Source organism: Cuneatibacter caecimuris, from assembly GCF_004216775.1.
GTDB classification, from domain to species: Bacteria; Bacillota; Clostridia; order Lachnospirales; family Lachnospiraceae; genus Cuneatibacter; species Cuneatibacter caecimuris.
Genome location: NZ_SGXF01000002.1, coordinates 1 through 57,671, shown reverse-complemented (window position 1 = coordinate 57,671; position 57,671 = coordinate 1). Strand labels below are relative to the sequence as shown.

Here is a 57,671-nt window from a genome sequence, read left to right as displayed (position 1 = left end):
TGATGACGGTCAATGTCATTGATCAGATCCAGGAAACGTTCGATATCCACATCAACGAAATTTCAAAAATCATCGGGGATATGAAAAGCCGTTCGTTTTATAAAAACATTGCCTCAATCATCACAATCATGCTGAATGAGGCGATTGAAATTCAAAACGAAGAGAACGGAGAAAAAAATACACCGATAAATGAGGCGGAAGTGCGGAGATATATCACAAATGTGAATATCAATGATGCGTTTATGGCGATCGCGAACGCATATTCTCTGGCGTTTTTGATGAAGGAAGAGGACGATATCGGAGAAAACGACCCAAACCGGGAGAGCGGGAAATCAAGCTGAATATTTCCCGCTTTTTCATCATTGGAAAATTATTCGCCTATACGGACCGGGAAATCTGGCACAGCACGCCAAAAAAATTAGTGGCAATGCTGGAAGATTACAAGATTTTCCACGGGCAGAAAAAATCAAAGATAACGATTGACGACGTAATACCATTCTGAGGAAGGAGGCCACATGTCAAGCAAAAAAATGAATATCGGCGCAGTGATCAGCCTGGACGGGGAAAAAGAATACCGTCAAGCAATATCCGATATCAATAAGGCGCAGGCGGTCCTCCGGTCAGAAATGAAACTTGCATCGGCGCAGTTTGAGGAAAATGCGAACAGTACAGAGGCACTGCAGAAAAAACAGGGAATCCTGGAAGATCAGTACGACAGTCAGGCAAAACGGGTAGCAACACTCCGGGGAGCGCTGCAGGATGCAGCGGAACAGTACGGGGAGAACTCAAAAAAGGTCCAGGACTGGAAGATCAAGCTAAACAATGCGGAATCAGACCTGATCAAGCTGGACCGGGAAATCTCTGACAATCAGGAGCAGATGCGGAATGCGGCGCTTTCCGCAGATGACACTGCAGAAGCAATAGAAGATTATACTGCAGAAGTAGAGGACGCAGGAGAAGAAACCTCAGTATTTGGCGAGGTTTTAAAAGCGAATCTGGCGTCTGAGGCAATAATTGGAGCAGTCAAGACGCTGGCCGGGGGAATTAAGACCCTTGGAAGTAATGTATATGATTTCAGCGTGCAGGGAAAACAAGCCCTGAACAATTTCGCCGCGCAGACCGGGACCGCGAAAGATGAGCTGGGGCAGTTTGAGGATGTAATGCGGGATATCTACACCAATAATTTCGGTGAAGATATGGGTGACATTGCCAATACAATGGCAGTGATCAAGCAGAATCTATCCCAGATGAACCCCGCGCAGCTCAAAGAAGCCAGTGAAAACGCACTGCTTTTGCGGGATACGTTCGGATATGACACGCAGGAACAGATCCGGGCGGTAAAAATGCTGATGCAGCAGTTCGGACTGACAGCGGATGAATCCTATAACCTGATTACCCAGGGCGCACAGAACGGCCTGGATAAAAACGGGGACCTGCTGGACACCATCAATGAGTATTCCGTGCATTTCAAATCAATGGGATATGACGCGGAAGATATGTTCAATATGCTGGTCAACGGCGCAAACTCCGGCACATTTTCCGTTGACAAACTGGGGGATGCGGTAAAAGAGTTTGGGATCAGGCTGCATGACGCCACGGCGGATGATGCGCTTTCCCAGATGGGACTGGACGCCGCGCAGATCCGAAAAGAATTTGACGCCGGAGGCGATTCTGCAACCGCAGCCGGAAGAAAAGTCGTAACCGCCCTGAAAGACATGTCCAACAAGACAGACCAGTACAACGCCGGAGTTGCGATGTTTGGGACCATGTTTGAGGATATGGGTATTGATGCCATTGACGCCCTGATGTCCGTGGACGGACAGATCGACCTGACCACGGATGCGCTGGGGCAGCTGAATGACATCCGGTATGACGACCTGCAAAGCAACCTGGATCTTCTGGGGCGCAAGACCCTGGCGAGATTTTCGGAGCGGTTCACGGGCGCAATGGATGGAGCTTCTTCCAGCGTGGCCGGGCTTGCGGAAAGCGTGGATCATGGGCAGCTCGGGGACAGCATAGACAGCCTGGCGGATGGAATGGCCGGGTTAGCAGAAGGGGCTATCGAATTTGCCACGGCAGCCCTGCCGCCGGTAGTGGATGGCCTGACCTGGATACTGGATAATGGACAACTGATTGCCGGAACAACCCTTGCTGCCGCAGCAGCATGGGTAACTTATAAGGTGGCTGCAGAAGGAGCCGCCGTCAAAACCGCATTGCTCAATGCGGCCCTCAATGTCAATCCGGTGGCGCTTCTGATCGGAGGAATTGCCGCGCTTACCCTGGGGATTGGCTCGTGGATCGGGGAAATGCAAGACGCCGCCTATGAGGCGGATACTATGCAGCAGAAGCTGGATGAGCTGTCAGACCGGACGGAAAACTTGAAAGGAACAGTGGACAGGTCATCAAAGAGCTATGATGACAGCAAGAAGAACATCCAGGAAGAGTATGGAGCCGCAAAAATCCTGTCTGATGAGCTGTACAAGCTGGCAGACAAGCATAACAAGACCACCGGAGAAATCGCCCTCATGAAAGGAATGGTGGACGAACTCAATGGGATCATGCCGGATCTGAACCTGAGCATTGACGAGCAAAACGGCATTCTGAGCATGAACAAGGAGCAGATGGACGCCGTTATAGAAAGCCAAATGAACCTGGCAATGGCGGAAGCGGCCCAGGAGCGCCTGAAAGATATCGCAAAAGAGCGCGTGGAAGCGGAGCTGAACCTGGCAGAGGCGACGAAGGCCAGAGACGATGCACAGAAAGAGCTTGATGCGAATGCGGAAGCGGCAGCGGCAGCGGAGGAAAAAAGAAGAAGCGGCGTAGAACTGACAGCGGAAGAAATGAAAGCCTGTGAGGATGCGATATACAATAATCATTTCGCCTATGATGATCTTCAAGGAAAAATCGAAGAAGCGGACGAAATTATTAAGCAGAATCAGGAGGTTTTGGACGAATCCCAGAATAAGTTTGACGAACTCAGCGGCGTAATTAAGGGATTTTCGGAAGATACCACAGAGGCGAAAGAAAAGACGGAAGAAATGCAGACCGCCATTGTGGAATTTGGCGGACAGACCTACGTTGTATCCCAGGAAACTGCGGAAAATTTTGACGCCATCAAACAGAAATACGATGAAGTATATCAGGCGGCGAAAAACAGCATTGAAAGCCAGCTGGGGCTATTTGACGAATTTGACGAAAAACAGACATACAGTAAGGGAAAAATGCTGGAAAACCTGGAAAGCCAGATTGATGGGATGACAAAATGGTCGGATGACATCCAAACACTGTCAGATAAGGGGATCAACAAGGGACTGCTTAGGCACCTGCAAGAGATGGGGCCGGAATCCTATCAGTATACGCATACGCTGGTCACAATGACAGAAACGGAACTTGGAGAACTAAACGACTTATACGAAAGAAAATTACAAATGTCTGATACGGTAGCGAAAAAAATGACGGATGCCAATTCAGAAATGGCGAGCGCCGTAGAAGAGCTGAAAAAATCAGCTGATGCAGTTTCTGGAAGTATGAATAGCTACGGAAATAACGCAGCTTCTTCATTTGCAAATTCATTCATCAACAAAATGGCTGCCAGCCAAAACGGAATGATGGGAACTTTCAACACCTTAAAAGCAAACGCCAAAAACGTTCTGATGATCAAGTCCCCGTCCAGGGTTTTCCGGGAAATCGGAGAATATACCGGGGAAGGTTTTGAAGTCGGAATGCTGGAGTCTATGGATCATGCCAATGACAGAATTACAGAAGCATTTGAAGAATTGAAAAATATAGATGCAACAATTCCGGCCAATGCCATGCTGAGCATCGGGGCTCAGCAGATAGATACTGCGCAGACCATAACAAGCGGACAGCAGGGGATACTGGGGCAGATCTATTCCGTATTGGTGGATCTTGTCCAGAAAGATACTGGAATCTATCTGGACGGAGCGGCGCTGGTGGGAAGAATGGGAAGAACCATCAACGACGAAATGGGAGAGCTTGCGGAAATGTCCAGGAGGTACGCAGTATGATAGGGTTGACGATTAATGGAGACCGGATCTCTGACCGGATGATCGTAGAACGGATCACGATTCAGCCGGCACAGGTCAAGAAAAATTATATCAATGTCCCTGGGGCTGATGGGAGGCTGGACCTGACAGAAGCGCTTGGCGTAAGGGTATACGATGTAAGGGATATCAATATCACAATCAAGCGAAAAATTCCCAAAATGACCAGATGGCTGGAACTATACTGCGAACTGCTGCAGGCATTTGACGGGAAAATCGTGGATATTGTACTTGATGCAGACCCAGAATTTCTCTACAGAGGAAGGGTGACGAAGGTAACGCCGGAAAAGGACGGAAAGATCAGAGGCGTGACGCTTGGGATCACAGCAGATCCGTATAAATATAAGCTAAAAAGAACCGTAAAAACTTTTGAGGTATCTGGACGCCTGGAAACAAGCCTGCCGAACCTATTCCGGCCAGTGGTCCCGGAAATTACCACTGATGCCGAGATGCACATAACCTTTTCCGGACAGACCATTGCTATATCTCCGGGAACCATGCAGATCCCGGAAATTATGTTGGAAGCAGGGGAACACTCCATAATCCTTTCCGGAACCGGAACCATTTCATTTTCTTACCAGGAGGCGGCGCTATAATGTATCGCGTCAAAATAGATGGGAAACTGTTTTACGATCCCCGCATGCAGGATTACCAGTTGACGGAGGCGAAGCTTCAGCAGGAAGTCAATAAGGCCGGGACATTCGCAATGCGGATCTATCCACAGCACCCACTATATACACTCCCCCAAAAAATGCAGAGTATTGTCATTGTCCAGCAGGATCAGGCAATCTTGTTCCGGGGGCGGGTGCTGAACGAGAATATCGGATTTTATGGCGACAAACTCCTAACCTGCGAAGGGCAACTTGCATTTCTGAATGACAGCATTGTCCGGCCATATCAATATAAGGGAAGTGTGGCGGGCTACTTGGAACTGCTGATCAACCAGCACAACAGCCAGGTGGATGATGCACGGCGCTTCGCAGTCGGCAATGTCACAGTTACAGATCCCAACGATTATATTACCAGAGCAGCCAGCGATTACCCCAGCACAATGACGGAACTGCAGGACAAGCTGGTCAAGCTCCTGGGAGGGTATCTGATGCCCAGGATTGCCGGGGATACGGTCTATCTGGATTACCTTGCAGACACGGATGTCAAAAACCTGCAGGATGTGGAGTTCGGCGTCAACTTACTGGATCTGTCCATGATTCTGAAAGGGCAGGACATTACCACGGCAATTATCCCATTGGGCGCGCAGCAGGAGGATGACAGCCGCCTGACAATCAAGTCTGTCAATAACGGCCTGGATTATGTCAGCGACCCGGAAACCACCGCAAAGTATGGGTTGATCTATAAGACAATCATCTATGATGACGTGACACTCCCGGAAAACCTACTGAGAAAGGGAAGGGAAGCACTGGGAGAAGCGATGCACCCCACACAGACCATCAACGTGACAGCTGCCGATCTGTCCGCAGCCGGATACGATGTGCAGTCATTCCGGTTCGGGCGATACGAAAAAGTCCGCAGCCGGCCGCACGGGATAGATACCTATATGCTGGTGTCAAAAATGACCACAGACCTGCTCAATCCGGCCAGTAATAAGCTGACCCTGGGAGTGACCCGGAAATCCTATACAGAGTACCAGTTCCAGATCCAGAAGGACCAGGAAAAAGAAGTGCTGGATATTTTTATACATACAAAAGAAGAAATGAAAGATATCCAGGCGGAAACAAATTCAGGGCTGGATGAGATTAGAAACACAGTCCAGACCAACTACACGAATGCCACACAGTATGCGGATAAGATCGTTCTGGACGCCCTGACGGAGTATGTCAAGACTGGGGACCTGGAATCCTTCAAGGAAACTATATCCACACAATTCCAGCAGACGGCGGAGGATTTTACTTTCAATTTTTCCCGGCTTGTTGAGCAGATTAACACGATGGAGGGAGAATCCCAGAGCCAATTTGCAGAGCTAAAAAAATACATCCGCTTTGTAAACGGGAATATTGTGCTTGGAGAGGAAAACAATCCTCTGATCCTGACCATCCGCAATGATCGGATCGCATTTACCCAGGCAGGTGTGGAAGTCGCGTATTTTTCCAACTCCAAAATGTATGTAAAGAAACTGGAAGTAACAGAAGCTGTAACCCTCGTCAACCTAAACATAACATTACAGCCGGGAGTGGCCCTGAACGGAAATATCATATAAGGAGGCATAATGGCAAGCAAAACACTTGAGCAGTACCGGAGTGACCGGTCTTATAAGGTGGATCTGGTATTGTCCAGTACCGCCAACGTGGCCGGAAACTATAGTGACGTCAGATATGTGCTGACTTATCGGGCGCTGATATCCAGCTGTCAGTATGGTTTCAGCTATGGCAACCGGACGAAATTAGTGATCAATGGTCAGACACTGGTAGACACGGCCAATATCGGCAGCATACATTTTTCCGGCATTGGAAATAAGCAGCTGGCCTCCGGTAACATCCGGGTATACCATGACGCGGACGGCAGCAAGAGCATTAGCTGCAGCGTGATCTTCCAGCAGACACAAAACACAGGGCTGGCCAATTATAACATTAGCGGCACAATGGACCTTGATACGATTCCGCGCACCAGCATGTCCACGGTATCCCCTGCTGCAGTGGCTGCCGGCGGCAGCATTACAATCAAGACCAACCGGGCCAGCACGGCATTCACACACACGATTACATACGCATTGGGGGCTGCATCCGGGACGGTCGCCACAGGCGTAACAGATAGTTACACCTGGACGGTTCCGAAGGACTTAGCCAGACAGTTCCCCAACGCGGACAGCGGCGGCCTGATCCTCACCTGCACCACTTATTCCGGGGGGACTAAGATCGGGGACTGCCTGATGGGTGTCACGGTCAACGCATCCAGCGACATGATCCCGACCTGCAGTGTGACGGTGGCGGAGGCGGCAAGCATACCATCCGGGATAACAGGATATGTCCGGGGTAAGAGCCGGCTGCGGATCACAGTATCCGCAAGTGGCAGCTATGGCTCAACGATCAAGGGATACAGCATCAAGGCCAACGGGGCCTCCTACAACAGCAGCACAGCAACGACTGACTACCTGACAACAGCAGGTACTAACAGTGTAGTGGCAACAGTAACAGACAGCCGCGGCAAGACGGCCAGCAAGACGGTCAATGTGACCGTGACGGATTATACAGCGCCATCCTGCAGGACTGTAACCGCCTACCGATGCAATTCCGCCACGGACGGGACGGCATACGATAAGGGAGCCTATATCTGCGTATCATTCGCAGGGGCAATCACAGCCCTGGGAAACAAAAACACAAAAGCCTGCACAGTGTACTACAAGACGCTGACAGCAACATCCTGGACGAGTAAGGCGATAACATTATCAGACTATGCATTCGCGGCAAGTACAATTATTTCTGCGGATACCGGAAGTGGGTATAATATCCGGGTTAATGTCAGAGACAGCTTCGGGGGCAGCGATTATTATACGGATGTCGGGACTGCCTATAACCTATTCAGCTTCCGCCTCAACAACAGGGGCATTACCTGGGGCGGCGTGGCAGAGCGTGACGGATTCGACATCAAAATGCCCTTATACATCAACGGTCAGACCTTGGACGGAAATGTGGACGGATTTTCCACAAAGCTGAAAACGCAGGAAGCCCGGCCGGCAGACGGGAACAGGCCGACAGCCTCTGGGGACCGGCTGGGGACCATAGAGTATTTTATGGCGACCAGCTCCATGACGGAAAATAAGCCCTATGGGGATGGGCCGATTGTACAGCTCAACTGGGACGGGACCAACGGTTTCGATTCCCAAATCCACGTGGCTAACGGAAATGGAAAGCGGATGCAATACCGGTCTCAGGCATCCGGGGAATGGAATCCTTGGATTACCCTGCTGGATGATAATAACTATAAGTCCTTCTGCACGCTGGCAAATTTAGGGGCGGCGCAGAAACCAGTCAAGGGCGGGGATAGCATGTCTGGCTATATCCGTTATCCTGATACAGGGATACAGATTACCTGGAAGCGCGTCACCTGGACAGGACCGATTACATCAGCATGGGGAGGCGTGTTTGAAACAGCGTCCGCGATCAGCCTTGGAAACTGGGCGGCGGCTTTCAAGGACGCGCCCGCCAGCTTTCTGGGGGTGGACTGTGCAACTCAGAATACAGATGTATGGGTGTCCAGATATGCCAGGTCAGAAAAGACCACGGCAGGCAGTGCATACCTGCAACGCGGCAGCGCGCTGTCCACATCCTATCAGTATATCGTCTATGCTTTCGCAGTCGGAACTTATTAAGGAGGTGTATTACAATGGCTTTTTTAAACGGATTTCTTGAACAGGTAGTGTTTTTGTCAGTGCTGGATTTTTCCAGGAGGGCGATTGTGTCGGTGGCACAGAACGATACCGGGAGAAAGCTGCGCTGCAAGATCAGCGGTATGGACATACCGGCGGGAGCAACGGCGCGCATATGGGCTTCCAAACCTGGCGGGATTATCTATAATGATTGCGAGGTGTCGGGTAATGATGTAACAGTACCATTGACCAATCAGATGCTTGCAGAGTGCACACGCATCCCTGCGCAGATCATGATTGTATACGGGGATGGAAGGATCATCAAAACCAACCAATTTTCGTTGGACGTTAAGCGGGAGGTAGGACATACAGGCACGGAGAGCAAATCGGAATCAACGTATCTGGACAAGATCCTGCAGGAGCAGGAGGATAAGTTGAATGCCGCAATAGCAGACTGGGAGGCACAGGTCAAGGAATTGATCGAAAGCACACCCACGGAAGAGATTAAGGATGACCTTGCACGGGTAACGGCGCGGGTGGATGCCACAGAAGCAGGACTGGACGGCTTACGCGGGGAGGTAGTCTCTGCCACAGCCGCCATTACCTACAACACAAAAAATATTGAATCGAAATCAAATAAAAATGAGGTTAATTCAATAAAATTAAACAATTTAATTGTCAATGGTTTTGGGACAGAAAATACAAATGTAAATTTCAACAACTTTAGACTGGATTACACTAATTCGTATAAGTTTTATCCGAGCTTCAGGATTTCGGGGACAAAGAAGAATGTTACGCTTGGCGTAGAAACTATACCCGTGGATGTCTATAAACGATATCAATTCGGGATGAACATAAAAGGAATAGGATCACCAAATACTTTTCTGGGATACGAAGAATACGATTGCGATAAAAGACTCATAGAATCTCCACATTATTATTCGTACGCTTTGTCCACAACTACTCTATCGCAAGATCTTAATAATGGAGACACTATTGTGCATTTAGTTTCTACAGGCGGGTGGATCAACACAACTAAGTCTTATGAGCTGGGATTGATATTTTGGAACTATAAAAATAGCCTTGGTTATCAATATCCTGCCGGAGTTTATTCCAGAAATGTATTTACAGATCTATATACGTCAGAAAACGTAGATAAAGTAAATAATACAATCACACTTACTGAACCTTGGGTTCACGGAACTATTTCAGCAGGAACAGAGGTTTCGCAAACGAAAAGCGACGGAATTAAGTATTTTAACTACATAAACGAACCAGCTCCTTCTGAATGGACTGAAACAAAATGGATAATTGATGGTTTACAAGAACCGCATCAAAAATCAGCATCAAAGTTTAATCCTGCAACGAGATACGTCAGATTTATTTTATATCATAATTATGGCAATTCAGTTGATTCCAAAACTACATTTGTCAATCGCGTTTCGCTGGTTGCTGTTAACGATCTGGAAAAAAGAATGAGTGCCACGGAATCCGGGCTGGATAGCCTACGGGGAGAAGTGGTATCTGCTACGGCTGCGATAGCGTATAACAGTGAAAAAATTGACAGAATCGAAATCGGCGGCAGAAACTTGTTTTTGGACACAGGCACAGAAGTCACAACTAACGACTATCTGCTGCGGAAATGTATCCCAGCAGGGGACCCGCTTGTCGCAGGAGAAACCTATACAGTAACTATCTGCATAACTCCAGCGCCGGGAATGACGAAAACAACCTTGTGTTTTTCGGGTGGGACCGCAGTTGCCCACTTGCGCGTTTCAGGAACGGAAAAACAGATTGTATCCGCAACGTTCACCGCCTCTTACTCGCCGGGAAGGGAGCCGGAGGTATCAGCAAATTATGCCAATGCACTATTTTACCGGTATCCCAACGATGGTTCAGTAACCGGAGATTCCACAGTGCATTGGGTCAAAATTGAAAAAGGAAATAAGGGCACAGACTGGACGCCTGCTCCTGAAGATACGGATAACAGGATTGCCGCACTGGAAGAAGCCATTCGGAAACTTTCGGGCGGGGCCAGTCTGAACGGTTGAGGGAGGAAACATATGGAGATCAGGGCAAGACCGGCGCATAGCCTGTACCATTGACAAGCACAGACGGAGGTATACATGGAACCAGAGATCATTGTGGCGCTGATCGCATTCGGAGGCAGCGCGCTGGGAACATTCACGGGCATCATGATTAATTCTAAGCTGACCAACTACCGGTTGGAACAGCTGGAATCAGAGGTGCGTATGCACAACAACTTCGCGCGCCGGATGCCGGTAGTAGAGGAACAGATCAAGGTGATTAATCACCGCATATCAGACCTGGAGAGCCAGGAGAAGGAGAAATGATGAATAAAGCAAATGTAGTCGCTTTCACAGACAAATGCAGGTTAATCCTCGCAAAACACTTAGATGAAAAAGGTGAAGAAATATCCTCATCGGATATATTCCTGGAGTGGGAAGTCAGCGGAGAACAGGGAGACAAGGCGCTACTGAGAGTACGCGGGAACGAAACAGCATATTACGAAGCCACGCGCCCGGAAGGAACGGAAAGGGTGACAGTAGAAATATTTAAAAAATGCGGTGAGTTCACATCGAAAGGAGAATGATTATGGATTTCAGAATTGCAGGAGTGGCAGGAATTACAGTAATTTGTTATCTGGCCGCACAGACGGCCAAAGCTACGACACTGGACAATAAGTGGCTGCCAGTGATCTGTGGAGTATTAGGAGGCATCCTGGGAGTTGTAGGGATGTATGCCATGCCAGACTGGCCCGCAGGGGATATCTTAACCAGCATTGCAGTGGGTATTGTATCCGGATTTGCAGCGACCGGCATTAACCAGGTGTACAAGCAGCTCAAGGATCAGGCCGGGGAATAACCCAGGATGAAAGGAGAAGAAATATGTATATAGAAGAGAAGTGGGCCACGGCAAATCCGTATTTTGACCGCGGCAAAATGAAGGTAGAAAAGCTGGTACTGCACAGCCCAGGAGCTGCGCAGCCGTCCGCGGATGTATTCTATGGCAATTACAACCGCCCGGGAGCCAATGCGCTGCCTCATGCGTTTCTGGAACGATCCGGGCGCGTGTTACAGTTGATGCCCTGGGACAATGTGGGCTGCCATGTGGGAGCAGGACCAAAGGGAGGCTGGAACGGCCTCTCAATCGGCGTGGAGATCTGCGAACCGGAAGGCCATACATACCAGCCAAACAGCGGAACAATGGTGGGATATGACGTGAAGGCCAACGCGGCCTATTTTGCCGATATCTATGAGCAGGCGATCCAGTTATTTGTGTATCTCTGCGAGAGATACGGGCTGACGGAGAGAGATATCTATTGCCACGCCGAGGTGCACCGCCTGGGGTACGGTAGCAACCACATTGATATCGAGCACTGGTGGCCGAAGCACGGGAAGAATATGGACACCTTCCGGGCGGACGTGGGGGCGCGGATGAGAGGAGAAACTGCGCGGCCGGCAGAGCCAGAAACAGAATATGTGCCGGGCATGTACAAGGTGCTGGCGGACAATCTGACGATCCGGCGCGGGCCGGGGACTGATTATGAGGCAGTGGGATATATCACAGACCACGGCTGCTATACCATGACGGAGATCGTCAACGGGCACTGGGGCCGCCTGAAGTCCGGAGACGGATACATCTCCGTCCATAAGGCATACTGCCGCCGCGTGGGAGATACAGGCCATAAGCTGCCGTACATGGTCAAGGTCCTGGACGGCGCGCTTAACATCCGGAGCGGCCCGGGCACTAACTATCCAGTTACAGGAGTGATCCGGGACAAGGGCAGCTACACTGTAACAGGAGAGTATACCGGAGAGGGCGCAGAACTATGGGGCCGCCTGAAATCCGGCGCCGGATATATTGCGCTGGGCGGCGGGCTGACCACGCTGCCGGGCTGAAAAAAGAGGGCTGGGAGAAATCCCGGCCCTCTTCAAAAAAATAGGGCCGAGAATTACTCAGCCCTTGCAAAAACAATTTATTGCTTTTTAATATCCTAACCTTATTATACATATTACAATGATGTTAGTCAATCATGTATTGCTTTTCCCTGCCGCCAGGCCCGCAGCTTGGCGGCATTTTCTGACGGATTTTTTAAATTATATATCCCCTTGGTGTAAGGGGTATACCGATTCATGGCAGATTTTTGCAACCCCAGCCGATCAGCAATCACGGAATCATTTACGCCTTTTTCCCGCAGGCGCTTGATCTGCCGGTAAATATCGTTTTCAAAAACCCCTTGCGTGACCAGTATTTTGATGATTTTATCCTCACTGATTTCCGTACGGTCAGAAATCTCATTGACCGACAGTCCAGCATTATAGCACCTGCCAATTTCAGCGATAAACTCATCGGTCTGATTTTCTGCCGGGGGTTCTGCGGATTCCTCCGGAACCGGATCACCAGGCTTACCCACATAGTGCCTCAGCTCTCTATCCGGATCAGATAAAATGCCAAAAACATTTTTAAGGGCAGTAAATCGCTTATCGGACATACCCATAAGTTGATCTATCATGTGCATGATTTCTGAGTGATTATCATTTTCCGCCGCCCGGCGCAAACTTATGATTGTGCTCACCTGATCAAGCCGCCAGTTATCGCACCACTCATCCAGAGTTTTCTGCTGGGATTCATAAGTAGATATTCCGCGCAATTTCCGTGATATTCCTTTTGATTTTTTTTCATTTTCCCTCCCGTATATGCAAAAACCGCCTTGCCATATCCGGCAAAACGGCCCTCGCTAATTTTTTTAAAATAAATATTTGTCTCAATCCACGCCCGCATAGCAGACGACAACGTGTAAATAAAACACGTTTTTATCTCACTGAATCTTGTGAGATAATGTAATTATAGCACATTATCTCACAAAGTCAATACAAATTTTAAAGATCACTTAAAATATTACATCGGGTATACACGGACAATCCCGTCCTCGCGAACACAACGAAGGCGAAAATTTAACGGATTGCGAAGATTCCCGCCGTAATAGGAATGTGGAGTTAAGACGGCTTCCAGAACGCAGGAATCTTTAAATTCTTCCTTCAATTTCTCAACTGCCATGACATAGCCAAAGCGATAATCGGCCATATCCTTGTCCATCCAATATTTAGTTCCATTTTCCCTATTGACATTAATGTCAATAGGCTCAAACAAAAGGAGCCCCCTGTATTTTCCAAATGAAGAAACAAACTCATCTGATTCCTCCACGATAATTTCAGATTCGTTTTCACAGTCATGCGAAAACGAATTAAAGTGTATACATGCAGCTTTAATGGCGGGCATAAAAGTACCTTCGTATTTAGTACCTTTAATTTTTTCACGGAACCTGTCTATTGTTCCGTAAAATCCGTCATATTGAACATATATTTTATCGTCTGAGCCGTGGAAAAATGTGGCGCACATCCCTCCGGAGCCAAACCCGGTTACTGTAATCCAATCTTCGTCTGACCTTATCAATGCGTTTCCGCATACACTGGCATCGCCATGCAATTTCACGGTTCCAGTTACATGGGAATTGCCTCTTATTTCTGCGTTACCAGACACTAACGCATTTCCATCTATATGAGCACTTTGCGCTATATCTGCATATCCAAGTACCTTTGCCTTTCCTTCCACCAGCGTGCTTCCGTGCACATGCGCACATCCGTATACTTGCGCTTTGCCGCGAATATATGTGTCACCTTCCACACACGAATTCTCACTTAGCTGCGCCTCGCCGCCCACATGAGCAGAGCCACGCACACGCACCCGACCCATTGCAAACGCGTCATCTTCCACAAGCGCGTCTTCATATATAGCAGCTTCATCTGCCACCCATGCAGTACCGTCATGGCTCAAATTATTCTCATCTTTGATCCATCCGCCAAGGTCTCCGGCGCTAACGACCCCAAAATCTCTTACAGCTACAATCCTATGTAACTTTTGAAAGTCTATTTCCGTCGTTTCTCCTGTAAACTCATACTTTCTCTCCATGTCTACTCTCCTTTTCCAAACGCCTTATTCTTAATTTCAATATTCATTACTTCGTCAAATCGGCATCCCAGTGTTATGGCTAGCCGATAAACCGTTTCCGCAGATGCTTTATTTATATCCCTGTCGGATGATTCATAGCTCTGAATCATCCGAATAGATACACCGGACTTTTCTGCAAGTTCCTTCTGGGTCATTCCTCTTTTTTTTCTCATTTCCTGTAGCATAAGCAGCTCCATTCTTTATTATTTGTTCCTGATCCATTTAACGGATACGATTTTCGTACCGTAGTTTGACGCCTCGTGTTCTGCTCTTGCTTCTTCTGCAGTGCGAGCCTGCACAAAATAACTTGCGAACTCTACATCCTCGTGTCTTACTGTAATTTCATATGTTCTCATCTTCGTTTTCCCTGCCTGCCTTAGCAAGTTCCTTTCTTTATCTTATGACATTATTATACAGCTATAGCTGTAATATGTAAATAGTAAACATGCACAAAGATTAAGAAATTTATTGTACAAAACATACAGCTACAGCGATATGCAAAAAGCCTAATCAATTTGCTGAGAAAGCATATCCTGATAATTTCAAGCAAACAAAAACCGCCTTGCCATATTTGGCAAAGCGGCCCTGCACCCTGGAAGCTAAATACTTGCTTCAATCCACACCACACTGTGCGTTGCGAATATACATAGGTAGGTTTGCTTGTTTATTGGTTTGTTTATTTCAATCCACGCCCGCATAGCAAGCGACTACGTGTAAATAAAACACGTTTTTATCTCACTCAAGCCTGTAAGATAATGTAATTATAGCACATTACCTTACAAAGTCAAGAAAGAAATTAATCAAAAACACAATATATACCTTAAATTATTTCACTGACAGTTAGCGTTGCGCTATCATCAAAATACCCCGTAATGTCTACAGCAAAACACACTGAATTTAATGTAGTATGTTTGCGGAATATACACTAAAAATCATGCGATTGACAATGAATGGTATTTGATGTAAAATAAAATAGAAGGGGAGGTGACAACTATATGCTTACTTATAAAATTAACGTCCTTGAAGCACTTAAAGATGCCGGATACACAACAACCCGGCTTAGAAAAGAAAAATTATTAAATGAGAGCGCGATACAATACCTGCGAGAAGGTAAGCCCATTGGGCCAGTCCCATTAAATCAAATATGCAGGCTGTTAGATATGCAGCCAGGAAATATCATTAAATATGTAGAGGACAAAAATACATGAAAATAAATGTATTTTCCTCTTGACAATACATGATATATCATGTATAATGAAGATAGTTAAAGAAGACAATCTTTAGCGAATATCCGGGCAAGCGGAGGAAGGAGGAACAAATGGAGGATATGAGCGTATTCAAAAGTTACTTGAGACGGCTTCTGCAGGACCTGAAGGACCTGAAGGAAGCACTGAAAAACAAAGAATATGAGAAGGCGTCAGAAATGACCGACAAACTCATAGAAGATACCCAGAAGGGTATTGAGGACAACTAAAAAAGAGCCGTAAGGCTCGAGGGGAAACAGGGAGGGCGGTCTTGCCACCGCTCCCCATTAAAAATAGAATATCATATATGAGATAAAATGTAAACGGAGGATAAGAAAAAATGAAGATATATCTTGAAAAGACAAACGGAAACAATCTGGTGATAATTACAGACGGAAAGACGGCAAAGATTTTTGACGGAGCGCCGACTGGAACATTTGAAGGAGTAGACCTCTACACGGAAAACACAGTGGAAGAACTGAAAAAGTTTTTCGCGGAAACGGAATTAAATGAATACAATGAAATCCACTGTGAGAACGAAGTGAATTTTGAAGATATCGCGGAAGAACTGGAAACGGCGGAACAGGTACTTGAAAGATAGGCAGGACACGGATATAATATTTTTTCAGGCAGGATGCGTTAGGCTCCCTGCCTAAGCGCTTTGGGAGGGCATAATGAACTTAGAACAGTACAGAGATAAGGATTTGAGCATTCTAACGCCGTGTCAGAAGGAAATATAAAGACGCAGATTATAGCGTTTTGACAGAAAGAGAAGCCAGAGTATTCGAATTGTGGATTAATGGAATGACCTACAGGGAGATTGCAAAGGAACTTGGGTGCAGTACCGGGAACGTAGGAAACACCATTGAAAGCTGTAGAAAAAAGACAAGCGGAGAAAAGACGTACGCTCAGATATGGTACGAAAAAAACAAGGAAAGGGTAAGTGAAAAAATACGTACAGATCCGAAACGGGCAGAATATAGAAGGAAGTATTATCAGGAGAACAAAGAAAGGATTCTAGAAAAACAGAAAGAACGGAAGAGAGAAGGCCTGAAGTGAACAGAAGAACATTAAGAACCTGCTCACGATGCGGGAAAGTATTCCAGGGCGACGTTGATTCTATCATGTGCCAGGAATGTGCGAAGGAATCACGGCAGAAGAGCACGATACGGGACAGGATCTGTATTGATTGCGGCAGATCATTTCCGGGAGGCCCGCGTGCCAGAAGATGCCCGGACTGCCGGGCAGTCAGGAAAAAGGAAATGGACAGGCTGCGCAGGCAGTCTGGTGGCTCAAAGAGGAAGCTCGGAAGCGTGGATATCTGCCAGCGCTGCGGGAAAGAGTATACAGTAGAGAGTGGCCGGCAGAAGTATTGTCCAGGATGCCAGAGGGATGCCGCCCTGGAGTGGCAGAGAGGACGGAAGGCGGCATATAATAAGCGGCCGGAGGTCGAACAGAAGAGGAAGGAGCGCAGGGGAAAGCGCATGAAGGCTTGCGTATATTGCCTCCGCCCGTTCTGGTCCAGTGCAGCAACAAATCTCTGTTCCGATTATTGCCGGGCGGAAGCGGAAAGAATTAGCCAATGTCGGTCAGATGAGAAACGCGGACAGGGACGTAACCTGCAGAAGTTATTGGACCGGAGGGAGGAATACAGGGAGAGGATAAAATTAGAGACAAAATAACAGGCAGTCACACAAAAAGGATGCTATGGAGTGTGTGACTGCCTGAAAGTTATTTTAAACCAGAAAGGCGAAATATGGAAGTAAAATATCGCTGTACAGGCAGGGCCGGGAAGAAATCCAGGCCTTATTATTGTTGTACTAACTATACATAACCCACAGGGGCTTTGAACCGGCAGAACTCTATAGAGGTCATGGAGGAATTGAACCGTATCAATCAGGAAGGCACCAGTATATTTCTGGTTACCCATGATATGAAAGTAGCCTCCAGATGCGAGCGGGTATTGTATATTGAGGACGGGGATATCCGGGATGAAATCAACCTCGGAAAACGCGGCCGGACGCCTGAGGACAGAGCAAGGGAAAAGAAGCTAAATGACTGGCTGCTGAAATTAGGATGGTAATAAGCTTAAAGGAGCAGATTTCATGTATGACATTTTACTGGTAGAAGACCAGGAAGAGCTGGCCGGACTGATCCGCCTTTTTCTGGAACAGGAGGGGTTTCGGGTTTTTCATGCAGCGAGCGGGGAAGATGCGATGGAATATCTGGCGAATGATACGGCAAAGCTGGTGCTTCTGGATATCATGCTGCCGGGAATGGACGGATTTGCAGTTTGCCGGGCGATCCGTGAAAAATGGAGCATTCCTGTTCTGATCATGAGCGCCCGGTCGGATAAGGAAAATAAACTCAATGGATATGAGCTGGGGGCAGACGATTATGTGGAGAAGCCGGTGGATATGGATATTTTGTCTGCCAAGATCAAGGCTCATTTCCAAAGAATCTGCTCTCCGGCTGAAAAAATGCCGGTAATAATCTCAGGAAGCCTGACTCTGGAGCCGGAAGCTCATAAAGTATATAAGAAAGGGATTCCGATTGAGCTGAATGCAAAAGAATATGGACTGCTGCTGTTGTTTGTGGAAAACCCGTCTAAAACCCTGCATAAGGATTATATTTTTAATCATATATGGGGCATTGACAGCGACAGTGAAAATCAGACGCTGACCGTGCACATTAAAATGCTGCGCTCTAAAATTGAGGAGAATCCCAGAAAACCGGAACGGATACAGACTGTCTGGGGAATAGGATACCGGTATGAAGAAATTTAATCTGCTCATTCTTGTTTCTGTGCTTGTGTATCTGATGATTGCTCTGTGGGGAGGCTATCAGGTAAAGCAGTCGGAAGCTGACAAAAGCCAGTTTTACAAAGTAGAGGTGAATAGAATCTATGAAAGCCTGTCAGAAGGGACACCCCCTGACAGGCTTGATTTGGATTCCTTTGAGTATGTCAAAAAAGTTATATATTTTACGGCAGAGGATCTGAAAGACAGGATGCGGGCGGAAGAATTTTATGCCGCGGGAAACAAAGAATATCTGATCATTAAGCCTGTTTTTCAGGAACAGGAATTGATCGGCGCAGCACGTTTTGAAATCCTTGAGCCGGTTTATAATACACAGACCTTACTGGCCTTAACCGAGATATGTCTTGGCCTTATGGAATTGTTTACTTTATGTATATTGCTATATTTGAAATATAAATTTTTAAAGCCTTTGGAACGTCTGAGCAATATTCCTAAAGAATTAGCCCGGGGCCATTTGAAAGAAATTATAAAAGAAGAAAAAAATCAATATTTCAGCAAATTTTTGTGGGGAATCGGGTTACTGAAGGATAATCTGGCTGTTGCAAAAAAAAGAGAACTCCAACTGACACGTGAAAAAAAGCGGCTTTTGCTCTCTCTGTCTCATGACATTAAGACGCCTTTGAACACAATTAAATTATACGGAAAAGCGCTGGAAAAACATTTATATGCTGAGGAGGCCGATAGAGACCATGCCGCGCACCAGATTGGTGAAAAAGCTGTTGAAATTGAGGGCTTTCTAGCTGAGATCATCAAAAGTTCACGGGAGGATATCATTGATTTACAGATAGATCATGGGGAGTTTTATCTGGACGATATGATTCATAAAGTTTTAGATACATATCAGGAAGCCTGCAGGATCAGGATGACAGAACTAAGGATAGGTGAACATGATAATATTTTACTGAAAGGAGATGTGGAACGCGCGGTGGAAGTAGTGGAGAATATTCTTGAAAATGCTTTTAAGTATGGAGACGGAAGACGGATTGATATTACATTTTCTCAGGAAGAATATTGTCAGCTGGTTCATATATTCAATACGGGCCTGGTTGTGAACGATACGGAGTTCAACCATATTTTCGAAAGTTTTTTCAGGGGTTCAAACCTCCAGGGAAAGCCTGGGCATGGGTTGGGGCTGTATATCTGCCGTGAAATCATGCAGAAAATGGATGGAGAAATTTTTGCCCGGCGTGAAAAAGAGGGCATGACTTTTGTGTTAGTCTTCAGAATATAAAAGAATTGATTCCAGCAATTCCCTGTTTCATTTTTGTTCTAACATATGTTATTATTTATATGTAACATAAATGTAATTATTATGAATTGATTTTGTAATAATTCGAATGAGACAGGAGGTACAGATGAAGAAATATCATATTCTAGCTATGGCAGCGGCAATCGGAATCGCAGGAAGTGCTGCCGCGCCGGTACATGCAGCGGAATCAGGTTTTGCCGGATTGCGTCAGGCGTCAAAGAACTGCCTGGTTACAGTGGGGCAGATTGGAAGCCAGGATGAATGGGAGAATATACTGAAAGAGCTGTGCGGAAAATTTGGAGTAATCGAATGGACCGGCTGTCTGCCGCCTGAATTTCCCGGAATTGATTTCCCCGAAATAGAAAAGCCTGGAGACGGTGAGGAGACGCCCAACCCGGAACCAGAGAATCCAGGAAATGGCGGGGAAACGCCCAGCCCGGAGCCGGAGAATCCAGGAAATGGCGGGGAAACGCCCAGCCCGGAGCCGGAGAATCCAGGAAATGGCGGAGAAACGCCCAGACCAGAGCCGGAGAATCCAGGAAATGGCGGGGAAACGCCCAGCCCAGAGCCGGAGAATCCAGGAAATGGCGGGGAAACGCCCAGCCCGGAGCCGGAGAATCCAGGGAACGGTGAGGAGTCTCCGGAACCGGACCAGGAAGAAAATTCCTTTGCGATTCAGATCGCAGAACTGGTCAATGCCGAGAGAGCAAAGGCGGGGATCGGCGTGCTGACGCTGGATCAGGGAATTACTTCTGCGGCACAGATCAGAGCACAGGAAATTGAGGTATCCTTTTCCCATACCCGTCCGGACGGAAGACGCTTTAGCTCAGTTCTGACAGATGCAGGTATTACTTTCCGAAATTCAGGGGAAAACATTGCCTGGGGACAGAGATCGCCGCAGGAGGTGATGAATGGCTGGATGAACAGCGAAGGACACAGAGCCAACATTCTGAACCCGAACTTTACTAAAATTGGAATTGGGCATTACCAGAATGCGGCGGGACGAAATTACTGGTCTCAGCTGTTTACATCATAAGTTATCTTTCAGCTGATAGGCAGACAGGACTCGGCAAGACGTGTTCTGTCTGCTTTTGTTTCATGGGGAGCTGCGTTCCCTATAAAACAAAACTCTCCGGGAAATGCTTTATCTTCTTCTCTTTCTTTCTCAGAAGAACAGTGCTATAATATAAAGATCAAATCGGACGTAATTCATTTCTGAAACAGAAAGAGGTGGCGCTATGGAATTTTTCCGGGAACTGGCGCTGGATGGGACTGCAGGGGTATTGCTGGCATTGTGCATCATTTTATTTTCAGGTCTGATTTTTTCCAAAATCGCGGGATTTTTCAGATTGCCTAAAGTGACAGGATATATTATTGTGGGGATTCTAATCGGGCCGGATGTATTGAGGCTGATTCCTTCACAGCTGGTCACGCACATGGATTTTGTCAGCGATATTGCGCTGGCCTGCATCGCGTTTGGCGTAGGAAAATTTTTTAAAGCTGAGGATATGCGAAGGACAGGGCGGAGTATTTTTCTGATCACTGCTGCTGAAGCATTGGCAGCAGGCTTTCTGGTCACTCTGACGGCTTTCTTTTTGTTTCATATATCTCTGGATTTTGCTCTGCTGCTCGGGGCTGCGGCCACTGCCACTGCTCCGGCCAGCACGATTATGACCATCAAACAGTACCGTGCAAGAGGGGAGTTTGTCCGCATTCTCCTGCAGGTAGTAGCGTTGGACGATGCTGTCTGTCTGCTGGCTTTCAGCGCTGCATCAGCAGTGGTTTCTGCGGAATTTAACGGAAGCATTACATTTTCAGAAGCGGTGCTGCCTGTTTTATTCAATCTGCTGGCCGTTCTGCTGGGGGCTGTATGTGCCTGGACTCTTGCCAGGGGAGTTCCGTCAGGAAAAAGCCGGGACAGCCGCCTGATGCTTTTGCTTACGGAATTGCTTGGAATTTCAGGGCTGTGCGCGCTGGCGGATATTTCTCCGCTTTTGTCTTGTATGGTTTTCGGTATGGTATATATCAATTTGACTAAAGATAAAAAATTGTTCCGGCAGCTGGACCGTTTTACGCCGCCTGTCATGGCTCTGTTTTTTATTGAATCAGGAATGAAGCTGGATCTGTCCACCCTCGGCACTGCCGGGATAATCGGAATTGCCTATTTTTTGACACGTATTTTGGGAAAATACGCGGGAGCTTATGTGTCCTGCAGGCTGGCAAAGAAAAGCAGGGGAATCTGCCGGTATCTGGGCCTGGGCCTGATTCCGCAGGCCGGAGTTTCCATCGGCCTGGCCACTCTGGGCCAGAGGATTTTGCCGGCTGCAATGGGGACACAGTTCCTGACGATTATCCTGTCTTCCTCAGTGCTTTATGAAATGATCGGACCTGCCTGCGCAAAATTTGCAATTTTCCGCAGCGGCAGCGTCCGGGAAGCAAAAAAAACAGGGGAATAAAAAAGAGCGTACAAATCTTCTGACAAAAGAGATTTGTACGCTTTTTTAATACCTTTCAGTATATTTATCATACCACAAAAATGGCTTTTTTACAAGACTTGTAATAGCGGCAGGGGAGAAGTATAATGAGCGTCTGCCAAAGGAGGAGAGCGGTATGGAAAAAGATATTTTTGTTTTGGGTGCAGCGGAAAAGAGCAGAAAGGAGCTGTCTGTGCTGTCCGAGCTGCAGCAGCGCGTTGAGGAGAAGTATGGACTTGCGCTGTCAGAAAATCAGCTGATTGCGCTGCAGCAGGCGCGCAATGAAAGCCTGAGAAAATATCAAAGAGTAGAATTCGGAAGAGGAATTTTGGATAAGCTGATTTTTACATTTTGTGATTCTCAGTATATTTTCCAGGATAATTATGAAGAAGTTCTGGAGGAACTGCAGGATATTTTCTACCTGTTTAAGAATGAATCACAGGATAAACTTACGGATGACGAACTTCTGGTTTTTATGCGGGAACAATATGAAACGGTCTGCTGCGGTGATACGGAGTATCTGGAGAGCACCTGTCTGGAAAGGTTTTCCCGGGCAGTACGGGCTGGATATGAGGGCAGCCGGGAGAGCGGAGGATCAGGGGAATATGAGCAATTCAGTGAAGAACAGCGCTGGGACAGCGAACTATATCAGCGCGCGCTGAAAACACTGTTTTGGGAATGAAGCCAGGAGGGGTGGAGAATATAATGACAGATTACAGCATGGAAGAGCTGCTGCCGCTGACTGCGGAGCTGGCAGAAAAATTCACATCAAAAGAAAGCAGTTCTGTAACTTATGAAACTGCGGTAACGCTCATGGGGGCAGTGATGTACTGTATTCATGAATGTTCGGAAGGTGATGGACACGCACTTCAGAATAATAGTATTACGGCTGCCGAGGCGTATTCCGCCGGATATGACAGAGCGGTGGAGAAGGTTTGTGAAGCAAAAGAATGCTATCACAGGATTGCAGAGAACTTTGAAGATTATGGCTGCAGGAACTACAGAGATACTGTGCTTTTTGGTATGCCTGAATTTTTCATCCGCTATGATGTGAAATTTCATCCCCAGGACCATATTCTGACGCTGGATTATCCTGCTGCCTGCCAGCATGAGTATACCGGACTTTGCGGCATTGATTTAATCAGCAGGTATCTCCTGGATCTGGAAACGGAAAAAATATTTTTAGAATGTTTTGATCCCCGGGCTGTACGGAAGCTTGTGGAAGAACTGGAAATATGCGGAACTGGTACCTATATGGGAAACCTGTGCGTCCCGGTGCTGCTGCGCGCAGTCGGCAGTATAATCGCCGGAAAGCAGGTGGCTGGGCTGAAGCTTGCAGCAGAGGATCTGGAGTCAGTCTATCAATTTTTTCAGGGCAGTACAAGGGAGGAAACGGAGAAACAAGCGATATGGCTGATTGATATTATATCTGAGAAAGCGGGGCTTTCCCGGCAGTCAGAATATTTCCGTAAGCTGGGGCGGGAGATATCGGCCAGAATTTTTTCCGGCCTGGAATTTGACACGCTGGATGCGGTCTTTGAATTTAGCCGGTAAAAAATAAAAAAAACAGTTGACATTTACGTTGCGTAAACCCTTATCCTGAATGTGAAAGGAGGCGGCAGGATGGAATATACGGTAAATCAGCTGGCTGAATTATCAGGAGTCAGCAGGCGGACGCTGCGGTATTATGATGAAATCGGTTTACTCAGGCCCGAAAGAGTGAACTTCAACGGTTACCGCATCTACGGGCAGGTGCAGGTGGACCTGCTGCAGCAGATACTGTTTTACCGAGAGCTGGGGCTTTCGCTGGAAGAGATCGGGCGGCTGGTAAAAGATCCTGAATTTGACAGGGAGAAAGCTTTAAGCGGCCACCTGAAGGCTCTTCTAGAAAAGAAAAACCAGCTGGAACTTCTGATTGGAAATGTCAGAAAGACACTGGAATCATTGAGAGGAGAAGAAATGAACGATAAGGAAAAGTTTGAAGGGTTTAAACGAGATCTGCTTCGGGAAAATGAGGAGAAGTACGGAGAGGAGATTGCGGAAAAATATGGAAAAGAGGCGGTGGAGGCTTCCAATGCCAGGCTGATGGGGATGACAGAAGAAGATTGGAAAAAACAGCAGGAGCTGGAACAGGAATTTGCGGCTGTATTAAAAGAGGCCATGGAATCAGGAGATCCTGCTGGGGAGGACGCAAGGCGTGCCTGTGAACTGCACGGCCAGTGGCTCTCCATGTTTTGGGGAAAAGGAAGATATTCCCTAGATGCCCACCGGGCCATGGGAGAGATGTATGCTGCGGACGAACGTTTCAGGGCTTATTATGACAAAATCAAAGAAGGAGCTGCTGGTTTTTTACGTGATGCGCTGAACGCATATTGCGGCTGACATCAGGTTTTGCCTCCGCCTATTCATGTTTTCCTATAAAAGGGGCATGCTTAGAGTAGGAACAGGAGGTTAATGAAAATGGAATCAATCTGGAAACAGACTGCAAAGCCGCTAAAAACAGAAAGCAGCGCCCAGCTGCCGGAAAAAGCGGAAGCAGTAGTGATCGGAGCCGGGCTGGCAGGCGTTCTGACAGCCTGGTTTCTGAATCAGCAGGGCGTGCAGACAGTAGTTCTGGAAGCAGGACGCACCGGCAGCGGCCAGACATGCAATACCACGGCTAAAGTCACTTCCCAGCACAGCATCATTTACAGCAAACTGGAAAAGACAATGGGGCAAAAGGCTGCCTGGCTGTATGCCAGGGCAAATGAAGAGGCAATTTCGCAGTACCGCAGCCTAATCAGGGATTTGGATATCCAATGCGGGTGGAAGGAATGCCCGGCTTATCTTTATTCTGAAAAAGAAAGCAAAAGCCTGGAAGAAGAGGCACGGGCCGCCGCCGCGGCAGGAATCCGTTCCGAGTTTGTTGAAAAGACAGAGCTTCCGTTTCCGGTCAGGGGTGCGGTGCGTTTTTCCGGCCAGGCTCAATTTCACCCGCTGCAGTTTTTATACGCTCTGGCCGGCCGGCTGAAGATTTATGAGCATACGGATGTCCTGCGCGTGGAAGGAGACCAGGTGTATACATCCAGGGGGAATATCCGGGCCGGGTCGGTTATTTTTGCCACGCATTATCCCTTTCCCATCCGTCCCGGATATTATTTTATGAGAATGCACCAGGAAAGAAGTTATTGCATCGCCGTGGAGGGTGCGATGGAACCAGATGGAATGTATCTGGGAATTGATTCGGGCGGCCTGTCTTTCCGAAGTTACGGCAAATATCTGGTTCTGGGCGGGGGACAGCACCGTACCGGAGAAAATCCTGCGGGCGGGCAGTATGAGGTGCTCTATCAGCAGGCCCGCCAGCTCTGGCCCTCCTGCAGTCTCCAGGCCAGCTGGTCCGCCCAGGATTGCATGACTTTGGACGGGATTCCCTATATCGGTAAATTCTCAAATAAAGTACCACACTGGTATGTGGCCACAGGATTTGGGAAATGGGGGATGACCAGCTCTATGGCGGCAGCGCAGCTTATCTCCGATGCAGTTCTTCACAGAGAAAATCCCTGCCAGGAAATATACTCGCCTCAAAGGAAAACCATTCGGGCTTCAGCCGGGAATTTCCTGAAAGATGGCGTGCATGCTGTAAAGGATTTATCCAGGAGGTTTCTGCAGATCCCAAAAGAAACTTTGGGGCATATTCAGCCCGGACATGGGGGAATCGTTTCCTATAAGGGAGAAAAAATCGGCGTTTATAAGGATGAGGAAGGGAAATGCTATCTGGTCCATGCCGCCTGCCCTCATCTGGGATGCCAGCTGGAGTGGAATCCTGCTGAAAAAAGCTGGGACTGTCCCTGCCACGGCTCCCGGTTCAATTATCAGGGCCATCTTCTGGACAATCCCGCACAGGAGGAGCTGAAACATGAAATCATATTTTGAAGGATATTATATTAAGCTGCAAAACGAAAAAGAGACCATTGCATTAATCCCGGCGCTTCATACCGGAGAGAATGGAGATCCGGGCGCATCTCTGCAGGTGATTACCAACCATGGCGCCTGGGAAGAGACTTTTGAGAAAGGGGTTCTCCGCAAAAAAAGGAATGCTTTCCGGCTGAAGCTGGGAAACAGTGTTTTTTCAGAAAAAGGCTGCCGGATAAAGATCATGGGCGAAAAGATCAGCCTGGAGGGCGTGCTGAAATTTTCCGGCCTCACTCCGCTGGACTATGATATCATGGGGCCATTTTGCTTCCTTCCGGGTATGCAGTGCCGCCATTGTGTGATCAGCCTCAGGCATAAAGTCACAGGCTGGCTCAGATTTGGCGGCAGGGAGTATGTGTTCCGGGACGGAACAGGTTATATAGAAGGGGACAGGGGTCATTCTTTTCCGGAACGGTATATCTGGACGCAGTGCTGCAACCAGCAGGCAGATTTGATGGCTGCTGCCGCCAGCATCCCGATAGGGAAGTTCCAGTTTGACGGGTGCATCTGCGCTGTCAGAATTGGAGAGAAAGAATACCGCCTTGCCACATATCTGGGTGCCAGAGTGATTTATGCGGATAAAAGGAAACTGGTGGTAGCGCAGCAGGACCAGCTGCTGAGCGCAGAACTTCTTTATGGATCGCCCCAGCCTCTCAGCGCTCCAATGGAAGGCAGGATGGAGAGGAAAATCCATGAAAATGCCGCCTGCCTGGTCAGATACCGTTTTTTCAAAGGAGGAAAACAGTTGTTTGATTTTACAGACGATGGGGCAGGCTTTGAAGGGGAGTGGTAAAATACAGCAGATTCCTGTTGGAAACTCCTGCGTAATCAGTTATAATATTTTTATTAGGGACTGAAATACAGGAGAAAATGAATGAAGCAGATATTTGCGGTGCTTCCGGAGCATCTGAACCCGGTGTCAGAAGGGGAAAAGCTGCTGTTGGAATGCAAAGAGAGAGAGGAACGGCTGAGAGGTATGCTGTTTCGTGATATTACTGCGGATCAGCTGGATTTCTCCGGCATTATGGCAGCTGGAGTAAAGTTTGTAAACTGCAGGTTCTGGAACTGCAGTTTTGAACGGTGTGAGTTTACAGATGTGATATTTGAAAACTGTGATTTATCCGGAAGTGATTTGAACAACGGATTTTTCCGCAGCGTGAGGCTGCAGGAATGCAAAGGCGTGGGCGCGAGCTTTGCGGGATGCAGTATCCTGGGAATGGAAATCAGGGAAAGCAATCTGAGCTATGCTAATTTTGATGGCTGCAGGCTGGAGAATATCCGGGCGGAAGATACGGAGATGAACAGCGCGAATCTCACCCAGTGCAGATGCAAGTCCGTCCATTGGGAGCGGATGCAGTTTTCCCATGCCAGTTTTTTTAAGACCAGGCTGCAGGGGATGGATTTTTCAGACAGTGACATTTCGGATCTCGTGCTGTCGGATGACTGCTCGGAGCTGAAGGGAGCTGTGGTAGACCTGTATCAGGCGGCGGAGCTGTCCAGGCGGATGGGGCTGGTGATCAAATCATGAACAACGGAAGGCTGTTTCAGATTTTATATCTGCTGCTGGAACGGGGAGAATTAACAGCTTCCTGGCTGTCAGAAAAGCTGGAAGTTTCCAAGCGGACGATTTACCGGGATGTGGACGCGCTGTCCTCTGCAGGTATTCCGGTCTATGCCAGTCAGGGGCGGGGAGGGGGAATCCGGCTTCTGGAGGGCTTTTCCCTGGACCGCTCCCTGTTCAGCGAGGAGGATCAGCAGAATATTTTGGCGGGCCTTCAGAGTATGAATGCGGTGGGGGCCTATGAAGATTCCCAGGTGATTTCCAGAGTGGCCGGCTTGTTTCAAAAAAGACCGGTGGAATGGGTAGAAGTGGATTTTGGCAGCTGGGACGCCAGCCGCAGGGAAAAAATATATTTTGAGACCTGCAAACAGGCAATTCTGACAGGCTGCCTGCTCAGTTTTGACTATTATAACTCAGAGGGAGTGCACAGCAGACGGCGTACAGAACCGGCTAAGCTGTATTTTAGAGGGGGAAACTGGTATTTATATGGTTTTTGCCTGGAAAAGCAGGAATGGCGGCTGTTCAGGCTGAGCAGAATGGAGGAACTCATTCAGGAGGACTGCCATTTTCAGCCGCGGCCTGCGCCCAAATTACAGGATGAATATGGAGGTTATGGCAATGCAGAAAAAGATATGCGTGGAATTATAGAAATGAAGCTGCGTTTTTCAGAAGCTGTCGCATTTCAGGTGCTGGATTTTTTTGGCCCCAAAGGCGCGGAGCGTTTGCAGGACGGCAGTTTTCTGGTAAAGGCCTCTTTTCCTCCGGGCCGCTGGGTGAGAGGTTTTTTGCTGTCCTTTGGCAGCGATGTAAGTGTGCTTGAACCGGAATGGCTTCGCAGGGAACTGGCAGAAGAGGCAGAAAAAATAAAAAACATATATCAAAGCTGACAGAAGATGTCAGCTTTGATGCTTTATACTATAGAAAAAACAGTAGGAGGAAATTGAAATGGAAAACAAAACATTTTGTCAGAGCTGCGGGATGCCGATGGAGAAGCCGGAGGATTTCGGAAGCAATGCCGATCAGTCACAAAACAGAGAATATTGCTGCTATTGCTATCAGAAAGGAGCTTTTACCTGGCCGGAGGCAAAGATGGAAGACATGATCAATCTCAACTTGAAATTCAATGAGGAAAACGGATTCCCCTTCGGCAATCAGGAAGAAGCCAGAAAGCAGATGGAGGGCTGGATGCCGCAGCTGGCCAGATGGAGGGATCAGAGGTAGAGAGGGTCTTATTTCTGTAATATATCAGAAAAAATTTGAGGAGATAAAATGCCGAAAGACTTTGTTTTCCCGGCATTTTATCTCCTCCATTCACGTGAAAGAGGTAGGGCGGAGAACGGCAGAGAATCAAACTGACGACGGACAGCCGGGGAAAGACTATCCTGCAGCCGCAATAACCGTGTGATTTCAGGAAAAGGAGCAGAAAAACTGAATGGATAATGAACTACTGAGCAATTTGGAGCAGCTGCATACAACGGAATTAGGCGCAGTGCGGATCAAAAGGAACCTCTCTTTGGATTTTGAGGATGTGGTGGAATGGTGTAAAGTGAAAACCAGTTCCCCGAATGCAGTAATCAGAAGAAGGGGGAAAAATTGGTATGTCATGATAGAAGGCTGTATTATAACTATCAACGCGCATAGCTTTACTATTATTACAGCTCATAAGGGATCTGTTTCGGACATATAACAATATATCCGAAATCGCGCTGCTGTTGTATCTTGATACAGCCTTGTAATTCTCGCCCAGGTGGGATATAATAAAGGTTAAAATCTTTAATGAGGTGATCAGATGCAGCTGGGTTCAGAGAACAGAGATCTGCCGGAAAAAGAGCAGAGTGAAAGCGGGGACGGATTTCTGCAGGAAGTTTTGGAGAAGCTGCGGGCCAGAATCCGGCAGCTGAACTCTTCCCTGGAAGAAGGCGCCAGGGAAGTGGAAGAAATGCATGAATATTACTGGGAAAATTATTCAGAAATGGACCAGTATGGATATGAAAATTTTGATAACCAGCAAGCTTTGTTTCAGCAGATGCACGCCAATGAAGAACAGCTGAAGCTGAAACGGCGTTTTCGGAAAATGCTGGATTCTCCCTATTTTGGAAGAGTGGATTTTATTTATGAAGGGGAAGAGGAAGCGGAGAGGTTTTATATCGGCATCGGGAATTTTTCTGAAAAAACCGGGAGCGTTCCTCTGATTTTTGACTGGAGGGCTCCTGTTTCCAGCCTGTTTTACGACTATGACCAGGGGCCGGCTTCTTATCAGGCTCCGGGGGGAGAGATGAGCGGGGAGCTTGTTTCCCGCTGGCAGTATAAGATCCGCGGCGGGAAATTGATCTATGGTTTTGAAAGCGACCTGAAAATAGATGATGAAATCCTGATGGCAGAGCTGGGCGCAGGGGGAGAGGTGCGGCTCAAAAATATTGTGCGCACCATCCAGCGGGAGCAGAACGCGATCATTCGCAACACGAAAGACAGAATTCTGGTGATCCAGGGGGCTGCCGGCAGCGGGAAAACTTCCGTTGCCCTGCACAGGATCGCCTATTTGCTGTACCACAACCGAAACAAGCTGAAATCTTCCAACGTGCTGGTGCTTTCTCCGAACAGTGTGTTTTCGGATTATATTTCTCATATTCTCCCGGAACTGGGGGAAGAAAATATCCGGGAAATGAGTTTTGACCTGTTCGCTTACAGGGAACTGCGGGGAATCGCAGCGGATTGTGAGGACCGGTACGACCAGATCGAAAGGTGTCTGGCGGACCCCGGAGAACAGGAGAACTGCCGGAATAAGCAATCGGAGGATTTTGTTGAGGCGCTGGATTATTACGCGCTGACGCTGGAAGAAGAGCTGGTGGAGTTTACAGACCTGTCTGTCCGGGGATATTCCATGGATTCCGGCCAGATGATCCGGCTGTTTTACGGGAAATTTCTGGATATCCCTCTTTTATCAAGGATGGAGGCAGTGCAGGAACGTTTTGTAGATGAATGGGAGACGCTGCGGGGCAGCGATCTGACGGAGGAGGAGCTGGCGGGACTGAAGGAGAAGTTTGCGGCCATGTATGAAACCAGAGATGTTTACACGATATACAACAGGTTTCTGAAGCAGCAGGGAATGGATTCTCTGCCGGATGTGCCTGCAGAGCAGAGAAAACTTCGCTATGAAGACGTCTATCCGGTTCTGTATCTGAAATACAGGCTGTTTGGAAACAGCGGGCGCAAAGAGATTCGGCATCTGGTGGTGGATGAAATGCAGGATTATTCTTTCCCTCAGTATACCATTCTGGACAAATTGTTTCCCTGCGGGATGACAATTTTGGGAGACAAGGCCCAGACGATAGAAGAGCAGGAACAGGACGTGACAGCTTTCCTTCCCGGGATATTTGGAAAACAGATGCGGAAAATCGTGATGAATAAGAGCTACCGCAATACCGTGGAGATCGCTGAATACGCCAACAAAGCGGCAGGGATTTCCGGCATAGAGCTGGTGGAGCGCCACGGCGCGCCGGTGGAAGAAAAATCCTTTTCTGACCGGGAAGAGGCTCTGGAGGCTGCGCTGCCCTGGTTGGCGGAACAGGAAAATTACGAGACTGCGGCGGTAATTGCTGCCACAGAAGAAGAGGCAGCCCGCGCGGCTTCCTGGCTGAAGGCGCGGCTGGGGAATTCGGGCTTTGATCTCGAAAACCGCTTTTCCTATCTGGACCGGGACAGCACAGTTTTTCGTAAAGGCGTGACTGTCACTTCATTTTATCTGGCCAAGGGCCTGGAGTTTGACAGGGTGATCGGGATTTTTGACAGCGGGAAGACAGATGGGCTCTACCGGCAGGCCAGATATATCTGCGCCACCAGAGCTTTGCATGAGCTGCATATGTACGAATACGGTGAAAAGGGAGAGGAAGAGACAAGATGAAGAGAGAGGGAAGCCTGGAAGAAATCTCGGACGGCAGGCTTTACGGGCCTGACGATCTGGTGAAGGCGGACTGCGGGGGCTGCGAAGGCTGCTCTGCCTGCTGCCATAACATGGGAGATACTGTAGTTCTGGATCCGTTTGATTTTGACCGGATATCCCGGCATCTTGGCCGGACGCCGGAGGACTTGCTTAATTCTAAAATAATTGATCTGCATGTAGAAGAGGGGATGATTCTGCCGCACCTGCCGACGGTGGGTTCAGAAAATGCCTGCGTATTTTTAAATGAAGAGGGCAGGTGCGGAATTCATATCGCCAGGCCCGGTATCTGCCGCTTGTTTCCTCTGGGGAGATATTATGAAGGAAATTCTTTCCGGTATTTTCTTCAGATTCATGAATGCAGGAAAAAGAGCAGGGCCAAAATTAAAGTAAAGAAGTGGCTGGACACGCCGGATCTGGCAGAATATGAGAAATATGTCCGGAGCTGGCATGGATTTGTCTCCGAAGTAAAAATAAAGGTCAGGAGTATGCAGGATTCAGCAGAAATGCGAAAAATGAATTTGGCTGTCCTGCAGCTGTTTTACCTGAAACCTTATTCCGGCGCAGACAATTTTTACCAGCAGTTTTATTCCCGCCTTCAGCATTTCAGACAGGAAACATGGAAAGAAACAGAGATGTAAACAAGATTTAAAGGCTGAGAATACTTGACAGACATCAGAAAAGGAGAGAAAATCATGGTACATCATATTGTAATGTGGAAATTTAAAGAGCACATCCCGGCGGAGGAAAGGCCGGAACTGCTGCGCAGAATGGAAGAAAACCTGAAAAGCCTGGTTGGAAAGGTTCCCGGCCTGCTGACAGTGGAATTCATCGCTTCGCCCATATCTTCCAGCACGCACGATATGGCGCTGGTAACGACTTTGGAAAAAGCAGAGGACATCGCTGTTTATGGAGCGCATCCGGCCCATGTGGCGGTAGCCGACGCCTATGTGCGCCCCTTCACCTGCCAGAGGGCGTGCCTGGATTATGAAGGATAAGGGGCAAGTGAAAAACCGGGGTACAGATATGCTGCAGGGGAGCATCGGCAAATCACTGTTCTTCTTTGCGCTTCCGATCCTGATCGGAAATCTGTTCCAGCAATTTTATAATATGGCGGACTCCGTGATTGTGGGACGTTTTGTGGGAGAGGATGCTCTGGCTGCGGTGGGCGCTTCTTATTCGCTGACCACTGTTTTTATATCTGTAGCCATTGGAGGAGGGATGGGAGCCTCGGTGCTGACCAGCCAGTATCTGGGCGCAAAGGATTACCGGAATTTGCGGATGTCAGTGCGCACTTCCCTGCTGTCTTTCCTGATCTTCAGCATCGTCCTGGGCGCGGGAGGATTCTTTCTGAGCCCCTGGATTATGCGGGCTCTGCAGACGCCGGACAATGTGATCGGACAGGCCCAGCTCTACCTGAAAATTTATTTTCTGGGGCTGCCGTTTCTGTTCATGTACAATGTGCTGGCATCTGTGTTTAACTCCCTGGGAAAATCCAGAATCCCGCTGTATTTCCTGATTTTTTCTTCTGTGCTGAATGTGATTCTAGATCTGTTCATGGTCTGCGTGCTGGATCTGGGCGTTGCGGGCGTGGCTGTGGCCACTGTGCTGGCCCAGGGGATTTCCGCAGTGATTTCTTTCTTCGTGCTGCGCAGACAGCTGAAGGCTTATCCGGCGGATGGGACTGTTTCTCTCTTCGACGGAAGTTATTTTGGGAAAATGCTGAAAATCGCCTTGCCTTCGATTCTGCAGCAGTCTATTGTTTCTGTGGGGATGATGCTGGTACAGTCTGTTGTCAATGGGTTTGGCTCCGCGTCTCTGGCCGGCTTTTCCGCTGCCATGAGGATTGAGAGCCTGTGTATTGTGCCTCTGATTGCGGTGGGCAACGCGGTGTCCACTTTTACGGCCCAGAATATTGGGGCCGGGCAGAAAGAGCGGGCGGTGAAGGGCTATCGGATCAGCTATCTGATTCTTGCAGGTTTTGCGCTGTTTATTATGATATGCCTGGAATTTTTCTATGAGCCGATTATTTCCATGTTTTTGGGTTCGGAGTATTCCGCGGAAGCTATGGCTACAGGGACAGGATATTTGCGGTTTATGGGCTTTTTCTTTATTATGCTGGGGCTGAAGATGAGCACAGACGGGGTGCTGCGGGGAGCCGGGGACATGTCTGTCTTTACGGTGGCTAACCTGGTGAACCTGACCATCCGCGTTGCCTTTGCTTATCTGTTTGCGCCTGTGCTGGGGATCAGCGCGGTGTGGATGGCGGTTCCCGTGGGCTGGACAGCCAATTATATCATATCGTATCTGCGCTACCGGACCGGGAAGTGGAAAACGGCGGAGGTGCGCTGACAATGGGGAGGGTTTACGATGAGGAATCATGAAGTTGTGAAGCGGATGGATTTATTGAAGGAAGACGGGAGCCTGAGGGAACCCGGATGGGCCAGGCAGCAGCTGTGGGAGTACAGCAGAAGAAAGATCCGCGCTCCCAAATTCCGGATCAAGGAATGGGATTATTATCTGGTGCTCTGCGAGGACTTCGCAGGGGCCTTTACCCTGTCAGACGACGGGTATATCGGGCTGCAGTCCGTATCCTTGCTGAATTTTAAAGAAGGCTGGGAACATACAGAAACAATCCTGAACCCCTTTCCCATGGGAAAGATGAAGATGCCGGAGAGCTCGGGGAAAGGGGACGTTACTTATCGGGATAAGCGTCTCCATATGACTTTTTCCGTGGGCAATGGGAGACGGCGGATTCGGTGCAATTTTCAGAATTTTTATCAGGGGAAGCCATTTTCCTGTGATATTCTGCTGCGCCAGCCGCAAATGGATACCATGGTGATTGCAACGCCTTTTTCCGAGAAGAAAACAGCTTTTTATTATAACCAGAAAATCAACTGTATGCCTGCCTCCGGTTCCATGAAATTTGACGGCAGGACGTATGTGTTTTCAGAGGAGACGGATTTCGGCACCCTGGACTGGGGGCGGGGTGTCTGGACTTATGATAACTGCTGGTACTGGGGTTCAGGCAATGCGGTGGTAAACGGAAAGCCCTTTGGTTTTAATATCGGCTATGGGTTCGGGGATACTTCCGCCGCTACGGAAAACCTGCTTTTCTATGACGGAAGGGCCCATAAGCTGGAGGATATTGTATTTCATATTCCCTCCGACAGCTATCTGAAGCCATGGACCTTCACTTCCAGTGACGGAAGGTTTGAGATGGACTTTCAGCCGGTGCTGGACCGGGCCGCCAGGACAAACGCGCTCGTGATTGAGACTGACCAGCATCAGGTTTTTGGGAAAATGAGCGGAAAGGCTGTGCTGGACGACGGGACGGCGCTGGAGATCCGGGATATGTTGTGTTTTGCGGAGAAGGTACATAACAGGTATTGATGGGATGTTGGATGTTGAGCGGGTTACTGAAGATGTCGAAATGTGTCGAACCATAAGATTTACAGTAGAAAAAGCAAAAAAACTTGACATCCAGCGAAAGCTGTGCTAGTCTGAACTTAAGTGATGAGAAAGAACGTGAAGCGCACAAGGGGCCTGGCCCCTTTGCGGGATGAATTGCAGAAATTGTCGAAACAGCGCGAAGAAGAATGAGGAGGAAGCCCATGGAGGGATTCCTTTGCTGACAGAAAAGTGACTTGGAAGATCAGGCATAAAATAGTGTATTTGAAACGGATGAAAAGAAGTTTTGAGTACTGTTTTATGCCCTTTTTATTTCATAGGAAAGAGCACCTATGAAATAAAACCGCTCCGCGGAGGAACGCACTGCGGCGGAGCGGAAACATGTCGCTTATTCGACCCGCCGCAGGCGGAGAAGTCCGTAAGCGGACTTCTTTTTACCATAAGACCATCCCGAGAAATTCTCCCGATTGCCGGAGGAGCCCGGCATGAAGTTGCGGGAAAGGGCGGTTTCAGAATCAAACCAGGGGGGAGGCGGATTCCGGTGCAGAGCTAAGGGAGCAGTGGAGCGCGGAGCATCCGGCGGGAGAGGCCGGAATACAAGAGGAAGAAAAAGAAAGGATACCGGGGAAAATGAGAAAACATTGGAAGAGACGAATGACCGCAGCCGTATTGGCGATATCCGTATGGATCACCAGCCTGTCTTTGGACACGGTCCAGGTGAATGCAGACCTGATCAAACGCTACATCCCATCGGAGGAGTTCGACCGGACGCAGAACCTTACGGTGGACCCGCTTTCCTATCTGGAGGAGAAGGATAAGGAGAAGAGCCAGCAGCACTATATCCTGGAGGAGGACTTTGAGCGGCGTGACGAAGGGGTGAAGCATTTCGTCATGGAGGACGGCTCGGGAGCTGCGGTGGTGTACGGGAAACCGGTCCATTACGAGGAAGAAGGGGAATGGAAAGAGATTGACAACCGCCTGGAGAAGACAGAAGGGGAGGATGGGAAGGAGTATTACCAGAATACCGCATCGGATGTAAGAATCCGCCTGGCCGGGGAGGCGCTGGCAGAAAAGCTGGTGTCCATCTCAAACGACGGAAAGGAGCTGTCCTGGAAGCTGTCCGCCGGGAACGGGGAGGAAGGGACGGAGGAAACCGGAAGCAGGGAAGGAACTGAGGGCGCTGCGGGAGAGAGCAGCTCCGGAGAAGGGACTTCCGGGGAGCCGGCTTCGGAAGAAGTCCTGTCAGAAGAGGGCGGAGAGCAGGAAAAGGCAGAGCCTGAGCAGGAAGCGGGAGCGGCATCTGATCAGAAGAAGGGGCTTCCCGGTAAGGAGTTATCCGGCAGGGCCAGAGAAGAAGCGGCGTCTGAGGCCGGAGAGAAGAACCAGGAAGAAACCGGGGGTCCGGCCCCTGCTTTGGAGACCACGAAAGAAGAGGCAGCCGGGACCTCCGCAGAGCCGGTCCGGGAAAGCGAAAGGGAGACAGGAGCGGCAGATTCCACCGGGACAGAGGGGGAAACCATGGCTGAGACCGGGACGGATGTGCCCCTGGAATCCGCAGCGGAACCCACGGCAGAAGAAGCGGCGGGACTGAAGAACGCCCCGTTCCAGAAGCAGGAGCAGGAAGCGCCGCAGTTTCAGTGGCGCAGGGTACCGGGGCAGCCTGCGTTATACCAGGCAGGCAGCGCCTTCCCGGAAACAGAAGAAGAGAAAGAAGCCTATAACCAGGAAATGAGCGCGGTGCTGAACCTGGAGGACGGAGGGGTGTACCGGGAGATCCTGCCGGCATTGACCTGCAGATGTCCTGGATGCCAAAACGCTGAAAGAGAACATCACCTTAAAGAACGCGGAAGCAGAGATCAGCGCCCTGCGTTTCCTGATCGACCATACCGGCTGTGCGATGGAAAAAGAAGAAGACGGAAGCCTGAGGGTGACGGACCGGGAGACCGGAGAAGTGGTGTATACCATGCAGGCGCCGTTTCTGGAGGACAGCAAAGGTGCGTACAGCGACGGGGTCTCCTATGTGCTGGAACCAGTGGATGAATCCCGCACCAGGCTATCCTTCCGGGTGGAAGAGAGCTGGCTTTTGGAAGAGGAAAGGGCCTGGCCGGTGGTGATCGACCCCATCACCGTGACTGATTCCTACCAGAACATCCAGGATACCTTTGTGTCCTCCCGGATGCCCGGGACCTCCTTCAGCGATTATGGAAAGTTCAACGTAGGAAATGACAGCACCTCCTACGGGCTGATGCGGGGGTATATCCGTTTTCTGGGATTCCCGCAGCTGGAGCCCGGGGACGCCATCTATGACGCCAGGATCTATTACTACTGCGGAAGCTTTTCCTCCAACGGGGACGCGCCCTTTTATATCGTGGCCAGAGAGCCGGGAAGTGCGTGGAACAACAGCATCACCTGGAACAGCCAGCCGGCCATCGGGCAGGCGGGCCCGGTCCTGGACTGGTCCACCATGGCGCCCTTAGGAGGGATCTACCGTCAGAAATATATCAACGTGACCAAGGTGATCAAGAAGTGGTACCGGGAAGGGAGCAGCAACAAGGGGCTGGTGCTGACCCTGGCCAATGAGAGCACGCCGGGGAATGTGTCCTTTGTGAGCGGGAGCAAGCCGGATGTGCCAAGCGCCCTGTACCCCACAGGCTATTTCTTCTACCGGAACGCCCTGGGGCTGGAAAGCTACTGGTCCACCCACACCCAGCAGGCGGGAACGGCGGGGACCGGGTATGTCTGCGACTTTAACGGGAACCTGGTCTTTGTCCATGGGGATACCCAGACCACCAGCCTGCGGATGAGCGCAGGGGTGTCCCATATCTATAACGCGGCGAACCTGGATAAAGACGACCGCTACGGGAAAGGGTGGACCCTGGACAAGTACCAGAGCCTGGAGCCCACCACAGGAAAGATCAAGGAAAACGGGTTTTTGTATGTGTACCTGGACGGGGACGGGACGAAGCACTACTTCTACAAAGACAACAACAAGCTGATCGATGAGGACGGGCTGGGCCTGACCATCATCCAGGAGAGCTCCTCCAACAATGACCTGTACCGGATCATAGAGGATAAAGACGGGAACCGGATGGTGTTTGACATCTGGGGGAAGCTGCGCCGGTTCCAGGACTTAAACGGGAACACCGTGTCCATGAATTACTCCCCCCATAACGACGGGAATTACCTGAGCACCATGCAGGACGCCTCGGGGAACATGCTGAGCTTCCACTATACGGAAGGGTACCGTCACCTGTCCTCCATCACGGATGAGGCGGGGAGGAGCATCCGGTACGGCTATGACGCCTCCGGAAAGCTGACCTCCGTCACTTATCCGGACGGGAGCAGCAGCAAGTACTCCTACGACGGGGGAGGGAGGCTGAGCGGGGCCCGGTCCGCGGACGGCTACCAGGTGAACTATGAATACGTGCTGGATATGGGGGTGCCCCAGGTCAGCAGGGTGTATGAGAGCAGCGGAAACAGCACAGGCAGGAGCATGAAGATCGAATACCCGTCGGTGGGGACCACGGTATTTACCGGCTGCGGCCCGGACGGGGCCCTGGAGGGGACGGCGGACAACCAGGTGACCACCTACCATTTCGATTCCTACGGGAGGACCGTGGACCTGCACGATGAGGAAGGGGCTGCGGCGAATTACCGGTTCTACAGCGAAGGGTCGAAAGCCAACAAGCTGGAGACCGAAGGGTCCATGCAGAAGACGGTGCGGAACCTGGCGTTAAACGGAGGGGCCCATGACGGCTGGTCCTACTTTGACGTATGGAGCTTCGGCGGGGATGAAGGGAGCCAGGCGGTGGACGCCGGAACGGGATTCCTGGACCTGTCCTCCTTTAAGCTGTATAAAGGGACCGCGGCAGGAGGAAGGGAGTGGTTTTCCCGTCTGGGCGTGAAGCCCGGGACCACCTATACGCTGTCCGCCTATGTGAAAACAAAGAACGTCAGCGGAAACGGCCGGGGGGCCTACCTGGTGGCGGATGACTTAAACGGGAGCAAAGCCTATTCCAGGGCCCTGAAGGGGACCACGGAAAGCGCGGTGGATGATGGATGGCAGAGATTAAGCGTGACCTTCACCACGGGAAAAAGCCAGAACACCGTGAGCATCAACGGAGGCCTGGAGGGGTGCAGCGGGGAAGCCTGGTTTGACAACATCCAGCTGGAAGAAGGAGAGGCGGCCAACCGGTATAACCTTCTGACCAACAGCGGGTTTGAAACAGGGAGCGGCGGAAGCGCCTACGGGTGGATCAGAAGCGGGAGCAGCCAGGGGAGCGAAGCAGTGAGCGGCGCCCAGAAGTGGGAAGGGAGCCAGAGCTATACCATGACCGGAGACCCGGCGCAGAGCAAACATCTGTGCCAGCAGGTGAAGGTGAGCGGCCGGGAGGGGGATGTGTATACCTTAAGCGGCTGGGCGAAGCTGGATGCGATCCCGGATACCCGGGTGAGCCTGGCGGCCGCGGTATTGTATGATTCCGGAGATCCCAAGTGGGTGGAACTGGATTACAACTACTATGTGGACGGATGGCAGTATGTCAGCGGGATCATCAATACCGACGACCAGAATGCGTCCACCAGCCGGAAGTACCTGCGGATCGATGTGTATGTGTTCTACGACAACAACTACAACAAGGCGTACTTTGACGGGTTCCAGATGTGCAAAGACGATGCGCCCACCTATGTGTATGACAGCAAGGGGAACCTGATTTCCGCCGTGGAGGCGCAGGAACAGAGCCGGTTCCAGTATGACGGGAAAGACAACCTGACCAAAGTGGTGGACCCGGTGGGGACGGAATTCACCTATACTTATGATGAGAAGAAGAACCTGACCAGAGCGGAAAGCTCGGAAGGGCTGGTTTACCAGTTCACCAATGACGGGTACGGGAACCCCACCCAGGTGAAGATCACAGGAGGGGGGAGCCTGCAGATGCAGGGGAGCCTGGCCTATGACGCCGCAGGGAAGCAGCTGACGAAGACAACAGCCAGCGACGGGACGGTCATCACCTATGGGTATGACGGGAACCTGCGGCTAAAGACCAGCCAGACAGACCCGGGAGGGACAACGAACTATGGGTGGAACAGCGTCAATGACCGGTTAACCAGCGTGAGCCGCCAGGGGAGCGGGGGAAATTCCGTAGTGGAGTATCAGTATGACGCGGCGGGTATCATTACTATGGTCCGTCATAATGGTTTTGACTACAAACTAAATTTTGACAGTTTTGGAAATACCGCTTCTGTTTCAGCAGGAGGCCAGACGCTTGTGACAAATGAGTACTTGACGAATAATGGAGAACTGTCAAAGGTAACTTATGGAAATGGTCAAAACATGAGTTATGAGTATTACCCGAATGGCCGGTTAAAAAGAGTAAAGCAAGGGGACAGAACCGTCTGCACCAACATCTACGACGGGGAAGGGAGGCTGTACCGCCAGATCACGCCGGAGTGTCCGGAAGGGATTCAGTACCACTATGATACGTTAGGCCGTCTGATTGGGCTTAGTGGAAATATAGAACTTAGAATTAAATATGATGAAATAAATCGGGTGGATACTGTAACAACCATTATCGAAGGGAAAACCACATCAACACAATACTGTTATGGGGCAGAAACCAGTAACAGAAGCCAGCTAAAAGAAATAAAAGTAAATGGAATACCGATTCTTTCTTATGAAATGGATGGACTACAGCGTCATATATCGAGAACCTATCCAGATGCGGGCGGGTATAAATCCAGCTGGAAATATAAAGATGGAATGAGTGGAAATGCAACAGTCCTTCCAGAAAGAATCATCAATGGTAATGATAAGCTGGAATATAAATATGATTCCATGAATAATGTAATAGAAGTGAGAGAAAATGGAACTTTGACCCAGTCTTATGAATATGATAGCCTAAATCAGATGATCCGGGAAAACGATGTCAGAACCGGAGTAAGTACTGTCTATTCTTATGATACCGGAGGCAATTTGTTATCAAAGAAGCATTATGAGTATACGACAGGAAGTTTGGAAGGAAAAACGTTAAAGTCAGAGGATACCTATGGATATCAGACGGATGGATGGAAAGATCTGCTGAAATCTTATAATGGAGGAAGCATATCCTACGATGGAAGCGGAAATGCGGTAAAATGGCGTGGCAATATCGGTTTTTCCTGGACTTCCGGAAAATTTTTAGCCAGCGTTACAGGAGCAGGCCAGGAAATTTCCTACACTTATGATGTCGATGGAAATCGAACCAGTAAAACAGTTGGTGGAGTAAAGACAGTCTATTATCTATCAGGAAGTCAGATTCTTGGGCAAAAGAAAAATAATGAACAAATGGACTTTCTGTATGATGAAGAAGGAAAAGTAACAGGTCTGGATTATAATGGAAGCAGGTATTATTATATTCGAAATGCCCAGTCGGATGTGATTGGATTGATTGACAAAACAGGGACTCAGGTGGTTAAATATACATATGATGCCTGGGGACGAGTCTTGTCGGTTACCGGAAGCCTGGCGACTACATTAGGAAGAGCGAATCCATTTCGATTTAAGGGTTACTACTACGATTTGGAGACAGGATTATACTATCTCCAAACAAGGTATTATGACCCTGTAGTCGGCCGTTTCATCAGCGCGGATACAGCGGCAGTGCTCCTTGCCAGGAAGATGGACGTGACAGAGAAAAATCTGTTTGTGTATTGCAATAATAATCCGATAAATTTTTCTGATCCGAATGGGCAGATAATAGGTCTTATAATAGGAGCCGGTTTGCTGGTTTCAGCAATATCAGGTGTAAGTATGGGAGTTTCGGCAGAAATGTGCGGTCAAGATTTTTGGAAAGGGTTCAAGGCAGGATGTGCAGGGGGTGCCGTGGGATATCTTTTTACTATTGGTGGACATCCAATTGCAGGAAGAGGTGCTGCAACATTTACGTCTGATCTGTATTATGAATATTTACTAAATGGTAATCTTGATAATATGGATTGGGCGCTATTTACAGCAGATGTTCTTATGGATATGAGCCTAGAGTTACCTTTTGCACTACAAGGGGAAGGAATAGCCGCAAAAGCACTTGGAGCAATTCCGGGAAGCGTAATAGATGGCACAATTGATGTTGGGCAAACTGCAATGTATTTTACGCCTGAGGCACAAGCTTCTATTAGAGACACATCGCCATCTAGTGGCAATGGAAATGCTGCGGCTGAGTATGTTTCATTTGCAGAAGCTGCTAATAATTTGCTAAGAGCCAGTTATCACAAAAATGGAATAGTGAAGAAGGGAGGAATGGTGGCATATATCTGGTAAAAAAGAAGATATTTGTTGTAAAAAGATATAAATTATAGTACGCGGTTGGGAAGTGATATTCTTGCCGGGGATATCACTTCCAAGTCTTTTATAAATATGGATTTGCGAGGAGGGAAGATTAACATCTATGAATTTTAAACAGAAAAGTGAAAAATACACATATGGACCTGTGTATGGAGAAGAAAAATTAAAAGTACAAAAGACTGCAATGATACTAATGTGCCTTATGGGTGGTGTTTTTATTTGGATAATCATAGAGGGATTGATGAATGGAGGTTCAATTAAAGATGCAATGATATTTGCTATAACGTATATACTACTCTTTTTTCTTTTAAGTCTTTTTAGTTTAGAATACTATTCAATTTATATATTAGAAGAATACGGAGTTAGGCTGGATTGTAAATTACCATTTATCAAAAAAAAATTCAAATGGGAAGAAATAAAATTATTGAAAGAAAGCACATTGTTAGTTCATGTATGGAATAGGTGGAAGTATCGTGAAGCAAAGTTTTTTGTATTGTCTATTGACCCTAAATATAATAATCATATCTATGATGAAAAAGATCAAGCAATCCAAAATAACCGAAAGCGCCGTGTGATCTGTATTCCTAAAAACGAAGAAACCATAAGATGCCTGAGGTATTATGAGCCAAGGATGATTAATTGTGTAAAGGAGGTTACATTATAAAAAAACATATAAGAGAAAAGATCTTTGAACATACGAAATATACGTTATAGTACTTAGTTCGGAAGCGATATCTCGGTCAGGGGTATCGCTTTCTGAATTATGACAGCTTTGGAAACAGCATCAGCATCTCTGCGGGAGGGCAGACCCTGCTCACCCACCAGTACCTGACAAACAACGGGGAGCTGTCCCAGACCACCTATGGGAACGGCCAGAAGGTGAGCTATCAGTATGACCAGTATGAGCGGCTGAAATCCGTAAAGATCGGGGACAAGACTGTCTGCACCAACATCTATGACGGGGAAGGGAGGCTGTACCGCCAGATCACGCCGGAGTGCCCGGAAGGGATCCAGTACCACTATGATACGTTAGGCCGTCTGACCGGCCTGGGCGGCCAGGCAGAGCTGCGGATCACCTATGATGGAGTGAACCGGATGGATTCCCTGACCACTGTGGCGGACGGGAAGAGCCTGAAGACCCAGTATGTGTACGGGACAGAAAAGAACAACAAGAGCCAGATCAAAGAGATCCGTGTGAACGGTACCGCAGTGCTGTCCTATGGTACGGACGGCCTGCAGAGGCGCATATCCCAGACCTACCAGGATGCGGGCGGGTATCAGACCACCTGGGAGTACAAGGCGGGCCCTTCGGGGAATACCACGATCCTGCCGGAGAAGATGACCAATGGGAGCAGCAGCCTGGAATACCAGTATGACGCCATGAACAACATCACGGAGATCCGTGAGAACGGGACGCTGATCCAGTCTTACGCCTATGACGGCCAGAACCAGCTGGTGCGTGAAAACGACGTGAGAAAGAATGAGACCGTGACCTATGCCTATGACACCGGCGGGAACATCCTGACAAAGAAGCACTACGCCTACACCACAGGAAGCCTGGAAGGGAAGACGCCCGTATCCACCGACAGCTACGGGTATCAGAACAGCGGGTGGAAGGACCTGCTGACCTCCTACAACGGGGCGCCGATTACTTATGACGGGAGCGGAAACGCCACAAAGTGGACGGGGGGAAGGACCTTCACCTGGGAGGCAGGAAAACGGCTGTCGGGAATCCAGGGAGGGGAAGGGGAAGTATCCTATACCTACGATGTGGACGGGAACCGAACCAGCAAGACCGTGGGAGGAGAAAAGACGGAGTATGTGCTGAACGGGAGCCAGATCCTGAGCATGAAGAAGGGGAAGGAACGTCTGGACTTCCTGTATGATGAGAACAGCAGCCTGATGGGCCTGGAGTATAACGGGACGAGGTATTACTACATCAGGAATGCGCAGCTGGATATCATCGGAATCATTGACAGGACAGGGAAGCAGGTGGTAAGCTATCAGTATAACGCCTGGGGGAAGGTGCTGCCGACCACGGGAGAGCTGAAGTGGAGTGTGGGAGTGGCGAACCCGTTCCGTTATAGAGGGTACTACTACGACCAGGAGAGCGGGCTGTATTATCTGCAGAGCCGGTACTATGATCCGGTGGTGGGGCGGTTTATCAGTGCGGATACGAGCTCGGTGCTGACGGCAAGCCCGATGGAGGTAACAGAGAAAAATCTGTTTGCCTACTGCGACAACAAACCAACTATATATTTAGATTGGAACGGAGAAGATGCAGCTCTTGTTTTTGAATGGTGGACCGGTAGTATGTGGTGGCTTAGTGGTGCGGATGGGCCACTGCCGATAGGAGATGCCGTATATATCATTGGAGCTGGGGTACTTGGGATTGGCGCTATTATATGCTCAACTAAGAAGAAAAATACAAGTAATTTACCACATCAGGGGGACGTATCAGAAATTCCTGATGCACCTCCAGTGAGTGCGGGACAACAGGGAAAACATGTTCCAGGCCATCCTAATAATGATAAAGGGAAGTCTCAGTGGAATGAAGGGGAGACGGGAGTAAAACAAACTCAAGAAGCATGGAATAATGGTATTCCAGATAGGGCAGATGGAAGTATACGCATTGGAGTCGCTTCTGATGGAAGGGTAATAAGGGTTCATAAAGGAAAAGGAAGACTTCATGGATATCCATGGAAGTTTAGATTATAAAATCTTGGTACATAACAGTAATTCCTTAACTTACATTTATTCTTTTAGGTACCGATGATTTTTTCTTGAATTTTACTGAATTATAAAATATATTTTTAACTGAGGCGTTAAAAATTTATTAACGCCTCAATGTTCAAAAACTATCAAAAGATAAAAAATGGTTTTTATCCATAAAAAGAAACGAGTTGTAAAAAGTTACTAATAGATTTGTTCTATTATATAAATTGAAATTTATGATATAGTTTTGAAAAAAGAAGAAAAGAGAGAATTATGAAAAAAAATGATAAAATGCGATTACATATGCTATTAGAAGAATTTTGGAATTGGTTTGGCTATACCAAGGAAGAATATGCTCAAATGAATATGCAGTTTGATCCGGGAGAATTTATGTTTCCTAAATGGGAAGAACTTATTAAAAATATTAAATATTATATTAGTCAAGGAACTGATGACGAAGATATCATTGATGACATTTTAACTGTAATGGCGTTAGATAACGAATCAGAAAATGTATTAGATGATATAGTAGAAAATGCTAATGATGAATTTTGTCTAAAAATTATAGAAAAAGGTGTAAATCATATTCAACATGAAGCTAGGTGGCAAGTGGCTGAGATTATATTACATAGGAAGCCCGATAATGCAATTAGATGGCTAGATGAATTGATGTTGGATAAAGATGATTATGTAAAAAAACGTGCTGAAAATGCTAAGGATTTGTATGATGAGGTTCTATAAAAATGCTGTCGAAAATCAACGTTTAACCAATTCTATTCGCTGAATTCAAATTTTAAATTCTGTATACAAAAGTAAATTCTGCTTCCTCTTCAGAAGTGTATATTATTAAAAACTTCCTTAAATGAAAAGAAAATGTCCACTTAAGGCGGTTTAGTCGAAGTAACCTTTGCAGAAAAGTGGAAATTAGTCCTGCATAAGGTGTATAACGATAATAAGATATCTGCCTGCGGATCAGGAGGAAACTTATGGATTCCAGATATCAAAAACACTTGCCTTTACAGAACCGATACGACATAGAGGAAGGTCTGAACCATGGTTATACATTGACCCGTATTGCAGAGCTGCTCGGAAAGGACAAAACAACAATATCAAAAGAAATTTATATATAATATTGAAAGGGTAATATCCGCTTATCAGGACGTAAGTTTAGGAGAATAGAAGACGATTAGTGGGTGGAAATTGGAATTTCATTCAAGGGAGTAAGCCTATGGCAAAGAAGATCATTTCAAGTTCTTAGAATTATGGTAGAATAAAAAAACGGAATGTTAAATCAAACAATTAAAGAGAATGTTTATGAACGGAATATGAAGGAAGCATCTTTCGAAGGAGAAAACTATGAAAAAATTTAATGAAAATTATGTTCTGCTAGAGGACATGATTCATGATGATTACTATCCCAAATTTTTGGTTGAAAAAGTAAAAACGTTGATTGTACCAGTGATTAAATTGCTGGAAAGCGGAGAAACAAATAAAGAGACTATACAAAGCAAACTTGATGAAATGACACTTGCAATCAATGATCTGCAAGAAGAATTTGATGAAAATAACAGCGAAATCGAAACCGTAGCAAGGGATAGTATCGGGGTTACAATCGGGTATATTTTGGACTGGTTCTGTATTGATATTGATATGGAAACAGCAATACGGGAGAGAGACTGGTAATGCGCCTATTTCTCGGGGAGTAGAGCAAATTGCTTCGTGAGCAATGGATTTAGTAAAGTGTGTAAGTTGTCGCTAACGAGACTATGAAAAAAAGGACCTGTTGACAAACTCACTTTTTCAGCGTTTATTTCTACATGTCTTTTTGAAATATCATAAAACGGCTGGTAAATTCAGTTATTCAAACTGCTTTTACCAGCCGTTTTAGATTTAATGCCGTTGCTGATAAGAGGCATTCTTCTGTCGCTTTCTGAAGGCCTCTTTTCTGGATTTTATTCAATTTATGTTCTCTTTTTAAAACTGAGAATGTTCCTTCTGCCCATATCTTCCTAAGACGCATGGCCCTCAAATAATCACTGGTCCCCACTTTCTTGCTGTTTTGATAAAAAGAGGGATAATAAGCACTTGCATTGATTCTGACTGTACCGAGATCTGTAGCACAAGCGGAAAAATCCGGACAGTTTTTACATTGTTTCTTTGAACGGCTATATAAACGGTAATAATTCTGTGTTGACTTTTTATAAATTAATTTCTGAAATGCTAAATATTCTCCCTGTCTACATACAAAGCGATCTGTTTCTTCCTCATAACAAAATCCCTTTTTTCATTGCATTGTTCTAATATTCACGGATAGCTGTATAACCTTGAACCCCTAATAACTCCAGTCCTCTGTGTACTGCTCCTATATCATATCCGCCATCTAATCCAATTTCCTGATATTTACAAGGCTGTCCTTTTAAATGTTCCAGGATAATATCACTTTCCCTCCGGTTAGCAGGGTAGCAATCCACACCGGTAATAATTCCATGACTGGTATCCACTGTCACCTCCGTCAGATAACCCAGTCCCTTTTTACGAGCCTGATAGATATAACCACACTCTGGATCTGTCCGGCTTTTTAAAGACTCTTTTTCTCTTTTTACATTTTCCGGTTCTTTATATCCAGGCATGGATGAAATCTCTGCTTCCAGTTCTTCCATATATTTTACAGTGGATTGTTGGACTGTTTCAACCGCCTCATAGCGACTGTCCCAGGATACATTGGACGGAAGGAATGAACCATCCGCAACACCAGTTTCACCCGATACGATCCCAAACTCTATACACTTCAGTACGATCTCATTAAAAATTTCCCGGAATATGTCGGCCTCCTGAAAACGCCTTCTTCTATTCTGGCTAAATGTTGAATGGTCCGGTACTTTATCCATCAGATCAATTCCGCAAAACCAGCGGTAAGCAAGGTTAAGAGATACTTCTTCCTCAAGCCTCCGTTCTGATTTGATCCCATAAAGATAACCAATCAGAAGCATTTTTATCAGAACAACGGGATCAATCGATTTTCTGCCAACATGAGAATAATAGGGAGCCGCCTTTTCGTATATGAAATCAAAATTTACACAGTTTTTAATCCGTCTCAGAAGATGATTCTCTGGAATCATAGAATCTATGTCAAGGATTACCATCTGGATTTGTCCGCTTTGTTTTCCCATCATAAAAATGGCCTCCTGCAATTGGTATAATAAGTATACCATACAGAAAGCCATTTTTCTTTAGTTTGTCAACAGGTCCAAAGTTTCACACACTCGCTGTGGAATACTTAAAGATCAGTGAAATTGCACCCCAGCTACAGAGAGTATGCAGCTTTGTTCACATCCTCATCTCTCAAAGCTTCACGAAATAGTTTTATTTATATAAGCAAACAAGATCCTGTACAAGCATCTCTCCATTTGTAAATTGAATTTTATTATTGCTCAAAAATCCATCCGTAGATTGTATTGTATTTTCAGCAATGGATATTTTCCATATTTTTTCAAGATCTTTTTTGAAACTAATATAAATATCATTTTTTAATGGTTCAAATACAATTGTACACAGAGTATTCTTCTGACTGGTTTGCCTCAAAACCTCAAAGGCTTTGTTTCTGTCAAAGCTGTGAATATTATTATGTAAATATTCATAAGCACAAATATATCTGTCGGCACCGACCCCATATACTTTATTATAATTTGTTTCTTTAAATTTCCCGTTTGCAAAATTTGTCATGACAATAAAATCATCAGAAATAGGACTTATAATATTTGTACCATTTCCTTCTTCCAGGATAAATGCATCGCCCGTTTTGTCTGCAATCATAGTATGCAGTCCTAAATCTGGGTATAATGGATTTCTGGGATAGGAGATTACTCTTTGATTAAGAATTTCAAAAAATTCCGAAGATTTTCTTGCTTTCTTTAACACCTCATCAAGAATATCAAAGGCAGACCAATCATTTGCATCGCAACCAGGCTTAAAACCTGGACCATATTCTACCGCTTGCGTACAGATAAAAAGACCTTCGCTATTAAATCCTGCGATATCCCTGTATTTGTTTTCTATTAAAGCTGAAAAGTAAAAAAAGTTTTTACCCTGATAACAATCGACCTTTAGTTTTAAATCAATTTCATCAGTATCGAAATTCATACCATAAACAGCTCCTTTTTTATGGTATACTGCAAAACTTGTACACATTTCCGAACCACCTTCAAATATTTTTTATACTTTAACAATATCATGGGATATTACGATGAGTCAACCTCTAAGATTTTTCGTAATTAAAAATGTTCCACTTTGGTTTGGCATGGCAATTTGCATTAGATTTGAAAATATATCATTTCATTACCGGCAGTAAGAAATCAGCAAGGAAAATTTTGGTTAGACATTTTGCCATTATCATGTATAATTTTAGTATAAAGTTGGGGGAGTGCCATACCAGCCAAAGCCAGATATCCTTAGATGAATTGAACAATTGCAGCAGAAGATATTCATCATTACGCGCATCCTCTTTCGTGAGGAATAACGTGGGTTCTGCGAAACAGGCGGGAGCCTATGCGATACTATGGGTGAGATGGATAAATAAATATATTTATATATAAAAGGCGGATAAAGTGTTGGAGAATATACTGGACGATATAAATCGGAATTTATTTCACATAGATGCAGTAGAGAAAATAACAAATGGATATACAGAAAATGACCTGAAAGCCGATCCAAAACTGATAAAAAAATGGATCATCGCTCTGAAAAACAGCGGGCAGGAGGAACAGTTTTGGAACGCAGTCATCCCAATAATGACAGAAGATTCGTTCTCAGAAGATTCCCTGGATTACTTTTTGTCTCACAAAGTAGGCTGTATCAGCCTGGCGCATAAAAACCTTCCGGATAAGTGGCTGAAAAAATTAATAGTATTTGACGATGCTGCTCTGTACCGGTTAGCCGTCAGATATTATACAGATGAAAGTATTCCTGGATCAAAGTTTATCGAAGCTGCGCAAAAATATATTATTAATTCTCTGAATTTATTTTCCTATCTGAACGAACTGTATCCAAGCACAAAGCAAAGGATGCTTTTATATCTAGGAAGGCAAAGTTCAGATAATTCAGTCTCAGCTTATGCGGCCGGATATTTAGAATCGCTCAGGCTCAGATATGTAGATGAAAGTGAGGAGTTACAAAGAGCATATCAAAAAGCCGGAGATAATGACGCAATTTTGTTTGCGTTGGCTGAAAATATATTCACACCGCAGAGTATTCTTCAGGATTTGGGAAGAACAGCTAAGATAAAAAATGCTTCAAAAATAAGAGTAGCAGCCAATGAAACCATAAGACTTCTAAAAATGATCAATCCCCAATAAGTCCCTGTATAAGGAGGCGGACCTGCCGTGCACACAAATTATGTTCATGCAAAAGAAAGAAATATTCGTGCATTAAAATCTCTGGATCAAGGAAATTTTTTAGCCGCACAGGAACTGTTCCGTCAGAATGCAAAAGAATTTCCCGGTTATAAAACCTGGAATAATTTAGGAATGTATTATTATACACAAGGAAGAGAGCTGAAGAGCGGAAAGGTTTACAATGCCGATCGGCTGGGCATTCATTTCTTAACAAATGCATTGGCGGAAAAGGAAACTGCATTTATCTTAACAAATCTTGGAATTGTTTATGACGAAGTGGCACAATACGGAGATAGAGATGATACAACCGCTTTAAAATATCTGAGCCTCGCCTTTGAAGTCCAGCCTGATTTCTGCCATGAATACAATAAAGCAGCATGTCTCTTCCACTATGAAAAATATGAAGAGTCATGTTCCATTTTGATGCGGCTGAATGGCGTTACAAATAGTGATGCGAAAGAATTATCACATGAGCTGAAGATAAAGGTCTCTTTGCTGTATTCAATACTATATGCAAAAGGTAAAAAATATTTTAAAGCGTATATTCGTGACATGGAGTTGGAAAAAGAACTAGAACTATTTGACTGCTTTGTTTTAACCTATTCCTGCGGAGAGTATGAACACGCCAGATATTTTTTGAATAAGATCCTGGAAGAAACATCCTCATGCCCTTATGCTGAAATGGCTGCCGACTGCTGTCTGAGGACAGACTATAAAAACAGGCCGGAGGATTTGGCTGTATATTTGTCCGGCTATGCAGCGGAAAGCAGATATCTGCTGAAAAAAATAATTTATAATCAGGAGTACAGAAAAAAGAAAATAGGCGGATACATCTATCGCCCAAGATTATATGTGCCATGCGGATATTACGGCTGCCCGGTCCCAGAGCACCATTCACCGGAATTTTAACCATCCATTTTTACCCTGAGAGAAAGTACCTGAAAAAGCGCATTTTCTCTCAGGGTCATTTTTTGGAATAAAGAGTCCGGCTCGCCGGACTCTCGCGCCGAAACGCGGTCGCTTTAGCGGCCATATTTCTTTAGCGCGCAGTGCGATACCCCGGAGGGTTATGTTTCATAGGGAACGAAGTTTCCTATGAAATGAAAGAAAAACTTTTCGCCCCTTCCTGAAGCCCTCATTTTCCCATAAAATTTTTTCCATTCAAGACATATCTCCCCCATCCGCTCATATATTGTGATAAATGGTCTGAAAGGGGGAGGCGTAAAATGGGACAGGAAGAACAGCTCTATCAGCTGTTTCCGGAAAAACTGAAACGGCTGCTGGTGCAGGCGGAAATACCTTTTGAATCGCTTCAGGAACTGCGTCTGCGGGCGGAAGAACCGGTGATCGCGGTGGTGGAGTCCGAGGAGTGGTATCTGCAGGAAGGCGGCGGCCGCACCAGGCAGGTAAAAAATGCCTTTCGGGCAGGCCGCAGGGACTTACAGGAAATACTGGAGCGGGCGGGGAAATATTCACTCTACGCCTATGAAGAAGAGTTGCGCCAGGGTTATCTGACGCTGCAGGGAGGCCACCGCATGGGAATCTCCGGCAAAGCGGTCCTGGAACAGGGGACAGTGCGCAGCATCAAATATGTGTCATTCCTGAATCTGCGCATCGCCCACCAGAAAAAAGGCTGCGCGGACCAGCTGCTTCCTTTTTTGTACAACCGGGACGGGCATATCTGCCAGACCCTGCTGATCGCTCCCCCTGGGGGCGGAAAAACCACTGTGCTGAGAGATCTGATCCGTCAGGTTTCGGACGGGAATACATATGGCAGAGGGGTCACGGTAGGAGTGGTGGATGAGCGCTCAGAACTAGGTGCTTGTTACATGGGAACGCCCCAGAACGATCTGGGCATGAGGACGGACGTGCTGGACTGCTGCCCGAAAGCCCAGGGGATGCTGCTTTTGCTCCGGGCCATGGCCCCTCAGGTAATCGCAGTGGACGAAATCGGAAGCCGCAAGGACCTGGAGGCCATTGAATATGTGAACCACTGCGGATGCAGCATTATTGCCACCGTCCACGGCGCGTCTGTGGAGGATATCAAGGTTCGGCCCGTCCTGAGGGAAATGCTGCAGGAGCGGCTGTTTGAACGCTATGTGGTGCTGGGCAGCCGGAAGCGCCCCGGAGAAGTGCTGCAGATTTTCGATGACAGGGGGACCTTGCTGACGGGAGTGAGGAGTCTGAAATGACGGAGTGGAAAGTGCTGGGGGCGGTTCTGGTGGTGGCAGGTTCAGCGGGGCTGGGCATGGGAGCCGCAGCCAGACAGAAGAAGAGGCTGGAAGACTGCCGGCAGGCGCTGCAGCTTTTGTTACTGCTGAAATCCGAGCTGAGCTGTACCGGGGCCTGTCTGGAGGACGCGTTCCGCCAGATCGGGGGGCGGATGCCGGAGGGATGGAAAAATTTTCTGAATCAGCTTTCCGGCCGGATGCAGGAAATGCAGACAGGCTCTCTGGCAGCTTTGTGGTCGGAATGCTGCAGGGAATTTTTAGGACAAACCTGCCTGTCGTCCTCTGATCTGCAGCGTGTCTCGGAATTTGGAAAACACCTGGGCTATCCAGACCTGCAGCTGCAGCTGAAGCTTTTAGATTTGGACATACAGGAGCAGGAACGGGTCTGCAGCCAGATTGCGGAGGAACTGCCGGAAAAATGCCGGATCAGCAGGACACTGGGAATTTTCGGAGGAATTATGCTGGCAGTGATGCTGATATAAAGAAGTGATGGGAGCTGCATATGGAAATTAATTTAATTTTAAAAATAGCGGCAGTGGGCGTAATGGTCTCCGTCATCTGTCAGATATTAAAACACAGCGGCAGGGATGAACACGCCTTTTTTGTCAGCCTTGCGGGGATGCTGCTGGTGCTGTTCTGGCTGCTGCCTTATATTTCGCAGCTGTTTGAAACGATTCAGAAAATGTTCGGATTGTGAGGCGTGGGATGGTTCTGATAGGTTTGTTCGGCATTCTGGCCGTGCTGCTGGCAGTGCAGCTGAAAGGGATGAAGCCGGAATATGGAATATATCTGAGCCTGGCGGCAGCTGTGGTGATTTTTGCGGTGGGAGCCCAGAAACTGGAAGGGGTTATAGAAGTTTTGTCCAGGCTGCAGCAGTATCTGCCGGTATCTGCAGAGTACCTCCAGGTACTGCTGAAGATGGTGGGAATCACCTATCTTTCCGAATTTGCCGCAGGAATCTGCAAAGACGCGGGATACCAGGCAATCGGCTGCCAAATCGAAATGTTCGGTAAACTGATGATCCTCGCGCTGAGCATGCCCATTGTCATGGCGCTGATGGAAACGCTGGATACATTCCTGCGGTGAAAGGAGGGAATATGCCGGGATGGAAAAATTTCATAACAGCTGCCGTATGCTGCCTGATCTTCCTTTTTTGTCCGGGACAGGCTGTCTGGGCGGAAGAAAGCGGGGAGAATGATCCTCTGTCCGGCTATTCTTTTGAAGAAGTGCAGCAGGTGCTGGAGGACAGTCTGGACGGGGACGCAGTTTCTTTTCGCGAGCTGGTGCAGCAGATGATCAGCGGCGAGACGGGAGGAACAGGAGATATCTGGAAAAAAATCTGGGATGCCCTTTTTTCAGAACTCAATGCAAACCAGAAGGTATTGTTTCAGGTTCTGCTGATCGGGACAGTAGGCGCTGTTTTTACCAGTTTTTCCGCAGCCTTTGGAAAAGGCGGCGTGTCGCAGGCTGCGTTTTATGTAGCATATATTATGATGATGACTGTATTAATGGCTGGATTTTACACAGCATCACAAATTGTGAAAAATCTGCTGCAGAATCTGGTGACATTTATGCAGGCGCTGGTCCCAACCTACTTTATGGCTGTGGCCATGACAGGGCAGACAGTGACTTCCGCCGCTTACTATCAGATCACGGCGGTGGGGATCAGTCTGGTGGAATGGGCTCTTTTATATTTCGGCCTGCCCGCAGTGCGCATCTATATGGTATTTGGCCTGGCCGGTCAGCTGGCAGGAGAGGACGGGCTGTCCAAGCTGACAGAACTGCTGAAATCTGCGCTGTCCTGGGGAATGAAAACCATTGCCGGCGCCATGTTTGGCCTGCAGATCATCCAGAGCATCCTGCTGCCTGGCATTGATTCCGTGAAATCCGGGACAGTGATGAAGGCGATCCGGGCGATTCCCGGAATCGGAAACAGCGTGGAATCTGTTTCTTCCATGGTTTTGGGAACCGGTGTTCTGATTAAAAACGGGATCGGCGCGGCCGCGCTTGTCATATTACTGCTGATCAGCGCAGTTCCTGTGGTAAAGCTGCTGGTCCTGACTTTGAGCTACCATCTGGCTGCTGCTCTGGTTCAGCCAATTTCTGATTCCAGAATGACAGAATGCATCAGCGTGGCGGCATCTGCTATGGGGCTGCTGCTGAAAATAGTGCTGACCGCAGTGCTGCTGTTTTTCCTGACAATCGCTATTGTCTGTGTGACTACAGGAGGAAAGGTGGGGTGATATGGATACTTTTTTTGGCTGGGTCCGGGGAATCGCCTGCTACCTGCTGCTGGTTTCGCTGCTGATGCTGCTGCTCCCCTCAGAACAGTACAAAAAATACATGAAACTGGCTACCGGATTGGTTCTGATCCTTCTGGTGATCGGTCCCGCCCTGCGGCTGCTGGGGCTGGAAGATAAAGTATCTGAGTATTATAACAGTTTTCAGCAGCTGATCCCGGCAGAGGGAGCGGAAATTCCTGAGGCGGAGCTGGAACAGGAAGCTGCGGAAGCTGCGGTCAGAGCCTATGAGTCCTGGATCAGGCAGAAATCTTCAGAACTGGCAGAGGCTGCAGGATATCAGGTGACCAGAATGGAGACAGAACTGTCTGAAGAAAAAGAAACACTGGGGGAATTAAAAAGACTGTATCTCCGCGTGCGCACGGCGCCAAAGGATGAGAGACTGGTGGAACCGGTGATCATTTCTTCCGGGACCGGCGGGAAAGCTTCGGCGGAAAGCCTTGGCGTCCGCAGTCTGAAAAGGAGGCTGGCAGAAGCGTTCAGTCTGGAGGAACAGGCAGTCCTAATTGAGGAGGGAAAATGAAAATTCAAGGAAAATTCAAGAAAATCTGGGAGGGCTGGAAAGAAAAAATCGGGATGCCGCGAATGCTTCTGCTGCTGTTATGCGGGATTGCCCTGCTGGTGCTGTCCTGGCCCTTTTCAGGAAAAAAAGAAACAAATCCTCTTCCTGTAGAACATACTGGAACGGCACAGACCAGCATGACTGAGGATCAGTATGCGGAATGGCTGGAAAAAAAAGCAGTCAGGCTGCTGGAATCCATGGAAGGGATCGGCAGGGCAGAGGTGGCGATTACCCTGAAGGCCGGAAGTGAAAAGGTAGTGCAGAAAAATGTGCAGAGTTCTCAGTCGTCCCTGAATGAAGTGGACCAGGAAGGCGGAAGCAGGGTATCCCAGGAGTTTTCCCAGAAGGAAGAAGTGGTGCTGGCGGAAGGATCTCCTTATGTGATCCAGGAAAAGAAGCCAGAAATCGCCGGAATTGCCGTATGCGTAAGAGGAGCGGATTCTCCGTCCGTAATTTCTGAAATCAGTGAAGCAATGCAGGCATTATTTGATGTCCCTGCTCATAAAATTAAAGTACTAAAGATGGAATAACAGGAAAAGGAGCGGTTGGAGTTGAAAAAAATCTTAAAGAAAAATCAGATCATCATTACAGCGCTGGCGTTAATGATCGCCATTGCAGGGTACCTGAATTACGCAGGAAAAAATACCAGTCTGGCGGGAGGAAAACCGGAAGAAAGCACGCAGAGCACTGAAGGTACATATACAGGGAATTTCCAACAGGTGTCGGATGATGACGTGCTGGCGGAAAATCAGGCCCTTCAGAACGCTACCGGCGCGACAGCCCCTTCGGAATCCCAGGATGATCCCTTGCTGACAGACGGTTCCGATATCGCCAGTCTGGACGATCCCGACGAGGGCCAGGCAGCCGCGGGCCAGCCGGAGGAGGGCCAGGGGCAGGAAGTTTCCGGCAGCACATCCACTCCGGGAACAGCCGTATTGGCCAGCGGTATGACAGTAACAGATTTCCTGGCGCAGGAACGGCTGAACCGGGAACAGGTGCGCGGAAAGAATAAAGAAGCGCTTCTGGAAATCATCAATAATGAAAATATTGCGGAAGACCAGAAACAGGCTGCGGTAGACAACATGGTGAAGCTGACTGAAATCGCAGAAAAAGAGAATCTTGCAGAAACATTGCTTCGTTCCAAGGGGTTTGAAGACGCTGTAGTGACTATGAACGAAGGCCAGGTAGATGTGGTGCTGTGCAGAGCTACCCTGACGGACGCAGAGCGGGCGCAGGTAGAAGATATCGTAAAAAGGAAAACGGAACTGGGAGTGGAAAATATAGTAATCACGCTGATGGAGTTAAAAACAGAATAAAATGTTTGCAAAAAGGCAGAAAGATGGTATAATATACACAACGGGGTGAAATTCGTTGACGAATGGAGGTACAATCGTGGCAAAGGATATGGAAAAGAACACTTACAAGATACAGAGCGGAGACGGCATCGGCGAAGTGCAGATTGCAGACGAAGTCATCGCCATTATCGCCGGCCTGGCTGCGATGGAGGTCAAAGGCGTGGCGTCCATGGCTGGGAATATAACAAAAGAACTGGTGAGCAAGCTGGGCATGAAGAATTTATCCAAGGGTGTGGAAGTAGAAGTGATCGGGACCACCGCTTCGGTAATCCTTTCCCTGAATCTGGAATATGGATACAGCATACCTGCAGTGTCCGCCAAGGTGCAGGAACGGGTGAAGGCGGCGATACAGAATATGACGGGGCTGGAAGTCCTGGATGTGAATATTCGGATCGCCAGTGTGGAATTACCATAACAGGGTCCGGGACGGGTGCCAGGAAACTGGCGCCCTTTTCATGTTGCATATGAAACTGCGTTCCCTATGCAACATGACCCTCCGGGGGATGCGCACTACGCGCCGGGGAAATATGGCCGCTAAAGCGACCGCGCTTCGGCGCGAGAGTCCGGCGAGCCAGACTCTTTATTCTTGCATATGAAACTGCGTTCCCTATGCAACATGACCCTCCGGGGGATGCGCACTGCGCGCCGGGGAAATATGGCCGCTAAAGCGACCGCGCTTCGGCGCGAGAGTCCGGCGAGCCAGACTCTTTATTCTTGCATATGAAACTGCGTTCCC

General features: G+C 47.8%; 57 protein-coding genes and 1 pseudogene (1 of these 58 running past the window's edge). 52 read left to right on the top strand and 6 right to left on the bottom strand.

Annotated features, from left to right (window positions below):
• The 10 genes from EV209_RS06585 to EV209_RS06540 all read left to right on the top strand — a co-directional run.
• Positions 1–341, top strand: the 3' portion of a protein-coding gene (locus tag EV209_RS06585) for a hypothetical protein (RefSeq protein WP_130434334.1). It extends 61 nt beyond the left edge of the window; 341 of the gene's 402 nt are visible here — the last part of the coding sequence; its start codon lies beyond the left edge, outside the window; the stop codon is at positions 339–341.
• A gap of 174 nt (positions 342–515) precedes the next feature.
• The gene (locus EV209_RS06580; protein ID WP_130434332.1) at positions 516–4,028 is read left to right on the top strand and encodes a phage tail tape measure protein; all 3,513 of its coding nucleotides are present in this window, start codon (positions 516–518) and stop codon (positions 4,026–4,028) included.
• Positions 4,025–4,660, top strand: coding sequence for a hypothetical protein (locus EV209_RS06575; RefSeq protein WP_130434330.1), 636 nt, complete (start codon positions 4,025–4,027; stop codon positions 4,658–4,660). The genes EV209_RS06580 and EV209_RS06575 overlap by 4 nt, the downstream gene beginning before the upstream one ends.
• Entirely contained in the window at positions 4,660–6,279 is a 1,620-nt protein-coding gene (locus tag EV209_RS06570; protein WP_130434328.1) for a phage tail spike protein, read from the top strand. The genes EV209_RS06575 and EV209_RS06570 overlap by 1 nt, the downstream gene beginning before the upstream one ends.
• A 9-nt stretch (positions 6,280–6,288) precedes the next feature.
• A complete protein-coding gene (locus EV209_RS06565; protein ID WP_130434326.1) occupies positions 6,289–8,388 on the top strand; it encodes a DUF859 family phage minor structural protein in 2,100 nt (699 codons plus the stop codon).
• A 14-nt stretch (positions 8,389–8,402) separates the two neighbouring features.
• Positions 8,403–10,436 carry a hypothetical protein gene (locus tag EV209_RS06560; protein WP_130434324.1) on the top strand — a complete coding sequence of 678 codons (2,034 nt, stop codon included), beginning with the start codon at positions 8,403–8,405 and terminating at the stop codon, positions 10,434–10,436.
• Positions 10,437–10,511: 75 nt separating this feature from the next.
• Positions 10,512–10,739 (top strand): hypothetical protein, encoded by a 228-nt coding sequence (locus EV209_RS06555; RefSeq protein ID WP_130434322.1) that lies wholly within the window; start codon positions 10,512–10,514, stop codon positions 10,737–10,739.
• The gene (locus EV209_RS06550) at positions 10,736–10,999 is read left to right on the top strand and encodes a DUF6275 family protein (protein WP_130434320.1); all 264 of its coding nucleotides are present in this window, start codon (positions 10,736–10,738) and stop codon (positions 10,997–10,999) included. Before EV209_RS06555 ends, EV209_RS06550 begins: the two co-directional genes overlap by 4 nt.
• Before the next feature lie 2 nt (positions 11,000–11,001).
• Positions 11,002–11,271, top strand: a complete 270-nt coding sequence (locus EV209_RS06545; RefSeq protein WP_130434318.1) for a phage holin family protein — start codon at positions 11,002–11,004, stop codon at positions 11,269–11,271.
• A 23-nt stretch (positions 11,272–11,294) separates the two neighbouring features.
• Positions 11,295–12,308, top strand: a complete 1,014-nt coding sequence (locus tag EV209_RS06540; protein ID WP_130434316.1) for an N-acetylmuramoyl-L-alanine amidase — start codon at positions 11,295–11,297, stop codon at positions 12,306–12,308.
• Between the two features lie 128 nt (positions 12,309–12,436).
• Here EV209_RS06540 and EV209_RS06535 read toward each other — a convergent pair whose 3' ends face one another.
• The 3 genes from EV209_RS06535 to EV209_RS06525 all read right to left on the bottom strand — a co-directional run bounded on the left by EV209_RS06535 (position 12,437) and on the right by EV209_RS06525 (position 14,603).
• Positions 12,437–12,922, bottom strand: a complete 486-nt coding sequence (locus EV209_RS06535) for a hypothetical protein (RefSeq protein WP_165388839.1) — start codon at positions 12,920–12,922, stop codon at positions 12,437–12,439.
• Between the two features lie 386 nt (positions 12,923–13,308).
• Positions 13,309–14,379 (bottom strand): hypothetical protein, encoded by a 1,071-nt coding sequence (locus EV209_RS06530; RefSeq protein ID WP_130434312.1) that lies wholly within the window; start codon positions 14,377–14,379, stop codon positions 13,309–13,311.
• 2 nt (positions 14,380–14,381) lie between these two features.
• The gene (locus tag EV209_RS06525; protein WP_165388838.1) at positions 14,382–14,603 is read right to left on the bottom strand and encodes a helix-turn-helix domain-containing protein; all 222 of its coding nucleotides are present in this window, start codon (positions 14,601–14,603) and stop codon (positions 14,382–14,384) included.
• 810 nt (positions 14,604–15,413) lie between these two features.
• On the opposite strand from EV209_RS06525, the gene EV209_RS06520 reads away from it, so the two are divergent.
• The 31 genes from EV209_RS06520 to EV209_RS06380 all read left to right on the top strand — a co-directional run bounded on the left by EV209_RS06520 (position 15,414) and on the right by EV209_RS06380 (position 46,780).
• A complete protein-coding gene (locus tag EV209_RS06520; protein ID WP_130434308.1) occupies positions 15,414–15,626 on the top strand; it encodes a helix-turn-helix domain-containing protein in 213 nt (70 codons plus the stop codon).
• A 110-nt stretch (positions 15,627–15,736) separates the two neighbouring features.
• The gene (locus EV209_RS16265) at positions 15,737–15,892 is read left to right on the top strand and encodes a hypothetical protein (protein WP_165388835.1); all 156 of its coding nucleotides are present in this window, start codon (positions 15,737–15,739) and stop codon (positions 15,890–15,892) included.
• 110 nt (positions 15,893–16,002) lie between these two features.
• The gene (locus EV209_RS06515) at positions 16,003–16,263 is read left to right on the top strand and encodes a hypothetical protein (protein ID WP_130434306.1); all 261 of its coding nucleotides are present in this window, start codon (positions 16,003–16,005) and stop codon (positions 16,261–16,263) included.
• Between the two features lie 158 nt (positions 16,264–16,421).
• A complete protein-coding gene (locus EV209_RS06510; protein ID WP_130434304.1) occupies positions 16,422–16,721 on the top strand; it encodes a helix-turn-helix transcriptional regulator in 300 nt (99 codons plus the stop codon).
• Entirely contained in the window at positions 16,718–17,344 is a 627-nt protein-coding gene (locus EV209_RS06505) for a hypothetical protein (protein WP_130434302.1), read from the top strand. The genes EV209_RS06510 and EV209_RS06505 overlap by 4 nt, the downstream gene beginning before the upstream one ends.
• Before the next feature lie 191 nt (positions 17,345–17,535).
• Complete coding sequence (locus EV209_RS06500) at positions 17,536–17,745, top strand: hypothetical protein (RefSeq protein ID WP_243647525.1); 210 nt, start codon at positions 17,536–17,538, stop codon at positions 17,743–17,745.
• A gap of 22 nt (positions 17,746–17,767) precedes the next feature.
• Positions 17,768–18,448, top strand: coding sequence for a response regulator transcription factor (locus EV209_RS06495; protein ID WP_130434300.1), 681 nt, complete (start codon positions 17,768–17,770; stop codon positions 18,446–18,448).
• Positions 18,435–19,712, top strand: coding sequence for a sensor histidine kinase (locus EV209_RS06490; RefSeq protein ID WP_130434298.1), 1,278 nt, complete (start codon positions 18,435–18,437; stop codon positions 19,710–19,712). Before EV209_RS06495 ends, EV209_RS06490 begins: the two co-directional genes overlap by 14 nt.
• Positions 19,713–19,836: 124 nt before the next feature.
• Positions 19,837–20,766 (top strand): CAP domain-containing protein, encoded by a 930-nt coding sequence (locus EV209_RS06485; RefSeq protein WP_243647524.1) that lies wholly within the window; start codon positions 19,837–19,839, stop codon positions 20,764–20,766.
• A 202-nt stretch (positions 20,767–20,968) separates the two neighbouring features.
• Positions 20,969–22,186 carry a cation:proton antiporter gene (locus EV209_RS06480; RefSeq protein ID WP_130434296.1) on the top strand — a complete coding sequence of 406 codons (1,218 nt, stop codon included), beginning with the start codon at positions 20,969–20,971 and terminating at the stop codon, positions 22,184–22,186.
• A gap of 154 nt (positions 22,187–22,340) precedes the next feature.
• Entirely contained in the window at positions 22,341–22,886 is a 546-nt protein-coding gene (locus tag EV209_RS06475) for a DUF6323 family protein (RefSeq protein WP_130434294.1), read from the top strand.
• A gap of 23 nt (positions 22,887–22,909) precedes the next feature.
• Positions 22,910–23,758 carry a DUF6179 domain-containing protein gene (locus tag EV209_RS06470; protein ID WP_130434292.1) on the top strand — a complete coding sequence of 283 codons (849 nt, stop codon included), beginning with the start codon at positions 22,910–22,912 and terminating at the stop codon, positions 23,756–23,758.
• 69 nt (positions 23,759–23,827) lie between these two features.
• Positions 23,828–24,586: a MerR family transcriptional regulator gene (locus EV209_RS06465; RefSeq protein ID WP_130434290.1), complete on the top strand. Its 759-nt coding sequence runs from the start codon at positions 23,828–23,830 to the stop codon at positions 24,584–24,586.
• Between the two features lie 78 nt (positions 24,587–24,664).
• Positions 24,665–26,116, top strand: a complete 1,452-nt coding sequence (locus EV209_RS06460) for an FAD-dependent oxidoreductase (protein ID WP_330520862.1) — start codon at positions 24,665–24,667, stop codon at positions 26,114–26,116.
• Positions 26,100–26,948: a tocopherol cyclase family protein gene (locus EV209_RS06455; protein ID WP_130434286.1), complete on the top strand. Its 849-nt coding sequence runs from the start codon at positions 26,100–26,102 to the stop codon at positions 26,946–26,948. The genes EV209_RS06460 and EV209_RS06455 overlap by 17 nt, the downstream gene beginning before the upstream one ends.
• Before the next feature lie 81 nt (positions 26,949–27,029).
• A complete protein-coding gene (locus EV209_RS06450; protein ID WP_130434284.1) occupies positions 27,030–27,683 on the top strand; it encodes a pentapeptide repeat-containing protein in 654 nt (217 codons plus the stop codon).
• Positions 27,680–28,603, top strand: coding sequence for a helix-turn-helix transcriptional regulator (locus EV209_RS06445; protein ID WP_130434282.1), 924 nt, complete (start codon positions 27,680–27,682; stop codon positions 28,601–28,603). The genes EV209_RS06450 and EV209_RS06445 overlap by 4 nt, the downstream gene beginning before the upstream one ends.
• Positions 28,604–28,661: 58 nt before the next feature.
• Positions 28,662–28,937, top strand: a complete 276-nt coding sequence (locus tag EV209_RS06440) for a zinc ribbon domain-containing protein (RefSeq protein ID WP_130434280.1) — start codon at positions 28,662–28,664, stop codon at positions 28,935–28,937.
• 211 nt (positions 28,938–29,148) lie between these two features.
• The gene (locus EV209_RS06435) at positions 29,149–29,403 is read left to right on the top strand and encodes a DUF3781 domain-containing protein (RefSeq protein ID WP_130434278.1); all 255 of its coding nucleotides are present in this window, start codon (positions 29,149–29,151) and stop codon (positions 29,401–29,403) included.
• Positions 29,404–29,505: 102 nt separating this feature from the next.
• Positions 29,506–31,617, top strand: coding sequence for a HelD family protein (locus EV209_RS06430; protein ID WP_130434276.1), 2,112 nt, complete (start codon positions 29,506–29,508; stop codon positions 31,615–31,617).
• Complete coding sequence (locus EV209_RS06425; protein ID WP_130434274.1) at positions 31,614–32,294, top strand: YkgJ family cysteine cluster protein; 681 nt, start codon at positions 31,614–31,616, stop codon at positions 32,292–32,294. Before EV209_RS06430 ends, EV209_RS06425 begins: the two co-directional genes overlap by 4 nt.
• A gap of 54 nt (positions 32,295–32,348) precedes the next feature.
• The gene (locus EV209_RS06420) at positions 32,349–32,651 is read left to right on the top strand and encodes a Dabb family protein (RefSeq protein ID WP_130434272.1); all 303 of its coding nucleotides are present in this window, start codon (positions 32,349–32,351) and stop codon (positions 32,649–32,651) included.
• Complete coding sequence (locus EV209_RS06415; RefSeq protein ID WP_130434270.1) at positions 32,641–34,005, top strand: MATE family efflux transporter; 1,365 nt, start codon at positions 32,641–32,643, stop codon at positions 34,003–34,005. Before EV209_RS06420 ends, EV209_RS06415 begins: the two co-directional genes overlap by 11 nt.
• Before the next feature lie 18 nt (positions 34,006–34,023).
• Positions 34,024–35,046 carry a DUF2804 domain-containing protein gene (locus tag EV209_RS06410; RefSeq protein ID WP_130434268.1) on the top strand — a complete coding sequence of 341 codons (1,023 nt, stop codon included), beginning with the start codon at positions 34,024–34,026 and terminating at the stop codon, positions 35,044–35,046.
• Positions 35,047–35,694: 648 nt separating this feature from the next.
• Entirely contained in the window at positions 35,695–37,104 is a 1,410-nt protein-coding gene (locus EV209_RS16625) for a hypothetical protein (RefSeq protein ID WP_243647523.1), read from the top strand.
• Positions 37,028–42,358 (top strand): RHS repeat-associated core domain-containing protein, encoded by a 5,331-nt coding sequence (locus EV209_RS06405; protein WP_279387337.1) that lies wholly within the window; start codon positions 37,028–37,030, stop codon positions 42,356–42,358. Before EV209_RS16625 ends, EV209_RS06405 begins: the two co-directional genes overlap by 77 nt.
• A 127-nt stretch (positions 42,359–42,485) precedes the next feature.
• Positions 42,486–43,046: a hypothetical protein gene (locus EV209_RS06400; protein ID WP_130434264.1), complete on the top strand. Its 561-nt coding sequence runs from the start codon at positions 42,486–42,488 to the stop codon at positions 43,044–43,046.
• Between the two features lie 215 nt (positions 43,047–43,261).
• Entirely contained in the window at positions 43,262–45,100 is a 1,839-nt protein-coding gene (locus EV209_RS06395) for an RHS repeat domain-containing protein (protein ID WP_130434262.1), read from the top strand.
• 270 nt (positions 45,101–45,370) lie between these two features.
• Positions 45,371–45,838, top strand: coding sequence for a hypothetical protein (locus EV209_RS06390; protein ID WP_130434260.1), 468 nt, complete (start codon positions 45,371–45,373; stop codon positions 45,836–45,838).
• 245 nt (positions 45,839–46,083) lie between these two features.
• Positions 46,084–46,227: a helix-turn-helix domain-containing protein gene (locus EV209_RS06385; protein ID WP_243647522.1), complete on the top strand. Its 144-nt coding sequence runs from the start codon at positions 46,084–46,086 to the stop codon at positions 46,225–46,227.
• Positions 46,228–46,453: 226 nt separating this feature from the next.
• Positions 46,454–46,780 (top strand): DUF5713 family protein, encoded by a 327-nt coding sequence (locus EV209_RS06380; RefSeq protein ID WP_130434258.1) that lies wholly within the window; start codon positions 46,454–46,456, stop codon positions 46,778–46,780.
• Between the two features lie 178 nt (positions 46,781–46,958).
• On the opposite strand, the pseudogene EV209_RS16955 reads toward EV209_RS06380, so the two are convergent.
• The 3 genes and pseudogenes from EV209_RS16955 to EV209_RS06365 all read right to left on the bottom strand — a co-directional run.
• Positions 46,959–47,330 (bottom strand): annotated as a pseudogene (locus tag EV209_RS16955) (transposase); the annotation flags it as partial.
• 64 nt (positions 47,331–47,394) lie between these two features.
• Positions 47,395–48,270 carry a transposase gene (locus tag EV209_RS06370; RefSeq protein ID WP_165388837.1) on the bottom strand — a complete coding sequence of 292 codons (876 nt, stop codon included), beginning with the start codon at positions 48,268–48,270 and terminating at the stop codon, positions 47,395–47,397.
• Between the two features lie 190 nt (positions 48,271–48,460).
• Positions 48,461–49,285, bottom strand: coding sequence for a C45 family peptidase (locus tag EV209_RS06365; protein WP_130434254.1), 825 nt, complete (start codon positions 49,283–49,285; stop codon positions 48,461–48,463).
• A 419-nt stretch (positions 49,286–49,704) separates the two neighbouring features.
• On the opposite strand from EV209_RS06365, the gene EV209_RS06360 reads away from it, so the two are divergent.
• From EV209_RS06360 to EV209_RS06310, 11 genes are all read left to right on the top strand, one after another.
• Positions 49,705–50,448: a hypothetical protein gene (locus EV209_RS06360; RefSeq protein ID WP_130434252.1), complete on the top strand. Its 744-nt coding sequence runs from the start codon at positions 49,705–49,707 to the stop codon at positions 50,446–50,448.
• 27 nt (positions 50,449–50,475) lie between these two features.
• Entirely contained in the window at positions 50,476–51,396 is a 921-nt protein-coding gene (locus EV209_RS06355; RefSeq protein ID WP_130434250.1) for a tetratricopeptide repeat protein, read from the top strand.
• 317 nt (positions 51,397–51,713) lie between these two features.
• Positions 51,714–52,679 carry a stage III sporulation protein AA gene (gene spoIIIAA, locus EV209_RS06350; RefSeq protein WP_130434248.1) on the top strand — a complete coding sequence of 322 codons (966 nt, stop codon included), beginning with the start codon at positions 51,714–51,716 and terminating at the stop codon, positions 52,677–52,679.
• A complete protein-coding gene (locus EV209_RS06345; RefSeq protein ID WP_130434246.1) occupies positions 52,676–53,200 on the top strand; it encodes a stage III sporulation protein AB in 525 nt (174 codons plus the stop codon). The genes spoIIIAA and EV209_RS06345 overlap by 4 nt, the downstream gene beginning before the upstream one ends.
• Before the next feature lie 20 nt (positions 53,201–53,220).
• Positions 53,221–53,415, top strand: a complete 195-nt coding sequence (spoIIIAC, locus tag EV209_RS06340) for a stage III sporulation protein AC (RefSeq protein ID WP_130434244.1) — start codon at positions 53,221–53,223, stop codon at positions 53,413–53,415.
• Between the two features lie 8 nt (positions 53,416–53,423).
• Positions 53,424–53,804, top strand: coding sequence for a SpoIIIAC/SpoIIIAD family protein (locus EV209_RS06335; RefSeq protein WP_130434242.1), 381 nt, complete (start codon positions 53,424–53,426; stop codon positions 53,802–53,804).
• Between the two features lie 11 nt (positions 53,805–53,815).
• A complete protein-coding gene (locus EV209_RS06330) occupies positions 53,816–54,961 on the top strand; it encodes a stage III sporulation protein AE (RefSeq protein WP_130434240.1) in 1,146 nt (381 codons plus the stop codon).
• 1 nt (position 54,962) lies between these two features.
• Positions 54,963–55,541, top strand: a complete 579-nt coding sequence (locus EV209_RS06325) for a stage III sporulation protein AF (RefSeq protein WP_130434238.1) — start codon at positions 54,963–54,965, stop codon at positions 55,539–55,541.
• Complete coding sequence (locus EV209_RS06320; protein ID WP_130434236.1) at positions 55,538–56,110, top strand: SpoIIIAG-related protein; 573 nt, start codon at positions 55,538–55,540, stop codon at positions 56,108–56,110. Before EV209_RS06325 ends, EV209_RS06320 begins: the two co-directional genes overlap by 4 nt.
• Positions 56,111–56,131: 21 nt before the next feature.
• Positions 56,132–56,896 (top strand): SpoIIIAH-like family protein, encoded by a 765-nt coding sequence (locus EV209_RS06315; RefSeq protein ID WP_330520852.1) that lies wholly within the window; start codon positions 56,132–56,134, stop codon positions 56,894–56,896.
• Between the two features lie 88 nt (positions 56,897–56,984).
• Positions 56,985–57,350 (top strand): Asp23/Gls24 family envelope stress response protein, encoded by a 366-nt coding sequence (locus tag EV209_RS06310; protein WP_408609009.1) that lies wholly within the window; start codon positions 56,985–56,987, stop codon positions 57,348–57,350.
• Positions 57,351–57,671 lie beyond the last annotated feature (321 nt).

Excerpts from the sequence above, each read along its gene's own strand:
- EV209_RS06540 (WP_130434316.1), top strand. The coding sequence starts at position 11,295 with ATGTATATAGAAGAGAAGTGGGCCACGGCAAATCCGTATTTTGACCGC.
- EV209_RS06400 (WP_130434264.1), top strand. The coding sequence starts at position 42,486 with ATGAATTTTAAACAGAAAAGTGAAAAATACACATATGGACCTGTGTAT.
- EV209_RS06455 (WP_130434286.1), top strand. The coding sequence starts at position 26,100 with ATGAAATCATATTTTGAAGGATATTATATTAAGCTGCAAAACGAAAAA.
- EV209_RS06310 (WP_408609009.1), top strand. The coding sequence starts at position 56,985 with ATGGAAAAGAACACTTACAAGATACAGAGCGGAGACGGCATCGGCGAA.
- EV209_RS06325 (WP_130434238.1), top strand. The coding sequence starts at position 54,963 with ATGGATACTTTTTTTGGCTGGGTCCGGGGAATCGCCTGCTACCTGCTG.
- EV209_RS06485 (WP_243647524.1), top strand. The coding sequence starts at position 19,837 with ATGAAGAAATATCATATTCTAGCTATGGCAGCGGCAATCGGAATCGCA.
- EV209_RS06545 (WP_130434318.1), top strand. The coding sequence starts at position 11,002 with ATGGATTTCAGAATTGCAGGAGTGGCAGGAATTACAGTAATTTGTTAT.
- EV209_RS06420 (WP_130434272.1), top strand. The coding sequence starts at position 32,349 with ATGGTACATCATATTGTAATGTGGAAATTTAAAGAGCACATCCCGGCG.
- EV209_RS06330 (WP_130434240.1), top strand. The coding sequence starts at position 53,816 with ATGCCGGGATGGAAAAATTTCATAACAGCTGCCGTATGCTGCCTGATC.
- EV209_RS06575 (WP_130434330.1), top strand. The coding sequence starts at position 4,025 with ATGATAGGGTTGACGATTAATGGAGACCGGATCTCTGACCGGATGATC.
- EV209_RS06475 (WP_130434294.1), top strand. The coding sequence starts at position 22,341 with ATGGAAAAAGATATTTTTGTTTTGGGTGCAGCGGAAAAGAGCAGAAAG.
- EV209_RS06405 (WP_279387337.1), top strand. The coding sequence starts at position 37,028 with ATGCAGGCGCCGTTTCTGGAGGACAGCAAAGGTGCGTACAGCGACGGG.
- EV209_RS06430 (WP_130434276.1), top strand. The coding sequence starts at position 29,506 with ATGCAGCTGGGTTCAGAGAACAGAGATCTGCCGGAAAAAGAGCAGAGT.
- EV209_RS06410 (WP_130434268.1), top strand. The coding sequence starts at position 34,024 with ATGAGGAATCATGAAGTTGTGAAGCGGATGGATTTATTGAAGGAAGAC.
- EV209_RS06520 (WP_130434308.1), top strand. The coding sequence starts at position 15,414 with ATGCTTACTTATAAAATTAACGTCCTTGAAGCACTTAAAGATGCCGGA.
- EV209_RS06435 (WP_130434278.1), top strand. The coding sequence starts at position 29,149 with ATGGATAATGAACTACTGAGCAATTTGGAGCAGCTGCATACAACGGAA.
- EV209_RS06555 (WP_130434322.1), top strand. The coding sequence starts at position 10,512 with ATGGAACCAGAGATCATTGTGGCGCTGATCGCATTCGGAGGCAGCGCG.
- EV209_RS06390 (WP_130434260.1), top strand. The coding sequence starts at position 45,371 with ATGAAAAAAAATGATAAAATGCGATTACATATGCTATTAGAAGAATTT.
- EV209_RS06480 (WP_130434296.1), top strand. The coding sequence starts at position 20,969 with ATGGAATTTTTCCGGGAACTGGCGCTGGATGGGACTGCAGGGGTATTG.
- EV209_RS06425 (WP_130434274.1), top strand. The coding sequence starts at position 31,614 with ATGAAGAGAGAGGGAAGCCTGGAAGAAATCTCGGACGGCAGGCTTTAC.
- EV209_RS06490 (WP_130434298.1), top strand. The coding sequence starts at position 18,435 with ATGAAGAAATTTAATCTGCTCATTCTTGTTTCTGTGCTTGTGTATCTG.
- EV209_RS06580 (WP_130434332.1), top strand. The coding sequence starts at position 516 with ATGTCAAGCAAAAAAATGAATATCGGCGCAGTGATCAGCCTGGACGGG.
- EV209_RS06470 (WP_130434292.1), top strand. The coding sequence starts at position 22,910 with ATGACAGATTACAGCATGGAAGAGCTGCTGCCGCTGACTGCGGAGCTG.
- EV209_RS06535 (WP_165388839.1), bottom strand. The coding sequence starts at position 12,922 with ATGATAGATCAACTTATGGGTATGTCCGATAAGCGATTTACTGCCCTT.
- EV209_RS06460 (WP_330520862.1), top strand. The coding sequence starts at position 24,665 with ATGGAATCAATCTGGAAACAGACTGCAAAGCCGCTAAAAACAGAAAGC.
- EV209_RS06565 (WP_130434326.1), top strand. The coding sequence starts at position 6,289 with ATGGCAAGCAAAACACTTGAGCAGTACCGGAGTGACCGGTCTTATAAG.
- EV209_RS06570 (WP_130434328.1), top strand. The coding sequence starts at position 4,660 with ATGTATCGCGTCAAAATAGATGGGAAACTGTTTTACGATCCCCGCATG.
- EV209_RS06380 (WP_130434258.1), top strand. The coding sequence starts at position 46,454 with ATGAAAAAATTTAATGAAAATTATGTTCTGCTAGAGGACATGATTCAT.
- EV209_RS06345 (WP_130434246.1), top strand. The coding sequence starts at position 52,676 with ATGACGGAGTGGAAAGTGCTGGGGGCGGTTCTGGTGGTGGCAGGTTCA.
- EV209_RS06415 (WP_130434270.1), top strand. The coding sequence starts at position 32,641 with ATGAAGGATAAGGGGCAAGTGAAAAACCGGGGTACAGATATGCTGCAG.
- spoIIIAC (WP_130434244.1), top strand. The coding sequence starts at position 53,221 with ATGGAAATTAATTTAATTTTAAAAATAGCGGCAGTGGGCGTAATGGTC.
- EV209_RS06550 (WP_130434320.1), top strand. The coding sequence starts at position 10,736 with ATGATGAATAAAGCAAATGTAGTCGCTTTCACAGACAAATGCAGGTTA.
- EV209_RS06465 (WP_130434290.1), top strand. The coding sequence starts at position 23,828 with ATGGAATATACGGTAAATCAGCTGGCTGAATTATCAGGAGTCAGCAGG.
- EV209_RS06525 (WP_165388838.1), bottom strand. The coding sequence starts at position 14,603 with ATGCTACAGGAAATGAGAAAAAAAAGAGGAATGACCCAGAAGGAACTT.
- EV209_RS06560 (WP_130434324.1), top strand. The coding sequence starts at position 8,403 with ATGGCTTTTTTAAACGGATTTCTTGAACAGGTAGTGTTTTTGTCAGTG.
- EV209_RS06335 (WP_130434242.1), top strand. The coding sequence starts at position 53,424 with ATGGTTCTGATAGGTTTGTTCGGCATTCTGGCCGTGCTGCTGGCAGTG.
- spoIIIAA (WP_130434248.1), top strand. The coding sequence starts at position 51,714 with ATGGGACAGGAAGAACAGCTCTATCAGCTGTTTCCGGAAAAACTGAAA.
- EV209_RS06385 (WP_243647522.1), top strand. The coding sequence starts at position 46,084 with ATGGATTCCAGATATCAAAAACACTTGCCTTTACAGAACCGATACGAC.
- EV209_RS16265 (WP_165388835.1), top strand. The coding sequence starts at position 15,737 with ATGGAGGATATGAGCGTATTCAAAAGTTACTTGAGACGGCTTCTGCAG.
- EV209_RS06370 (WP_165388837.1), bottom strand. The coding sequence starts at position 48,270 with ATGATGGGAAAACAAAGCGGACAAATCCAGATGGTAATCCTTGACATA.
- EV209_RS06495 (WP_130434300.1), top strand. The coding sequence starts at position 17,768 with ATGTATGACATTTTACTGGTAGAAGACCAGGAAGAGCTGGCCGGACTG.
- EV209_RS06440 (WP_130434280.1), top strand. The coding sequence starts at position 28,662 with ATGGAAAACAAAACATTTTGTCAGAGCTGCGGGATGCCGATGGAGAAG.
- EV209_RS16625 (WP_243647523.1), top strand. The coding sequence starts at position 35,695 with ATGAGAAAACATTGGAAGAGACGAATGACCGCAGCCGTATTGGCGATA.
- EV209_RS06365 (WP_130434254.1), bottom strand. The coding sequence starts at position 49,285 with ATGTGTACAAGTTTTGCAGTATACCATAAAAAAGGAGCTGTTTATGGT.
- EV209_RS06515 (WP_130434306.1), top strand. The coding sequence starts at position 16,003 with ATGAAGATATATCTTGAAAAGACAAACGGAAACAATCTGGTGATAATT.
- EV209_RS06445 (WP_130434282.1), top strand. The coding sequence starts at position 27,680 with ATGAACAACGGAAGGCTGTTTCAGATTTTATATCTGCTGCTGGAACGG.
- EV209_RS06320 (WP_130434236.1), top strand. The coding sequence starts at position 55,538 with ATGAAAATTCAAGGAAAATTCAAGAAAATCTGGGAGGGCTGGAAAGAA.
- EV209_RS06450 (WP_130434284.1), top strand. The coding sequence starts at position 27,030 with ATGAAGCAGATATTTGCGGTGCTTCCGGAGCATCTGAACCCGGTGTCA.
- EV209_RS06500 (WP_243647525.1), top strand. The coding sequence starts at position 17,536 with ATGGAGGAATTGAACCGTATCAATCAGGAAGGCACCAGTATATTTCTG.
- EV209_RS06530 (WP_130434312.1), bottom strand. The coding sequence starts at position 14,379 with ATGGAGAGAAAGTATGAGTTTACAGGAGAAACGACGGAAATAGACTTT.